Below are 56611 nucleotides of genomic sequence, written 5' to 3'. Positions count from 1 at the left end.
GATTTTTTCGAAAAACGCGGTGATCCTCTCAAACTTCGAGACTCTGTTTCCAAGGCTTGCGAAAGATCTCGTCAATACTGGAGGCAGAAAAAAGAAGAGGAAAAGTTTGAAGAAACCTTCAATTCTTTGACGAACCGGGAAAAAGATGTCATTGTGCTCGCAGCCAAAGGGGCGAGCAATCGTGAAATTGCTGATCAACTGGGAATCGGACAAGAAACAGTAAAAATGCATTGTTCAAACGCATACGGCAAGCTGGGGGTGAGATCTCGGTTAGAAGCTTATCAATGGCTTCAGAAAGTGCCCGGAGACGTTTTTAAGGAGAAGGCTCCATGATTTCCAGAAGGAGTTTAATTACTTATTTTCCTCTTTGCGTTTCATCAGCTTACTTGCCTAAGGCCTTCCCGGAAGAGCTTGAATGGGACGTGATCGTTGTCGGCAGCGGGATGGCAGGTCTCTGTGCCGCGTTGTCTGCCAAGGAAAATGGTGCAGAAAAAGTCTTGATTTTAGAAAAAGGACCTTTAATCGGAGGACACACCCTTTTTTCCAGCGGGACAATTTCAGCCATGATTAGAGGGGATAAACGACGTAGTAAAGGACTTCGAGACAGCGTCGAGCTTTTCGTCAAAGATGCCTATGAATTAGGTGAAAGAAAAGGAAATCTTGAAATTTTGGAACAAATCGCCCTTCATTCGGAAGAGGGATTGGATTGGTTAGAGGCGAAGGGTGTGGTTTTCGGAGAACCTTTTCAGGCTAAATCCGGCTTGCGCGCACGTGGGTTTTCTATGCCGGGAAATTCAGCAGGCAGAAGTTATGTCATGATTTTGAATCATGCTCGTGTGCAGGAGAATATCCCGCTTTTTCTTGAGCATCGACTTCTAGCGCTAATCCCAATCGCTGAGGGCTGGTCTGTGTTGGCTGACACTCCAGAGGGGGATAAAACTTTTAGAACCAAGTCGTTGGTTTTGGCAACCGGCGGTTCGACTGCTAATGTTTTTAGGCGCCTCGACTATGATCGTCGCCTTGGAATCAATTTAAAAACCAGTGCTAATCCGTGGGGAAATAATTGGGACGGTGCAGATGGAGATGCATTAGATATCGGAGAGAAAATCGGTTTAAAAGTTACTCAGGGGAACGGGTATCAGATTGTTCCTTTTTGGGGCGGTCGGGTTCTTGACTATGCTGGAGGCGACATTTATTTAAATGCTGAGGGAGAAAGATTTGTCGATGAAAATCTTCCATGGCATAAGATCGTAGAGGTCATTTTGGAATGGCCGAAAACTGAATTCACTGTCATTACAGATACGCAGTCCGAGAAAGGAGCGACTCTTGGAGTCAAACTACTGAGCGGAATTGTTAAGAAAGCCTCTTCTATCCGTGAGGTGGCGGTAGGGATGGGAATTCCGGAAGAAAAGCTTCGTAAAACTTTAGATGAATATAACCAATCTGTCGAAGCCGGGAGAGATAAATTCGGTAAAACGGTATTTACCCAGCGGATTGAAAAACCTCCGTTCTATTGGGGAAAAGAAAATATTTATATCCATACGAGTCTGGACGGACTGAAGACCGATGAAGAGGCTCGTGTTCTTGACAAGGACGGCAGAGTAGTTCTCGGTTTATTTGCGGCCGGAGAGGTTGTGGGAGGTATTTTTGGTAAAGACAGGATCGGCGGAGGCTCGTTGGCAAATTGCTTAGTAATGGGTCGCATCAGCGGTAAAAATGCAGCTCGATCTTAAGGTTTATTCCGTTTTCGGGATAAGACATAAAAAGACCTTGTGTGGATCTCACAAGGTCTTCCAGGACGGTAGAGGAACTCTTATTTAATTTGATCAGCAATACGGTCTGCTGCAAATTTACCGCTGGTTAATGCCCAACCGACATTGGCACCGGCAGGAGAATCATCTCCCATTGTGCCCCCGACCAATTCACCGGCAGCGTATAGATTTCCGATCGTACTGCCATCCTTGCGAACGACATTGAGTTTATCGTTAGTGACTAAGCCGCCCATCGTAGTAGCGAATCTAGGTTTCTGCTCTACGATGTAATAAGGTCCGTGAGAAGAGATTTCGCTCTTCATGTATTGGAGGGGACGGTTAAAGTCAGCGTCTTTCTTGGTTTTTACGAATTCGTTGTAACGAGCAACGGTCTTAGCAAGATTTTCAGCATTGATCCCCGCTTTCTTAGCAGCTTGTTCGAGCGTAGCGCCTTTAACAAAGAGAGGAGACGACTTTCCGTCTTGTGCTAAATACTTATCAGCGTCTTCGTGGGAAACACCTGTTTCGGGAAGGCGTTTGTAAAAACCTTTCCAAGAGCCTTCATCCATAAATACGTAGGCCTGTTTGTTGGAGGTTTCCATCATCGGGTCCAAGATATGGCGATTGCTCGCTTTTTCATTGACAAATCGCTTCCCGTTAACGTCTACTAGGATTCCTGAGTGGTCGAAGGCACCGACGTTGGCATAAATCGTGGATTTTGCTTTTCCGGGAGAGACTTCGATACCGTTTGGATAACGTTTTCCATACTGCATCAGCTGGGTCTTAGCGCCTAAAGACAAGGCCATTTGATGTCCGTCGCCGGTTGAAGAGACAGGCCCATAGTACAGGGCACTCTTGACCGGTTCGGAAAGCATTTCTTTGTTATTTCCGAATCCGCCGGTTGTCAGCAGAGTGGCCTTTGAAGTGATAGTGTAAGTCACGCCATTATTATCGACAGCGCGCACCCCTGTGACATTTCCTTTGTCGTCTGTCAAAAGTTTTTGTACACGTGTGTTGTAAAGAACATTGGCACCGTTCTCGCTGATCACTTTCTTAAGGTGCTGAGCCATCGTCTTGGCTCCCCCTTGGAATTCCAGCGCGCGTCGATGCGAATACTCCGCAAGATAAGGCAAATCATTTGGAATGAATTTCACTCCGACTTTGTCATGCAGCCAATCGATTGTTTGTCCAACATTATGGGCGTACAAAGACAGCATGCGTTTGTCATTAAGATTATGCCCGTTGGCAAGGAAGTCCTTCATCATGGATTCCGGACTGTCTTTGGTTGAACCAAATTGTTTCTGAAGTTTTGATCCCTGAGCAACGACTTGGCCTCCCGAAATCGCGGCAGCTCCGCCGATGTAAGGCATTTTTTCAACGAGGACTACTTTTAATCCCCTCATTCTGCCTTCGATCGTAGCAGCCATTCCGGATCCGCCTCCTCCGACAACAACCATATCTGCTGACAATTTTTCTTCTTTGGTTTGTTTTTTAGTGATTACCGGGATGAGTTGGTCGGGCTTTACGCCTGCTTGTTCAATGCATTTATTTACCGCAGAGAAAATAGCCTTGGAAGTTATCGAAGCTCCTGCAATGCCGTTGATCTTAGTTGACTGCGCATTAAGAATCTTTTTCGGAAGCTCGGAAGCTGCTACAGTGCCAATTCCTTCGGTTTCCGTTTGCTTAACGATCCGAATGGAATCGATTTTATGCTCTGAAAAGGTTGTTTTGACTACAACGGGGCCGTGAATTCCATCGGCAGAAGCCTCATAAGTCCCAGCTCTAAAAGTGACATCAGAAGCTTGGACAACCAAAGGAAGTGCGGCTAGAAGGGCAGAAGTGAGTAAAAGTTTTTTCATGTGAAAACCTCTTGATAGACAATAGTCAGTCTAGTGAGGCAGCCAGCTGATCGATACCCCTGTACGGGGGAGGAAAAGAGAATTTCTTCTTTATTTTTTATGAACTTTGGCTTTTGCAACTTCGGAAAACAAAAGAGGATTCAGAGAAGAGCGGCTCCTAAACTCTATAGCTAGGCGGCAGATATAAGCCAAACTCGAGAAGAGAGTTTTTGTCAGCAGGCAGCAAGAAATCCTATTTGATGTCTCAAAGAAAGAATTTGTTCGATTTAAATCCCTTACTCTTTAACCTTATTTGCTTTTTTGCGACATATTTGTCAGTTTTATTAGAATAAACGTTGATTTAGAAGCAATATCATTATTAGAATTTGAAAATACCATTTAAATAATCAAGATATGTAGTGAAACGATTTTTTCTTCCTGAACGATGCAATCTTACCTAGCGTGCAATCATTGGGAAAACGGCAGGCAGAATCATTGATTCGTCTGTCGATTTTTTTTACAACTCACTTTCTGTTGAAATAAGATTACTCAAGTTCGCGCCGATGATTTGAATTATGCGATGGCTAGAAAAACCCGTAACGGACAATGACCTATCGCCGTCTAACCCGAGTTCAGGAAGGCCTCTTCAGTAAAATATCTCCGCTTAATTGCCTCTTACTTGATTGGAAATATTGAATGCGTACCTTAGGAAATATTATTTGGAACATCCCATTTCTAGGCTTTGTTACGGCGGCTCTCGTTTTTCTGATTGGCCTTTTGTTTGTTGTTACGATCATCGCAGCGCCGATCGGTCTAGGTCTCATCCAGTATTCGAAATTTTTGCTCCTGCCGTTTTCCTATGACATGGTTTCTAAATCTGAGATAGACGGCGATGCAGATAAAAATATTCTTTGGCAAACATACGGATTCATTCTAAAAGCGGTCTACGTACTCTTTTTGGGCATCCCGATGGTCATACTGACTCTGGTACAGATTGTCTGCTGTTTTTGCAGCATTATCGGTATTCCGGTTGCCATTGTGATGGCTAAATCGCTCGGAACTCTGCTTCAGCCGGTCGGAAAAGTTTGCGTTGACCATTCTGTTGCTCAAGCGCTGCTTGTTGAGCAAGGAAGAAGCCAGCTGGCTGCCAGGAACAAAATTGAGCGGCAGTGATCTGAGTATTCATCGGCTATGGTGCCTGAGCAGCCGACGGTTCCTTACATTTCTCGGCTCCCTGAATAGTTGTCTTTACTGAATTGCCGTTAATAATTATCTCCGGATCTTGTATCCAACCTGCAATAAATACGTCGCAAAGGCTGCTGCAGCCACGCCTGAGATCGTTACAACAGACAGGCTGACCCATGGATTGAAGTCGCTTTGGGAGAAAAAACCGTACCGAAATCCGTCAATGATGTAGAAGAACGGATTAAATCTCGATAAAGTCTGGAAAATCGGGGGCAGCTGGTTAATCGAATAGAAGACACCTGAAAGGAAGGTTAGCGGCAGAATAACAAAACTTTGAAAAGCTCCGACCTGATCAAACTTATCAGCCCATAATCCGCAGATAAGGCCTAGGGACCCCATAAGAGCGGCGCCCATAAACCCAAAGACCAAAATCCAAAGAATATGGTCCATCGGAGGAGGAGACCAAAGGAACGAAGCAAGCAAAACACCTGCGCCGACGATTAAGGCACGTACAATAGAGGCGCCGATCATCGCTAATGACAGCTCCCAGCCGGCAAAGGGCGGCAGCTGGATAAAAATCAGACTTCCCATGATTTTCGAAGACAACATCGAAGAAGAGCTGTTTCCGAAAGCGTTCTGCAGCATCGTCATCATTACGAGACCGGGAACAAGGAAGTGCAGGTAATTCACGCCGTCAAAAGTCGGCATTTTGCCGGCTAAGACTTGCCCGAACACGAGCAAATACAAAAGTCCCATGAGAACCGGTGCAAAAATCGTCTGAAGCGCAATTTTTTTAAATCGGAGAATCTCTTTTTCCAACAGTGTCAGGAAGGATGCTCCCGGTCGGTAAGGCTGCGGTTTTATTTTGAAATTCATTTTGATGTAATTCTCATAAAGACTTCTTCTAAGTTGGCTTTACCGATTTCCAAGCCCTCCGGCTCTAAACAGCGCTTATGTAGCTCGTCGAGAAGAGTTCTTAGAGCTTCGGGATTGTCATAATTAAGACAATAGAAACCGTCTTGCAGTTTCTCGACTTGAATCGGGAAATCCTCTGGCAGCGGTCTTGAAAGCGTAAAAACGACACGATCTTTGGAATATTTCTTCAGAAGATCGCGTGTGTTTTCCAAAGCCGCAATGCGTCCGTGATTGAGCATGGCGACGTTTCTGCATAGTCTTTCCGCTTCTTCAAGGTAATGCGTTGTCAAAATAATCGTGTGACCTTTACGATTGAGTTCTTCCATAAAGGTCCACAGCGAATGACGAAGGTTGATGTCGACGCCGGCCGTCGGTTCATCTAAAACGATCAGAGGAGGTTTGTGTACAAGAGCTTGAGCAATTAAGACACGTCTTTTCATACCTCCGGACAAGCGCATAACGCTTTCTTTCTTTTTATCAGCTAAATCCAGGACCTCAAGCAGTTCATTGAGCCATTTGTCGTTATGACGCAGACCGAAATATCCGCTTTGCAGTCTTAATGTCTCCCAAACGCTCAAGAAAGGATCAAAAGTAATTTCTTGAGGAACAATGCCGATCGCCATCTTGAATTGCTGCCAGTCCCTGCGAATGTCAAAACCAAGAACAGATACATCTCCGCAGTCGGGGGTTACCGTCTTGGCTAAAACGCCGATCAAAGTGCTCTTGCCAGCGCCGTTAGGTCCGAGCAAGCCGAAAAAATCACCTTGTTCAATCGAAAAGCTGACATCCGAAAGTGCTTTTTTCTGATTTTTACCGGCGTGAAAACTCTTTGAAATGCCGGCAATTCGAAGTGCAGGAATACTGAAATCAGCCACTGAAATTTCCTCTTTAAATTGCTTCACTAAACATAATTATTTTTATGAACAACGAGTTAACTCGACGGAGTAATTGGTTATCAAAAATTTATTTATATCGGGAGTTTTTAAATTTTTATACATTTTGAGGGTTAAAACTCGGGTAAACGATAATAATAATCGTTTGTATTAAAATTGTCTTAGCGCTAAATTTATTCAAATGATAATCATTATCAATACGATATTTTAGCATTATGCAAGCACAACACACTGACCGAGAGAAAGCAGTCCCGATGTTTAATGCTTTCCAGAGAAGAGTGCCGGACGACATCAGTCGTTGGCTGGCCAAAGTTTCTCAGAATCCGATTGTCGAAGCTTTTCCGGAAAAGATTGATATCCATCCGGGGATGGACAGCTCCATGCTCCTGCCTACGGAAATGCCGGAGGTGCTTTCCGAACTCGTTTCTAAACCTCGTACACGCCGAACGGTTGCCTATATCAACGTTCCCTACTGCGAAACTCGCTGCTTGTATTGCTTGTTCTATATCAAGCCGTATCGAAACAAAGAAGAAAGCAAGGCTTTTGCCGATACTTTAATCAAAGAACTTCAGCTTTGGTCAGACAAACCGGTGCAAAAGGGTGAGCCCGTACACGCTGTATATTTCGGCGGCGGTACGCCTACTGCTTTGGAAGCCTGTGATATTGAAAGAATCATCAAAGCCGTTCGCCGCTATCTTCCGCTCGCCAATGACTGCGAAATCACTTATGAAGGGCGTTTGTCCGGTTTTGGAACTGACAAAATGGAAGCCGCTTTGGCCGGGGGCGCCAACCGTTTCTCTCTGGGGGTCCAGAGTTTTGATACGAAGATTCGTCAGGCTGTCGGCCGCCGCTCAGATAAGGAAACCTTGATTCGTCAGCTCGAGAAACTGATGAGCTATGATCAGGCAGCTGTCGTGATTGATTTGATTTACGGTTTTCCGTTCCAGACCTTGGAAACTTGGAAAGAAGACTTACGAATTGGCCGAGAGCTTAACCTTGACGGCATCGACTGCTACCAGCTCCGCGTGTTTGAGAAGTCTCCTCTTTATAAATATATTCAGAACGGCAAACTTCCTCCCGGACCGGATCATGAACTTCGCGCTGCGATGTTCCAGGAAGCCGTGCAAAGCATGCATGAAGCAGGCTGGAAGCGCCTTTCCATCTCCCATTGGGCTTCAAACACCCGTGAACGAAATTTTTATAACTACTACGCAAAGACCCGTACCGATTGTTTAGCTTTCGGTCCCGGCGCCGGCGGCAACTTAAGCGGTTACGGCTTCATGCAGCACCGTCAGCCGGATGCTTGGGCCAAGGCTGTCGAAAGCGGTGTCAAACCAATTGCCATGATGACCAAACCGCCTCTGTTCTGGGAACTGGGACGTGCGGTCGCTGAGCAGCTTGAATTGAATTTCTTTAACCCTTCCCAACTGGCTCACGAGTTTTCTGAGAAGTTTGCAACTTTGTGGAATCCATTGATCGATAACTGGACTGAAGCAGGGCTCCTTGCCCCCGTCGGAAACCGTTTTGAACTTACGGTTTCCGGCCAATTTTGGCAAGGCCGTATGACTCAGCATCTCCTCGACTACTTCAAATCTCAGACAAAATGACCACTAAATTGACTTTTAAATTGTCGGCCGCAGCTGCTTTAACCTTGTGCGCACTGGCCGTTCAGGCAGAAGAAACCGTTCAAACCTCTGAAGTGACGGTAACCGCAAGCCGCGTTGAACAGCAGCTTCTCGAAGTTCCGATGGCTGTCACGGTTGTGACCAATCAGGAAATCCAGGAATCATCCGCCCGCAATGTCGGAGAACTCCTGGAAGACATTCCGGGGGTTATGGTTAATAACGCCGGTTCTCAAGGCTTAAAGCGCGTTTCCATCCGCGGGGAAGATACCTTCAGAACCCTGACTCTCATTGATGGCCAGAAGATTTCCGAACAGAAATCCATGTCCGGCGCTTCGATTCTTATCGATCCGAGCTCCATTGAACGCATTGAAGTGATCAAAGGACCGGCCTCCGTGCTTTACGGTTCTGACGCTTTAGGGGGTGTGGTAAATATCATCACAAAAAAAGGATCTAAGAAACCTTTTGAAGCTGAGGGTTCTGTTGCTTGGAACGGCGCCGGTCACGGTTGGGCAGAAACGATTTCTCTCGGCGGAACCTATAAAGGTTTAAATTACCATTTGGACGCCGGTTATCAGAGTCACGGCAACATCAAGACGCCGCTGGGATATCAAAAAGGCACTGACTTCCGTCAGAAGAATGCTTCTGCTTTCCTGAGCTATGACTTCAATGAGCATTTCACAGCCGGTCTGCGTGCGGATACTTTTGACAGCGACATCAATTCCTCTAGCTGGGAATACGAACAAGACCCGAACAGCGAGTTCTTTGTTCGCATTCCGAAGTGGAAGCGAGACAAGGTTGCACTCTTTGCAGAAGGCAAGAACCTTAATGAATACCTGACCCGTCTGCGTTGGGACGGCTATTGGCAGAAGAACCATAAGAACATGAGAAATTATGTTTCTCAGCCACAAGGCCCCATGAAAGTTGTTACCGATTCTCACGCCGATAACCGAATCAAATCTTACGGAACAAGTCTTCAGGCTGACTGGCAGCTGGGAGAATCGAATTTCCTGATTACTGGTTACGAGTTTGTTCAGGATCAGTTGGAAGCTGATACCTTGGCCAAGACAACCATGGCGCCGATGCTCAATACCGTGACAAACCGTTATGTAAAGGGCAAAGAAACAACCAATGCGATTTTTGCATCCATGGAAACAACTTTGCCGATGGATTTCACGCTTAATTATGGCGTTCGATATACATGGGTTGATTCCAAGCTGAGCAAAGCTGTCGGGGTCAAAAACGGTTATGCGGGAATGGGCAGAGTTAAATATGTTAATGCTCCGGACGACAAGGTGGGTAAAGTCGGCAGCGATAAAAACAGCCGTCCCGTCTTTAACCTGAGCCTGAACTGGACGGGAATGCCGGATACCTCGCTGAGAGCGGGCTGGTCTCAAGGCTTCCGTGTTCCTAACCTCCAGGAAAAATACCTTATTAACAGTATGGGCGGTGGTACGACATTCGGCAACGCAGACCTTAAGCCTGAGAAATCAAACAACTTTGAGGTTGGAGCCCGTTATGCAGGAAATGCTCTAGAGGCAGACTTTGCTTTGTTCTACAACCTTGCAGACGACTATATTTCCTCCGTGCATATAAGCAAAACTGAGTATACCTATCTGAACGCTGATAAGGCCAAGACTTTCGGTGCGGAGCTCTCTGTGAACTTTAAGCCGACGGACCACTTCTTCCCCTATGCCAGCATGACTTGGCTGCGCAGAAAAACAGAGTGGGGCAGCGGAGTCTCGACCTATGATTCGGGCGTCGCAGGTTTCACGGCTCGTTATGGCGTGAAGACTGAGTTCGATGTCTTTAACGGTCGTTGGAATACGGATACCTACCTCAGAAGCAAGACCGCGTCAAAGTCTTATTCGCCATCCAGTAATGAGACGACCCGCGTTGCCGGTTATACAACGCTTAACTTTGCGACAACTTATCATTTCGGCCCTCAGAAGCGCTACATGGTCAGTGCTGAGGCTATCAACATTACCAATCAACTTTATTCCTACGGCGATTCGATCTACGAACCGGGACGGCACTTCAACTTCAAGCTGAGCGCTAAGTTCTAAGAAGTAATACGGATTCATTTCAACGGAAATCAACATGACGGAAATGGTATTGGAGAGAAAGGAGGGGCAGTCTTGGCTCAGAAGGTTCGGTGACCGCTGGGGTGCTCGTGACCTTGTGGTGATCGGGGTTTTTGCCGCAACCGCAAAACTCTCCACGGTTTTAATCGCTATGGTGGGCGGAGGAATGAATCCGGTCAGCCTTCTGCTTAAAAATGTGGTGTTCACTACATTGCTTGTGATCATGCTTTACAAAGTTAGACAGCCGGGAACTCTGACTCTCTTTGTAATCGTGAGCGCGCTGGTGAACTTCCTGCTTTTGGGCGGAAACGTCACACTTATTCCTCCGATGCTGGCGGCTGCACTTGTCTCCGAAGTCGTGATGAAGTTCGTTAAAAGCCTCGGCTGGAAAGGTGCCGTGTTCTGGGGTGTCGGCTGCTTTGACTTCCTTTCCAAAGGATTGTCTCTTGCAGTTTCCTATCTCATGATGCGCGAATCTCCCGCTTTGATGGCAGTAGTTCTTCCGATCGTTTTAATCGGCTATGCCGGTTCTTTGCTCGGTCTTTACACGGGCTGCCGTTCTATGAAGGAGTTAAGACATGCAGGCATCGTCCGCTTCTAAGTTTGATGTTTTAACGCGGCTGGATGTCCGCAGCAAAATGCTCATTGCCGCATTAGCGGCTGTGATGACGATTGCGCTTTCTTCTCTGAATTCGCAGCTGCTGCTTTTTACAACGTCGCTGCTTTATCTATTTGCGCTCGGTCGATACAAACTAATTTTTGTGAGCTATGCTGCCTCGCTTCTGATGATGGCGCTGTCCGTGGGATTTGCCTCTGTGTTGGCTTTGTTCATTCCTTCCATGGGTAAAAGTCTGGAACTGAGTTCTCTGTGTATTCCGTTCCTGAGAGCCCTGACAGTGATGAACACGATTTTGCCGATGGCTTTTACTGGAAGACTACAGAATATTCTTAACGGTCTTCAGCAGCTGAAGCTTCCGTTCATTATTTATCTTCCGGCCGCTGTGATTATTCGTTTTATTCCGACGTTTGCCGGCGATGTGAAGCAGATCTGGGAGTCTTTGAAGATAAGAGGTTTCAAGATCAATCCATGGCAGTGCACGATTCATCCGATTCGTACGACGCGTCTTTTGTTTACGCCGCTTCTCTTCAGAGCGCTCAAAACCAGCGACGAGTTGGGCATTGCAGCTGAACTCAAAGGTCTTCATGCCGGGAGTAATTCGGGTTCTATGCACAGAAGGAGATTCGGGAAGCATGACATCGCAGCCATTACCCTTGTTCTCTTAATCTGTACGGGGGCGGTTTTACTTCAAATTTACTTTCCTACCGACATTAAGGCGGCAATGAGATGATTGAACTGAAAAACGTCACTTATCGTTATCCGTTCTCTGACAGAAACGCGCTTGAAGATATTTCTTTGAAGGTTCGTCCCGGTGAAGCAGTGCTTTGCACGGGTGTCTCCGGGTGCGGCAAATCTACCTTAATCCGTCTGATTAACGGTCTTTGCCCGCATTATTTCGGAGGAGAACTTCAAGGAACCGTTCATGTTGCAGGTCAAGACAACCAAAAACTCAAACTGCATGAAATCAGCACCCGAGTCGGTACGTTGTTCCAAAACCCTGAAACGCAGTTTTTTGCGCTCGGTGTAGAAGAAGAGATGGCATTCAAACCCGAATCTCGAGGAATGCCTCCCGATAAAATCCGAGAGCTCATTGCTAAAACTTCTCAGCGTTTCGGTCTGAATTCCGTTTTAAAAAATACGATCCACGAACTTTCTCAGGGACAAAAACAGAAGGTCGGTCTGGCTTCCTTAATGATGGAACCGCTGCAGGTGCTGATTCTGGATGAACCGACAGGAAACCTCGATCCGGAATCTACGATGGATTTGGCCGAGGAGATTCTGCGGTTAAAAGAGAAGGGCGTTGCCGTCCTGATTGTCGACCATCGCTTGTACTGGTTAAAAGACGTGGCTGACCGCGTCTGCGTGATGGAAAAAGGAAGAATCGTCCAGGAGGGCACTTTTGATGATCTTAGCGACGAAGTCCGAGAACGCTACGGATTGAGAAAAGTCGATGTCGAAGATAAAAGACACGAACTTCCGTCGTTGTCCCAGGGCAAAGAAACCGTAATGAAGGTCTCGGATCTTTCGTTTGCTTACTCGAGAAAGCCGAAGATTTTTAACGGCACCGACTTGGAACTGCGCAAAGGTATAACAGGGCTTTTCGGCCCGAACGGTACCGGCAAAACGACTTTGGCCCGGATTCTCACAGGTTTAAATAAACCAGCCCAAGGGACACTAGAAATAAGAGGCAAGAAGGTCAAACCTCAGGAATGCCTTAAGCATGTTGCAGTGGTCCTCCAGAACGCAGACCATCAGCTGTATATGCGGACGGTTTTTGATGAGCTTCTGACAAGTCTGGAAGCTGCAGGCTGCCGAGGGGGTCAGCAAGCCGCCGAGGAGCTGCTGCAGCTTTTTGATCTGACAGAACTCAGAGACCGCCATCCGCATTCCCTTTCCGGCGGCCAGCAGCAAAGGCTAGTGATTGCCTGCGCGTTTGCCAAAAAACCGGATGTCATCATTTTGGATGAACCGACAAGCGGCTTAGACGGCGCAAATCTTCATCGAATTGCCGGCGCCCTGAGGCAGCTTTCTGACGAAGGCAAAGCCGTGCTTGTCATTACTCATGACCTGGAGCTAGTGGACATGGTGTGCGACAGCGCCATCAGACTCCCGCTTCAAAAAACAAATCTTTCAGCAACTTTTCAATAAATTAACCGGTAAACCTATGACAACAATCGTTGAACAGCAGAACAAAATTAATGAACTTTTAAACAGCGGCCGTCCCGTAACATTGGAGACGATTGCCCAGGCGCTCTCCGTGACAGCGCAGGAAGCGGCTCATCTTCTGCCGGAAGGTTCCGCCACCTTTGCTCCGGGTTCCGATTTTGAAAGCGTTTGGGCCGCGATCGCCGAATGGGAAAAAATTACTTTCATCGTGACTGCACACGGCAACGTCATCGAAGTTGAAACCAAACTCGTGACAGGCAAAGCAGCGATGGGCTACTACAATCTGATGGGAGGCAAGAGCCCGCTTCAAGGTCACTTTAAGTACGGCGACATTTCCGAGATCGGCTTTGTGACGATGCCGTTCATGGGCCGTGAAAGCCACTTCGCCGCTTTCTTTACAACTTCCGGCGAAGTTGCTTACTCCATGTACGTCGGCCGCGAAAAACACAAGTTAATTGAAAGCGCCAAAGAAAAATTCCTTGCCCTCCAGCAGAAGTACAAAGCTTAATGAGAGGAAGAGAATGAAAGTTTTAGTTGCATACGCCACCGTTACCGGAAACACTGAGATCATTGCCCGCGCCATTGCTTCCGCAATTCCCGGCGCCGATCTCAAAAAACTGCCCGCTGATCTTAATCCTCAGGATTACGACTTCATCTTTGCCGGTTTCTGGTGCGATAAGGGAACTCCGGATGAAGTCTGGCAGGCCTTCCAGAAAGACGCCAAAGCAAGACCGATCGCATACTTCGGAACCATGGGAGGTGATCCCAACAGCGAGCGCGGACAAGCCTGGGTGAATAAAGTGGCCGGTCTTTTCCCGTGCGAGAACTTCAAGGGTCTTCGTGTTTGGCAGGGCAAGATCGATCCGAAGATCTTGGCTGCTATGGCGAAGATGCCCGGAGCCAAACCGATGACGCCGGAGCGCCAGGCACGATTGGATGAAGCCGCCAAACATCCGACGGCCGAAGATCAGGCTCAGGCAGGAGCATGGGCTTTGGAGCTTCTTAAAAACTTCCGGAATGATAAATAAACATGGAAATTAAAGAGATTTACAGCCTGATCGGGTGCGCCGGTATCGCTCTAGTTGTAATCGGCATCTTTGCCTTGTACATTACCGTATGGAACTTTCTTTATCTAAGAGGGGTCCTCTCCAAGTTTAAACAGCATTTCCGCGGAATGGACAAAGTGACGCCGGAACGCATTCGCCGATATTTCGGAGAGAGCACTAATCCGCTGGAATGCATTGTGCGAGACATCGTTATGACACATGGCGCGCATTCCGACGACATTCGTGCAGAAGTCGCTTACCTGTTCCATAAGCACTTCAAGCCTGTGAACAATGCATTGACCTGGCTCAAGTTAATCTCAGCAGTTTCCCCGCTGCTGGGTCTTTTAGGTACGGTCATTGGCATGGTGACAGTTTTCCGCACAATCTCTGAAAATGTTTCTCCCGATCCGACAATGCTTGCGGGCGGCATCTGGACCGCTTTAATTACGACTGTGATGGGCTTGGTTGTCGCAATTCCGGCTTTGATGGCTTATTACTACCTGATGCTCAAGGTTAAAGAGCTTCGAATTGAAGCTGTGGAGTACAGTTATCGAGCTTTAAATATCCGCCGAGAACCTTGCCGCTGTGCTCAGAACTTGGAAGAAATTGAGCAAAAAGCGGCCTGAGACTTGAGACAAAGATATGTTTGACGAACTCGAAGAAGAGCCTCGGGTGGATTTGACGCCGCTCATAGACGTAATTTTCATGCTGGTCATCTTTTTTGTGATGACCATGACATTCAGCAAACCCGTGCTGGACGTCGTATTGCCTGCGGCCCAGAACTCCGAGGTCAAGAAAAAGTCTGCCGAACTCGTGATTAGTGTGAAGCCTGACGGAAAGTATTTCTTTAATGATCAAGAGATCCTCAAGGAAGATCTTCCTCGTTTTCTCTCCGAGCATCCGGAAGGCTCGCTCAACCTGATGGTTGATGAGAAGGCTCCGTTTGAGGCTTTTGTTTACTTGGCCGATCTTGCAAAAGTAAATAGGGAAGGCCGTTTCGTAATCAGTACCAAAGCATCTGTACCGCAGAATTAAGATGTTTAGCCCTTCACGCAAAGACAATGAATTACTTAAAGCCAAGCGGCTCTCCAAAGCTGCTTTGGCTGCCTTTGCCTGCGCGTTCGCTTGGGCAGGGTGCACCTTAAAAACAGATGTCCCGCAGTCTTCTCAGCAGCCACGGACGATAGAACTGAGTTTTTCTCAGATTCAGGATATTCAACCGGAAGAAGCACCGGAAGTCCGGCCGGAACCTCAACCACAACCGGTCATCGAAGAACCCAAAAAACTTCTCACAGATGAATCGGAATTTAAAGTCGAACCTGAAAAGGTTGTAGAAGAAAAGCTTCCTGAATCTGAAGCAAAACCGGTACCTCCGGCGCCCGTACCCGCTGAGCAGTCCAAACCGAAGAAGGCTGACCCGGAGAAACCTAAGCCTAAAGCTTTAGAGAAGCCGAAACCGGCTAAGAAGCCAAAAGAACCTAAGGCAGAAAAGGGAGAACCCGCGCTTCAAAAAGCTTCTGAATCTGCTGAAGCGAAGGCGGCCTCGCATGCTGTTGCAGAGCAGGCACCTAAAAGGAAAAGCATCACTGCAATGCTTGTGAGTTTGGTTGAAAAACACAAGCGTTATCCGAAAGCAGCGAGAAGGGCGGGAATGGAAGGCGTCGTTTTAGTGGAATTTACGGTCGACTCAAGCGGTAAAGTTACCGGCGCCTCAGTCATTAAGAAATCGGGCAACGGTCCCTTGGACTCAGCCTCTCAGGAGTTAAGCAATCGAATCATCGGGACGGCTTTTAATGTTCCTAATGCTGGGATGAAGATCCAGGTTCCGATTCGGTACAGTCTTGATTAACAAAAGATGAGAAACTTGAGTGAGGGAGGAGGGAGTAAGCGTTGCTGTCATTCATTTTTTGAGCGATTTGCCAGTTTTGGGAAATTGCGTATAATTCAATTCTCTTTCGGAAGGGTGGCAGAGCGGTTGAATGCAGCAGTCTTGAAAACTGTCGATGAGTGATCCTCATCCGTGGGTTCGAATCCCACCTCTTCCGCCAGCCTTAGGTGCGCTAAAAATCTTTCCTTTTCTCAAAAAGACCTATAAACCTGCCAATTCAATGGGTTTTGCAGTTTCACTTCCATCTAGTAGAACGTCTTATAAGCAATTGAATCCGCGGTTAGGTACTCATACAAGTTCATCTTTTAATCTTTCTTTGTAACTGTCTTATTCTCTAACTTCTTAATAAAAGGGCAGGCCTAAGCACTGACGTAATCTGTATAGCTTAGGTCCTCTTAACGAGCACCGGAGCTTATTATTGCGGGTTGGCTATTTTGACGGATTAAAGATGGGGTCCAGCGAAGGCTTCATAATCAAAGGCTTCGGTCAGGTTTGCGGTAAGAAGGATTGTTGAGCTCGTCTGAGACAACTCTCTCAGATAAACGGAAAGAGAACTTCTATAGCTAGGGCATTCGTTTTGATATGAGAACAGGAGTAAGAGAAAAGAGGGATTAAGTTAAAACTGGAGAAGAAAAGGTTGCAGTCGGGGCGTCGGGAGTTGAACCCGCTACGGCCTACCAAAACCTTTGGCTGCGCCCCGTAAAATGTTTTTCAGGCATCGCACAAATAATAATCTATCTTTTGCTCCAGAGCTAATTCAAATAAATAAGCAAAGAAGCAGATGGAGAGTAACTTACAATGTTACAAAGTTAATTTAAAAGAAGCCGACTTTATCAGAAGGAAGGGGCGCCAATGGATCCGCACGTATGGCAAGTAATGGTGGATGCTTTTCCGCAATTATTGTTCAAAGGCATCACTGTAACGATACCTTTGACGATCATTTCGTTCGCTCTTTCCATGGTCATTGCAGTCGTTGTAGCACTGATCCAGTACTCGAAAGTTCCGGTTCTTCGGCAAATTTGCCGCTTCTATGTCTGGGTGATTAGAGGAACGCCGCTGCTTGTGCAGCTGTATGTCGTTTTCTTCGGGCTGCCGAGTATTGGCATCATGGTGGACGCCTTCCTGGCCGCCGTTATTGTTTTCTCAATCAACGAAGGCGCCTATAACGCCGAAACGATTCGCGGCGCGTTAGAGTCAGTTCCTCAGGGCCAGATGGAAGCAGGACGCTGCGTCGGCCTCAATTATTTTCAGATCATGTGGCACGTCGTTCTGCCTCAGGCCTTTAGAACTGCGTTCCCGGCCTTGGGCAACTCCATGATTTCAATGGTTAAAGACACTTCTTTGGCGGCTAACATTACGGTGGCTGAGATGTTCTTCCAAGCCCAGAGAATTGCCGGAAGAACTTATGAAACTATGGCGGTGTACATCGAAGTCGCGCTCATTTATTTAATTTTCTCGACGATTCTTGAGTACTTACAGCGCCGCGGGGAAAAGAAACTCGGCAAATACGGTACAAACTAACGATTCATTTTTGCAGTCAAATTAGTAATGGAAAAAACCGATTCGCTCCTTCTCATAAGCCATGTGAAAAAATCTTTCGGCACCTTAGAAGTGTTGAAAGATATCAGCATCGATGTTTATAAAGGCGATGTGGTTTCAATTCTCGGACCGTCAGGCTCCGGAAAAACCACCTTGCTTCGCTGCGTCAATTTCCTGGAAAGGGCTGATTACGGGTCAATCAGTTTGGACGATAAGACTATCGATTTAAAAACGGCCACTAAAGAACAGGCGTCCGAAATCCAAAGAAAAACGGGCTTTGTTTTTCAGAACTACAATCTTTTTAGAAATAAGACGGCGCTTGAGAACATTACGCTTGGTCTGACTTCCGGCAGAGGCATGAGCAGAGCAGACGCGGTAAAAAAAGGCATGATGCTTCTCCGTAAGATTGGTCTGGAAGACAGAGCCAATTCCTATCCGAGCGAACTTTCCGGAGGTCAGCAGCAGCGGGTTGCAATTGCTCGGGCTCTCGCCACGGACCCGGAAATTATTTATTTTGATGAGCCTACTTCGGCTTTAGACCCTGAACTGACGGATGAAGTATTAGAGGTAATGCGTCAGCTCGCTCAAGAAGGCATGACAATGGTCGTGGTGACGCATGAAATGAACTTTGCTCGTAACGTTTCCAACAGAGTCATTTTTATGGATCATGGTTTGATTGTTGAGCAAGGCAGCCCCGAGCAGATTTTCGAACATCCTCAAAACGAACGTACCCGAGCTTTCCTTCGTTTGGCAAGCGGTTCTCAAGAGGCCCAGCGCTCAGCCTTGGAAGCCTTCAAGAAGCAGCGCGAAGCAGAAAACGCGATGAATTCTCTTTAATTTTTGTTGATGATTTAGATATGACACATAATTTTCGATTATTGATGAAGTTCGGCCTGGGCCTTTTCCTTGCCGGTTCTGCCTCTCTTATGTTGGTCGGATGCGATAAAGCGCCGAGCCGCAATTCCGCTTCGGCTTCTCAAGATCACCTGGCAAGAATTAAATCATCCGGTGAATTGAAGGTCGGCTTAGAAGGGGACTGGCAGCCGTTCTCCTTCCACAATGAAAAAGATCAGTTGGTCGGATATGACGTTGAAGTCGCTCAGAACTTAGCCAAGAAATTGGGAGTCAAAGCCAAGATTGTTGAAGGCCCCTGGGACGGTCTTTTCGCCGGTATGGATACGGGAAGATATGACTTGGTGATTAATGGTGTAGACGTTACGCCTGACCGCGCGAAAACTTATGATTTCTCCACACCTTACGCCTATGACCGCACGGTGCTAATTACACGGTCCGACAACAACGATATTCACTCTTTTAATGATTTGAAAGGTAAAACTACCGCAAATTCTATTGGCTCGACATACCAGGAGATCGGCGAAAAGTACGGAGCCAAAGTCAGCGGTGTCGATACTCTGGCTGAAACGCTTCAGATGGTTAAAAACAGACAGGTACAGGCAACTATCAACGCCTCCACTTCTTACGGGGACTACATGAAGCATCGTCCCGATGAACCTTTGAAGATTGCAGCTACGATGGATAAAGTGACGGAATATGCCATTCCGATGAAGAAGGGTGAAGACAACGCATCACTGAAGAAGGCAATCGACAATGCTCTTCAGGAAATGAAGAATGACGGAACGTTATCCAAACTATCCGTGAAATATTTCGGCGCGGATCTGACAAAGCCGAATTAATCATTTCGGACTGTCGAATCCAGTTTCTATTCTGAACGGGGCTTCTCAAAAAAGGAGTCCCGTTTTGAATCAGTTAGGACGGTCTTTGATCGGGAAAGGCTTAAATTAACCACATCAAGAAAAAGATTTTTCGGAGGAAAAAATGAAGAAATGGGTACTGATGGTTATGGCCGCTGCCTTTACGCTTTCTGTATCAGCTTGTTCTACTGTAAAAGGTGTTGGCCAGGACGTTTCAGCCGTCGGCGACGACATTGATACCGCAGCAACTGCTGTGCAAAAGAAACTTTAATGGGTGCCGCTAGTTAATCATTGCAATAGAGGTAGATATGAAAAAGTTTTCACTGCTTGCTATTTTGGCTGCTTTTTTGATCGGACTTGCCGGATGCAATACGGTTAAAGGAGTGGGCAAGGACGTAGCTGCGTTAGGTAATGGCGTAGACCACGCTGCGACTACCGTTTCAAATAAGATGTAATTGAAATCTCCGCAAGTGTTGAATGCACTTGCTTAAAAAATCTCGTCCGCGTTGCCTTCACGGGACGAGATTTTTTTAAGCCCTTTCTAAGAATTTACAGGCTGGTCAGCCAAAACTCTCAAAAAGTCAGGAAAAGGTAAGGGGGCTAACGGCCCTTAGAGACCTTATTTATGGCAGCGGGTCTCATTTTTGATTTCCATCTCGGAAATAAAAAATTCACCGCGGTGATCAATATCACCTTCTACTTTGACGCAGGCGCCTACGTCAAATTTGTGGCCGCCGTGGCTCTCAACCTTTGTACGAGCGTCAGCTTTGAAAGTCTTGCCTCCGATAACCCAAGTCGGATTTTGTGCTGAGGGCATCTTTTCAATTTTTCCGTAAAAAGCATCATCGTCCCCGGCAGCGAAAGCGGACAAAGAGAAACTCAGAGCGGCTAAAGCAAGAAGAAATTTTTTCATTTGGTTTTCAAAAAAATCGGACAAAGAAAAAGCAGCTCGAAGGCTGCTCGACTCAATTAAAAATTAACGGCAGCGATTGTCGCGTTTCTGTTCGATTTCAGAAACGAAGAAGTTACCCTCACGGTCAATGTCGCCTTCAACCTTAACGCAGGAACCGACGCCGATCTTCTGATCGCGGCGATGATCGATCTTAGTGCGTTGGTCAGCCTTAAATGTCTTACCGCCGATAACCCAATCACCGTTTCCGGTTGCCGGCATCTGTTCAACTTTGCCATAGAAGCCGTCGTAGTCGCGGGCAGAAGCTGTGCCCATGATCAAACCGGCAGCGGCAAGGGGAAGTAAAACTTTAACTAATTTCATATAAAACTCCTATTTCTTAAATTTTCCTGGTGACGGAGATTTTACGGGGTTACTACTAATTCACCTAGTAAAAATTGTGCGAATTGAGCGGGGAGAAACGGAATGAAACAACTGAAATACTTTGTTTACTAAAACTAAGGGAATCAGAAAGTTAAGGAGCCAAAAACTTCGGTTGGGACATAAAAAATCGGGCCGAAGCGGCCCGATCTGAGAGTTACTTAGTTGTTAAGCAAGCTGTTTCTTAACATCTTCAAGCCTGTGCTGAACTTTGTCGAAGGTTTCGATCATAGTGGCCGACGGCTTGTTCGGGTCAAGCAGGCTGACTACGATGATGGCAATGAAGGAGAGCACGAAACCAGGGATGATTTCGTACATGCCCCACCATGCACCCTGGTGCCAGACGAGAACTGTCAGAGCCCCGACGATAATGCCGACCAATGCACCGTTGCGAGTGACGCCTTTCCACAGAAGAGAAAGGATGATGATCGGGCCGAAGGAAGCGCCGAAGCCGCCCCAGGCATAGCTGACCAAAGAAAGAACAAGGTTGTTCGGATCCGTAGCAATCAAGATCGCGACAGCACTGACGGCAACCACGGTCAGGCGGCCGATCCAGACGAGCTCTCTCTGAGCAGCATGCGGACGAATGAACACGCGATAGAAGTCTTCTGTCAGTACGGAGGAGCAAACCAGAAGCTGGCAGGAAAGGGTACTCATCACGGCTGCCAGAATGGCGGAGAGAAGAATGCCGCCGATCCAGGGATTAAACAGTGTCGTAGAAAGAATCATGAATACGCGCTCATGGTTTTCTGCAACGGCCTTGCCGAGATCCGGATGGGCAGAGAAGAAAGCAGATCCGAAGAAGCCTGCAGCAACGGCGCCGGAGAGAGAGAAGATGAGCCAAATCATGCTGATCTTGCAGGCGCGCGGCATAACGGAAGCGTTCTTGGCTGCCATGAAGCGAACCAGAATATGCGGCTGACCGAAGTAGCCTAAACCCCAGGCAAGCAGAGAAATCACGCCGATGAAGGTTTGGCCCTGAAGCATATTGAGGTGCGTCGGGTCAACGGATCTGACCTGTTCAACCGTTGCTGTAAAGCCGCCTAAGTCGATCATCACGGCAACCGGCGCAATGATGAGCGCTAAGCACATCATGGCCGCCTGGATGGTATCGGTCCAGCTGACAGCCAGGAAGCCGCCGAGGAATACATAAGCCAGAGTGGCAAACGTACCGAAAATTAGAGCAGTGGAATAGGGAAGATCTAAGACGATTTCAAAGAGTCGGGCGCTTGCGACCATGCCGGAGGCAGAGTAAATCGCAAAGAAAAGCAGAATCACGACAGCCGAGATAATGCGCAGCAGGCGGGATTTGTCTTCAAAGCGATGAGAGAAGTAGTCCGGAAGCGTCAGAGCGTTGTGTGCGGTTTCGGTATAGACGCGAAGCGGAGCGGCAACGATGAGCCAGTTGGCCAGCGTGCCGAGTGCCAAACCGATGGCGATCCAGGATTCGCAGATACCGGAGAGGAAAACCGCGCCCGGCAGTCCCATCAGGAGCCATCCGCTCATGTCGGAAGCGCCCACGGACAATGCGGTAACAACAGCGCCTAAACGGCGGCCGCCCAAGATATAGTCGTTGAAATTTTTGGTGTAGCGCCAAGCCACTAAGCCGACAGCCACCATGACGACCAAATAGGCGAAGAAGGTGATTGAGATTGGTGAGAAATTCATTTTTAGACTGAAACAAAATTTACCTTATGTTTCAATCATAACGAAGGAGGCGAGTCTGTACGGAATCCCAAAAACAAATTATCGAAAAGTCAAGGAAAATCCGAGAGCATTAATCCTAACCGCCGATATAAGACATCTCAATTCGTTTGCCGGCCCTGGCTTTGACGGTCTCTTCCGTACGAATTTCGGAGTAGTGTTCGTCTCGAGTGGTCCAAATTCGTCCGATCGCTTGTTCGATTTCTTCATCCGAGGCACCGCCGCGGAGCATCTGACGAATATCGAAGCCTTCCGTCGCAAAAAGACATTTGTAAAGTTTGCCGTCAACAGACAAACGAATACGCGAGCATTCTTTGCAGAAAGGTTCGCTCACAGACGAAATGAATCCGAGCTCACCGCTGCCGTCCTTGTAGCCCCAGCGAGTGGCGACCTCGCCTGTGTAATTCGGATCTAACGGCTCAATCGGATAAACGCGGTTGATCTCTTCGACGATCTGGCGGGAAGGGATAACATCGTCAAGCCTCCAGCCGTTGGAGGTGCCGACATCCATGAACTCAATGTAACGGACAATGATGCCGGTGCCTTTGAAGTGCTCGGCGATTTTGATGAGTTCTTTTTCATTGACTCCGCGTTTAACGACGACATTGATCTTGATCGATGGAATGCCGGCGTCTTTTGCGGCCTGAATTCCGGCAAGCGTCTTCTCAATCGGGAAATTGACGTCGTTGAGATCCTTATAGATCTGGGGATCCATAGCGTCCAGTGAAACAGTCAGGCGTTTAAGTCCGGCGGCAGCTAAGGATTTTGCTTTTGCGGACAAGGCAGCACCGTTCGTCGTCACAGCCACGTCAAGCGGTTTGCCGTTCCAAGTTTTGAGTTTGGAAAGCTCCTCGATCAGAAATTCGATGCCTTTTCTGAGCAGGGGTTCTCCGCCCGTCAGGCGAATTTTTTCGATGCCGTTGGCGGCAAAGATTTTGCCCAGACGAATGATTTCCTCAAAAGAAAGAACTTCGGTGTGGGAAAGAAAGCAGTGATCTTTCTCGAATTTTTCCTTCGGCATGCAGTAACGGCAGCGGAAATTACAGCGGTCAGTAATAGAAATTCTGACATCGCGTAAAGGGCGTCCGCGGGAATCAATCCAGTGCGTATCGTCACGACGGATTTCACCGACCAGCGGGACCGTTTTAGTTGCGGCCTTAATTGGAATAACACGAGAAGACATGCTTACGGTTTCAATTCGACGAAAAAAGTAGACTGATTATAAGGATTCTCGCTTAATCACTGCTGACTTATTTGAGCATCGGCAACTGAATACGGTTTGCGAGTTCTTTCGAAACCTTTTTCTGAGAAGAACGAAATCTCAAATCTCGACCAAAAATATTTGATTCTGAAACCATACTGGCTGCGAAAACAAAAAAGCACTGCAGAACATAAGTTCTGCAGTGCAAGCACAACCGGGGAGAGTGGCTGTGAATCGCCGAAAACTAGCCTCTCATCGCTTTAGCTCGAGCCAATGCTTCTCGAGCAGCGATACGTCCCCATATCACGGCGGCCGTTAATTGAGAACCGTCGAGGTAGTTGTCGTAGAAGATACCGCCGACAGCGTTACCGGCGCCGTAAAGTCCGGGAATCGGCTGACCTTCGGTATTGATGATCTGAGCTTTGGGATTGATCTTCGGACCGCCGAAAGTTGCTGTCATGCCGCCGGCAAACATGAAGCCGTAGAAGGGCGCCTTTTCGATGGTGTAAGGCTTTTCAAGCGTGGTCGGAACAGCAAGTTTGTCGGTCGTGCCGTTATGGACTGCAGCATTGAATTCTTTGACGGTTTTTTCAAGCGTTTCAGCGGGAACGCCCATCTGTTTTGCAAGTTCGGCAATAGTATCTGCCTTGTAGATTTCAGCCTTTGCTTTCTGGTAGCGCTTGATTCGTCTCGCAACAATCGGTTCATCGACAACGCGGGAATCAATAACGATGAAAGCTCGGTTTTCTTTGATCAGCTTCGGCGTGTTCTGGCCCACGTAAACGTAAGTCTGACCTTCGTCGATATAGCGTTTGCCTTGCGGTGTGACGCAGATGCCGAAGTTGACCATGTTGGACGGGTTAGCGCGTGTGGTCGGGTGGATCGGACCGGCGTGGAATTGATCCATATTCACATACTGAGGGAAGAAGGGCTGAGTCAGTGTGTAGTTTTCGCCGGTAATGATTGCCGAGCCTCTTAACGGCATCCAGGCAACATTGCCGCCCATATAGCGAGTGACCAGGTCTTTGTTGTTGTGGAAACCGCCTGTGCAGATCACAACACCGCCTTTGGCTTTGTAGGTGACGGGACCGTTCGGACCGACAGCTTTTACGCCTGTGCAGTTAAGAGATTCGTCGCGAAGAAGTTCTACGGCTTTGGTACGAGTGTGGATAGGAATATTCAGCAGTTTGCATTCGTCGAGCATATTGCGAAGCAGCTGGTTTCCGCCCGGCGTTAATTTACCGCCGACTTCATGGCATCTGCCGAGCATTGGAGCGATCTGAACGTCGATCGGTTTCCATTCCATGTGGATTCTGTCCGTGAGCCATTGAACGACATCAGCACTCTGTTCGGCAAACATTTTGGTGAGAACCGGGTCGCCTCGATACATAGAGACTTTCATCAGATCGTTGTAGAAATCTTCAACTGTATCTTTGATACCGTCACGTTTCTGGACCCAGGTGTTGGTTGCATTGAAGTTGCCGCCGGCATAAATCGTGTTGCCGAAGGGTCCGAACATTTTTTCGAGCACAACCACTTTTGCGCCGAGGTCAGCGGCTTCAATAGCAGTAGTGAGTCCCGCGCAGCCGGATCCGATCACGACAATGTCATATTCCTGAACGTTCTGATCTGAGGATTTGGCCGCTTCTGCGGCTTCGGCGGTTTTCAGTAAACCTGCAGTACCAATAGCAGAGAGGACGGAATTTTTGAAGAATTTGCGGCGATTCATTTTGACTCCTTTGAGTTCGTTTGAAGAGATTGATGCCAGTTTATTTATAACCAATAACCTTCAGTAAAACGCAACACTAAAATCGCTTAAACCAAGTAAAACTACTGAGGAATATTGAATTTATTGAGCATTAAGTGAAAAATTAAAGAGTAGATTTTTGAAATCTCAATCTTAGTGTTGCGAAATATGAGAGATTTGATCCAGGCGCAGGAAATATTCTGTGAAGCGGTTCGGCTGAAAAGCTTCTACCAGGGAGCCCGCTCTTCCCACATGAGCGAGGAGAAAGCCTCCAGATTGATCGACGAACTGGAAGCGAAACTTGGGCGATCTTTATTTGAGAACAGGAAAAAAGGAAAACCGACTTCAGTGGGGTTGAAGTTGTTTCGGCAATGGAGCCCGTCTATTTCTCAGCTCAAACTTCTTTCTTCTGATACTGAGGTTTCTGCGGATACCTTGCACTTCGCCTTTCCGTTTACCACCGGTGCCGTGGTGTTTTCGTCGCTGACTACTTTGTTTGCCGAGCGGTATCCGAAGGTTAAATTTGATATTCAGCTTGCAACCGGTTCAGGTTTGCCCGTTTGGTACAACACCGATTTGCGAGTGGTCCACGATACTTACAGCTACGAAGACGTCAGAGAGTATTTTCTTGCCGATGCCGTAAGAATCGTTTGCGCCACACCTGCATGGATCAAAACACATCCGGTTTCTCGGCCGAAGGATTTGGAGAGATATCAGGTCTTTGGTGCTCGAGATGCCGTGGAGCGTCGGAGTGTTCGATTTACGAAAGGAAGCCGGGAGGAGGTCGTTCTTTTTCATCCGCAGATCGTTTGCAGAAATAATCTGGCTGCCCTTCATTGCTCACTCACCGGAAAGGGAGCAGCTCTTTCCGTTCCCCGATTTTTAGCCCAGTCTTTCCTTAACAGCGGAGAATTGGTGCGGCTTCTTCCGGATTGGAACGTTTCCTCCCTGCCGCTGCGAGCAATTACTCCCAACCAAAAGCTGGTGAACCCGATTATCGAAGAATGGGTCAAGTATGTTCAGGCGTCCTTGGCGTCTCAAAGAGAGAATTTCAAATGTCCGGACAAGTCAAATTAAGCGATTGGAAGATCTTCGAAGTTTTGGCTGAAAAGGGTAGTTTTCGGAAAGCTTCCGAAGTTCTAGATCTTGACTCCGCCAACATCAAACGATCCCTGGACAAACTGGAGTCAGCATTGAATCTGAGGTTCTTTACTCGATCCCCTCGAGGTCTCAGGCTGACTGATGAGGGAATCGCCTACCAATTCAAAATAAAAGAACTGATGGCGCCGCTTGAAGTCGAGTTGGCTGAACCTAAGCCCAAGGTGGTTTCGGTTCAATATGATGCAAGAATAAGTTTTTCGCGCTTGTTATTGCTCCTGAGTCGGTACAGGCAAATCGATTCCGGTTTGATTTTTGATTGTTCCGGCGACGGAAAGAACACGGAGGACTATCTTTCCGTTCAGCTGCAGCCGGGAAAAGGACTTCAAGGATTCAGACGTTCAGCTGTCATTAGTCCAAGACTTTTGAGCGGAAAGGCTAAGCCCATCACCTTCAGGCAGCTATCCGAATTTCCTTACGTTGCTTTGTCACGAGATTTGGATTCCGAACCATTGAACAGACTAAAGCCGACTTTAATCGTCAACGGAGCCGATGAGGCGATTCGCTCTGCCGTACTAGGCTTGGGCTTTTGTTTTGTCTTTTCGGAGAACACAGTTCTTCAATTGGTTACAGCAGGATCATTGCTATTGCTTCCGATTGAGCTTCCGGAAGATGGCTGGAATCTAGAAATTAATTCGTCGTCTAACGAATTAGCTCACTTCTTTACTCATCACCGAAATCTCTTGCTTACTAAGTAAAGCAGTTAAGGGGTGATATGAAAAAAGGTCTGCGCGAACGAAAGCAATAGTAAAATTTTAGAGATCCCATGGAGAAGCAAAATGACCACAAAAACCTTGTACGACAAGATAGTCGATCTTCATACCATTGAAAAACTTTCGGCAGATGGCATTGAGAGGCTCGTTTATATTGATCGCACGGTTGTAAACGAATACACCAGTCCGCAAGCCTTCTCTCTGTTGAGAGAAAACGGCTTAAAGGTCTGGCGCCCGTCAGCGACGTTAGGCACGATTGATCATGTGAATTCCAGCGCACCTGACAGAACGGAATTCCCGGCAGAAGAAAATGCCTGTACACAAGTCAAGTACTTGATAAAGAACGGCTCGGACTTTGATTTTGAAGTTCTCAACAACGGAAATCCCAAGCAAGGTATTGAGCATGTCGTGATGGTAGAACGCGGAAAAGTCCTTCCCGGAATGCTGATCGGCGCCGGAGACAGCCATACCGCTATGTACGGTGCACTTGGTGCTGTTGCCTATGGCATCGGAACGTCCGATATTTATCATTATCTGGCTACTTCTACGCTTCGATACAAGAAGCTCAAGAATATGCGCGTTCGGGTCACCGGTGTCAGAGGCATTTCTGTCACAGCTAAAGATATTGTTCTTTTTATCGTAAAGAAGCTGGGAGCCGGCGGCTGCACAGGCCATTGCGTCGAATTGTGCGGTCCGGTGATCAGAGATCTATCCGTTGAAGAGCGTTTAACGTTATGCAACATGGCCGTTGAATGTGCTGCTAGGTCTTCGATCATCGCGCCGGATCAAAAAGTCTTTGACTATTTAGAAGGCAGAGAATTTGCGCCCTCAGGCGAAATGTGGCCCAAGGCAGTGGAATTTTGGAAAACGCTCAAATCTGACGAAGATGCTGTATTTGATAAGGACGTCGAGATTGACATCACGGGTCTCGAGCCTTCCGTTACCTGGGGTACGAGCCCCGATCAGAACTGCTCGATTTCCGAATCTATTCCTGATCCTGCTTCAATCTCTGATCCGAAGATTCGTGCTGATTACGAAAGAGCGCTGAACTATATGGGTCTTGGAGCTGGACAGAAAATTAAAGGACTTCCGATTACTCATGCCTTCATCGGTTCCTGCACGAATTCCAGAATCGAGGATCTCCGAGCAGCAGCCGAAGTTCTGAAGGGCAAAAAACTTGCTCCTGGCGTTAAAGCCTTTGTTGTTCCGGGAAGCACACAAGTCCGTGTGCAGGCAGAAAAAGAGGGCATTGATAAGATTTTTAAAGATGCCGGATGGGAGTGGCGAAATTCCGGATGTTCGCTTTGTCTGGCAATGAACGGCGATATCTTGGGCGCCGGTGACAGATGCATTTCTGCGACAAACCGTAATTTTGAAGGACGGCAGGGCGTTCAAACCAGAACCCATTTGGCAAGTCCGGCGATGGTTGCTTTGGCGAGTGTTAAAGGTTTTATCGCTGACATCAGAGAGGAGTAACTCATGGAAAAATTTGAAAAACTCACTGCAGTTGCAGCTCCGATGCCCGCTTCTAATATCGACACGGACATCATCATGCCGAAGGCATTCCTGAAGCGTATCGACAAGGAAGGCGTCCTAGAAGGTCTGTTCCATGATGTTCGCCTTTACGAGGACGGAAGAGAACGAGAAGGTTTTGTATTGAATCAGCCTGAATACCGAAGCGCGAAAATTCTTGTGACGGGATCTAACTTCGGATGCGGCTCTTCCAGAGAACATGCCGTTTGGGGATTGGAGAAGCGAGGCATCAAATGTCTGATCGGTTCTTCTTTTGCCGGGATCTTCTTTGATAACTGTGCAAACAACGGCGTTCTCGCCATTGTGCTTCCGAAGGAGACAGTTTCTGCGCTCATTCAGGAAGTTCAAAACTCCGAATCGAAGAACGTTACCGTTGATCTAGAGGCTCAAACCGTGACGACTCCCTCGGGCGCCATTTTGCATTTTGAGATCGAGCCGTCTAGAAAAGAAAAACTTCTCCAAGGCTTAGATCCGGTGGCTTTGACACTTAAGTCGGAAGAGAAAATCAAAAACTTTGAAGAAGACTACTTCAAGAAGTTTCCCTGGCTGGCATAATCAACCAAGATAACATGAAAGGTAAGACTCCGGATGCGGCTTGGTCTGTGTTCTTAACCAGTGCCGCTACGCTGCAGATTCTCTACTTCCTGAGCTGCAGGTTGCCAGAGAAGATTAATTCTAAATTGATTCCGAAACTTACTGAATAAAAGAAGCGGCTCTCTTTAATTGAGAGCCGCAACTCTTTATTCGTCGGGTTTCCAGACAAAGCCCAGAAGTTAAGCATCAAGGCTTTCTGAAGCTTCTTTCCATTTTTGAATTTCTTCGGCGCGGTCTTTGACAAATTTTTCGCCGATTCCTACAGCCATAGAACCCAAGAGGATGTGGTGAGGGGTGTCCGGTCTTTGAATGATGTCGGTGATCAATTTGCAGGCGCGGCCCATATCGCACCATTTCATATCGACCTTAGAAAGGTCGCTGATTTTGACTTTTCTCTTGTTCGCCGTACCGTCGTAGGCTGCAATACGATTCGGATTGATGTCGATCGAACGATCAAAGAAGTCTGTCTTGAAGGGGCCCGGCTCAACCACCATGACCTTAATGCCGAGCGGCTCAACTTCTTTTCTTAGTCCGCAGGACAAACCTTCTAGCGCGCACTTGGCAGCGCCGTAAAAAGCCGAACCGGCAGAGGTATCCAGAGCGGCAATCGAGGAATAGTTAATAATGGCGCCGGAGCCGGCTTTTCTCATGTGAGGAAGAACAGCCTGGATCATTCGAACAGCACCGAAGAAATTCGTGTTGAATTCAGCATAGATCTCTTCTTCGGTGCATTCTTCGACTGCGCCGCGCAGGCAGTAGCCGGCGTTGTTGATGAGAACGTCGATCTCGCCGAACTTTTCAATCGCTTCTTTTACAGCGGAATCGATGGTGTCTTTTTTAGTGACATCCAACCGCAGGCATAAAGCCGTCTGAGGATATTTTTCTGCGAAATGCTGAATCGTTTCAGGTTTTCTCGTTGTCACAACCACTTGTTCGCCTTCGGACAGGAGTGTTTCAGCCAAATTTTTACCAAATCCGGATGAACATCCGGTAATCAGCCATGTTTTCATACTTAATCCTAATTATTTGCGTTCATAGAAAAGCCACAAACCTTCCGGTTCGATCTTCTGTATTTCCTTGAGTTTGAATTCGATCGGAGAAATCGCGTGCTTGAAAAACGATCCGGTCTCAAAAGTTGTCGGCACAGAGCCTGAGCTATCGACGAAAGGAATAACGACCAAGCTCAGTTTGTCGATCAGTTTTTCGTTGGCAAACGTTCCGTTTACCAGTCTGCCGCCCTGCAGGGAAATTCGGTGGATTCCGAAAATCGACTTCAGTTTTTCCATCGGCTCAGTCAAGCGGAACTCAGTACCGCGTGAAATGAGGTAGGCGATACCTTTTTGTTTAAGAAGGTCAAGATATTCTTTTGAAGCTTGAGACGAAGTAATAACAATGATTCTTGCGTCTTCAAGACCCTGTCTTCCCACAGGCTTGCCGGATTTCCAGGGAATCTCACCGAGTGGGTCAATGACGACGACAAAGTAAGGTGCGTCTTCTCCGCAGATGTAATCCGATTCATCTGTGGCGGCAGTTGATCCTTTAAAGGTTTCCTTGTCTTTTCCAACGAAAATTTCCTTTGCTGTGGAAGCACCGTAAGCCGTTGCTTGTGTCCCAAACTTTTGTTTTGTCTTAACGTAAAACTCTAAATATGGTCCGAGTCCTTCTGCGGCAAAGGATTGTCCCGCGATTTTTCCGTCTATAGTACTGGCCATATGACAAATGACTTCTGGTCGATCCATTCTCCCTCCTTTTTTCAACTAACTCATTATGGGGAAAAGAGAATCTTGTTTCTTACCTAAACTTCTCGGTTAGTTGTCTAATGATCTCAGAGTTGAATAGGTTGTTTGATTGATGGACATAACGATTGCCTTTCAAAGGATCAAAGACGGTTAGACTAACGAAGACCTTTCCTAATCGGCTTGTCGGAGGACACGCAAATGAAGCTTAAAACACTTGACCAAGAACTGTCAGTTTGCAAGGTAGTCTCTATCTCCGACATTGATCTGAACGGTAAGTTCTTTTTCATCGGCAAAACTGACGAAGAAATCTCACTTGTATGCCTAACGTCAGACGTTCCAGAAAACACCACGGATCGCGTCGATGGCTGGAGAACATTTCGGATAGAAGGTGTACTGGACTTTTCCTTGATCGGTATCTTGTCCGAAATATCTAAAGTTTTGGCAGACAACAAGATCGGAATATTTGTTGTCTCAACCTATAACACCGACTACATTTTGGTGAAGAAAGAAAACCTTCAGAAGGCGCAGCAGGCTTTGAAGGCTTCTGGCTACGAAGTGGCCTAAAACCGATTATCCGGCTTTCGTAAGAGCCGGAAAAATACCGGTGACAGATGAATACATCGTGGACCGCTGATTTTTGCTTATTTTTCGACAAGCGAAAAAATCTAAAATAATCGAGCAAATACCAAACACTCTTTGACAATTGTCATTCTCTGCTCTCCTGCAAAATTAAGTATGTATTAATACAAATCTCAAGCAGGAGAAATCATGAAGCTTCGTCAAACAATAGTGCTTTCAGCACTGACGGCGCTGACCGCCGTTTCGCTTTCCTCAGCCGTATACGCTGCTCCGACAGTTCCCAACCGTCCTCAAACCACGATGACGGAAATTACAACAAGAGACTTCACGACATTCAAGGTTCCTGAATCCGTCAAACTGTATCACGTCAGCTTCAGCAATCAATACGGTATGGAGGTTGTCGGATATCTTTTCGTACCAAAAGATCTCAAAGGCAAAGCTAAAGCCATTGTGATCGGCCATCCTATGGGTGCTTCGAAAGAACAAGCAGCTTCCAATTACGGCGCGGCCTTGGCAGAACACGGTTTTGTGACCTTAGCGGTTGACCAGCAGTTCTGGGGTGAATCTTCGGGCTATCCTCGTCACGCCATTTCTCCTGATCTGTATGCCGAAGCTTTCAGCGCAGCCGTTGATTTCCTTGGTACTAGGAATTTTGTGAACCGCAATAAAATCGGTATCTTAGGTATTTGCGGTTCCGGCAGCTTTGTGATCTCGGCCGCCAAGATCGATCCACGTATGAAGGCCGTGGCTACGGTCAGCATGTACAACATCGGTGAAATGCGCCGCAGCGGTATCCGCAATTCTGTTTCTTTAGAGCAGCGCAAGAAAGTCATCGCCGATGCAGCCGAACAGCGCTACTCTGATTTCACCGGCGGAGATCAAGTCCTTGTGGGCGGCTCCCCGTTTAAAGTTGATGAAAAATCTCCGGCGACTCGCCAGCATTCCTATGCTTTCTATCGTGATCGCGGCAAATTCATTCCTAAAGGCGAGAAGTGGGAAGAGAATACCCGTTCAGATAAGGCTTCGAACGTAAAGTTTATGAACTTCTACCCGTTCAACGATATCGAAACCATTTCTCCGCGTCCGATGATGTTTGTGATGGGTGAGAAGGCTCATTCGAGACCGTTCACACAAGATGCATATGCAAAAGCAGCGGAACCGAAGAAATTGGTTGAGGTTAAGGGAGCCGGCCACTTCGATTTGTATGACAAACCGGAATACATGCCGATCAATCAGCTCGTTGAGTTTTTCGATAAAAGTTTGAACTAACTGAACAGTTCCTATTGAAGCGAGCCTGATCTCTGTCGAGTTCAGGCTTCTTTTTCGAGGGTGATTCGAAATAAAGTTTCCCATTTTGAGGATAAAAACCTTTGCCTAAAAATTTAAGCTTTTCCTTCCGAAATTAGGGGAGATTCAGGAAGGCCAAAAGAATCGACACTTGGAAAACCCCGAAAAATGATGAAAGGCAGCAAGAAATATTTATCGCAAAACCTTTTATCTGATTTTCTTGCCGTTTTTGGACCGATTCCCGGAGGGTTCTCAGCAGAGGGGTTCGAGAGGTTTTCTCTTGGGTTCGATTGGCTCAAAATACTCAACGACAAATGGTGCACAGATGCAAAGACGTAATTTTTTAAGTAGCATTTTTGCGACCTTGTTCGCCGCAAAAACCGTTGATGCAGAAGAAAGAAAACTTTCTCCTGTAGCATCGGAGGAACATAAAACGAAATTCGATGAAAATACTTTGCTGGACACAATCAAAGATGATCCGGCTTTTTCCGGCTATTCAAATTTGCTCTTTCCAAGAGGCCGCACCGCAGGCCTAAGGCTGAGAGAGGCAAGCAGACTTCTTCCTTATCACAGTTATGTGATGCCGAAAGAATCTGCTGAAGTGCTGAATTACATGAAAGATGAAGTCCTAAAGGGAAAGAAGATCTTCTACCCCTTAAAAACAGCTTCAAACGGCAGACCGGTTGCGGGACTCTTCTTTTTCCGCGGTAAGCCGGATGCGCCTTTCGCGATTATTTGCCCGGGCGGCGGATTTCAATACGTCGGCGCGATTCACGAAGGTTTTCCGATCGCGAAGTTCCTTGCCGGAAAGGGCATCAATGCTTTTGTGATTGTCTATCGTGACGGCAGTGCGCAAGCCGCGTGCGACGATTTGGCTCAAGGCATCGACTTCATCTTTGACCACGCAAAGGAACTCCAAGTTTCAACTAAAAATTATTCTTTGTGGGGCGGCTCCGCCGGCGCCAGAATGGCGGCCTATCTCGGAAGCTACGGCGCGACCGAGCTCGGCGGCAAAACAAAACAGCGTCCGAGCGCCGTCATTATGGAATATACGGGTCACACGGATATCAGCGGTACAGAACCCGCAACTTTTGCTGTTGTCGGAGACCAAGACGGTATCGCAAGCTCCTGGACCATGGAACAAAGGATCAATCGTCTTAAAGCCCAGGGAACGCCGGCCGAATTCAGACTCATTCGCGGCATGCCGCACGGATTCGGCTTAGGAACAGGAACACCTGCCGAGGGCTGGGCACAGGAAGCGCTCGACTTTTGGCTTAAGAATTCAAAATAAGGAAAAGATGAAATGAAGACAAGAAAGTTAAGTGAAGGATTGGAGGTCTCGGATCTCGGTTACGGCGCCATGAGCCTTTCTCATGGGTACGGCGAAGCGACAGATAGAAAGGACGCCGTAAAGATTCTGAGGCAGGCGCTTGACTGCGGCTACACCTATTTTGATACCGCAGAAGTTTACGGCCCCTACATCAATGAAGAAATTGTCGGGGAAGCCTTAAAACCTTTCCGCGATGAAGTGGTTATTTCTACAAAATTCGGCATCTCTTTTTCCGAATACACCCACGGCGACATCATTCCTGACGCTCGACCGGAAAAGATTCGTCAGTCGGTTGAAGGTTCTCTGAAGCGTCTACAGACCGAAACCATCGATCTTTATTTCCAGCATCGCATCGATCCGAAGGTCGAACCCGAAGTCGTTGCCGAAGTGATGGGCGAACTGATTAAAGAAGGCAAGATTCGTCATTGGGGCGTGTCCGTGGCGCCGGAAGAATACATCCGCCGTGCACACAAAGTCACGCCGATCAGTGCGGTTCAGGATCGTTATTCCATGATGGCCAGAGGAATTGAAAAGTTGTTCCCGACATTAGAGGAATTTGGCATCGGCTTTGTTGCTTATTCTCCGCTGGCTAACGGTCTGCTTTCCGGCGCCTATGAAAAAGCGACGAATAATAAGTTCGAAGCTGTGGTCGATTACCGCTCGCGCATGCCGCAGTTCACTCCGGAAGCAATGAAGAAAAACGAAGAGCTTATGGCGTTCCTGCAGAAAACCGCGGAAGAACACAGAGCAACCATGTCTCAGCTGTCTTTAGCTTGGATGCTCGGCAAACATTCTTGGCTCACAGCGATCCCGAGCAGCCGTAGACTCGAAAGAATCGTAGAAAACGCCGGCGGCGCAGTTGTCAAACTCTCTGCAGAAGAAATCAAGGCGATTGATGAAGCCCTCGATAAGCTGCCTAAGTCGGATATTTTCGGTGTCAAGAACAATTAAGGAGGTTTTGAATATGCTTTATAAGACTCTTAAGAACGGCGTCAAAATGCCGATGCTCGGTTTCGGTGTCTTCCAAGTCACCGATCCTGAAGGATGCCGCAAAGCCGTCCTTTGTGCTTTAGAAAACGGCTATCGCTCCATTGATACAGCTCAGGCTTACGGAAATGAAGAAGCCGTCGGCCAAGCCATTAAAGACAGCGGCATTCCGAGAGATGAGCTGTTCATTACCACAAAGCTTTGGATTACCGATGTTTATTATGAAGGTGCAAAGAAAGCCTTTGCCGCTTCCTTAGAAAAACTCGGCCTTGACTACCTTGATCTTTATCTGATCCATCAGCCGTACCACGATTATTACGGCGCATGGAGAGCCATGGAAGAATTTCTGAAAGAAGGGCGCGTTCGTGCGATCGGTGTTTCCAACTTCGATATGGGCAGAATCGCTGACTTAGTGGCTTTCAATGAAGTCAAGCCGGCCGTCGATCAGATCGAATGCAACATCTTTAATCAGCGTCATTCCGACGAGGAATACCTGAACTCCAAGGGCATCGCGATGGAAAGCTGGGCTCCGTTTGCCGAAGGCAAGAACGATCTTTTCCATAATCCGGAGCTTCTCAAGATCGGCGAAAAATACGGCAAGTCTATCGCCCAGGTTGTTCTTCGCTGGCAGCTCCAAAGAGGCATCATCTGCATTCCGAAGAGCGTCAACCCCGATCGTATTCGCCAGAATATCGACGTCTTTGACTTCGAATTGACTGCCGACGATATGGCCGCGATTAACGCTTTGGACCAGAAGAAGACCGCTTTCTTCGATCACAACGATCCCAAGATGGTGGAATGGCTCACGAAACTCCATTAATTCCGAGACAAACCATGAAGAAAACTTTACTCGCAGTTTTGCTTGGCTCCTTCGCTCTGGCTTCCTTCGCTCAGCCGATCACGATCGAGAAGCAAGGAGCATTCTCTGCGGGCGGTACAGTCATCGAAGCAAAGAAGACTTTCGATCCGTACCACCCGGAACCGGACGCCATGCCGCTGCACGGCGATCACGCAAACATCATTTATCAAATTCCAGCCCATGCAAAGCCTGTTTCTTTAATGTTCCTTCACGGCGCCGGGCAGTCCATGAGAACTTGGCAGACCACGCCGGACGGGAGAGAAGGCTTCCAGAGCGTGTTCCTGCGTAAAGGCTACCCGGTTTATTTGATCGATCAGCCTCGCCGCGGTGATGCTGGCAGGGCAACGGTCGATGGAACGATTAAAGCAAGCCCGGATGAACAGTTCTGGTTCGGTCAGTTCCGTATGGGTTTATGGCCGAAGTTCTATGACAACTCTGCCTTTGCAAGCCAAAAAGATCTCAACTCCTTCTGGCGCCAGATGACGCCAAATACAGCACCGTACAATGACAAAGTCATCGCCGATGCTGTGACAGATGCTTTGAAGAAGACGGAAGGCACAGTTCTTGTCACGCATTCCCAGGGTTGCGGACCCGGATGGCTGATCGGAACCGAAGCAGGGAAGAATCTGAAGGGCATCATTGCCTTTGAACCGGGTTCCGGCTTTATTTTCCCGGAAGGCAAAGTGCCTGCACCGATTTCCAACAACAGATTCTTCGGCCCGACAAAAGCAGTCGGCGTTCCCCTTAGTGAGTTCAAAAAGCTGACAAGGTTCCCGATCCTCATCGTATACGGTGACAATATTCCCAAGACCGAAGTTAAGAATCCGTACCAAGATTACTGGAGAGCAGCTTCGACAATGGCTCAGGAATTTGTCAACGCCGTTAATGCCGAAGGCGGTCATGCTAAAGTGTTCCATTTGCCGGACATCGGCATCAAGGGCAATACGCACTTTCCGTTCTCCGATAAGAACAGCGCAGAAGTCGCCAAGGTAGTGGAAAAGTGGCTTAGCGATAACGTTAAGTAATTGAGCTTTAGAAGGTCGGTCAGAGACAAAATCTTTGGCCGATTTTTCTTTGTATTGAATGAAGGTGGAAAGGAAATGAAGGACGACATCCTGGTAAGAGGCGCAAAAGTTCACAATCTCAAGAATATGAATGTGGATATACCGCTCAATGAGCTGGTAGCGATCTCAGGTCTGTCCGGTTCCGGAAAGTCCTCGTTGGCATTAGGCGTGCTCTATGCCGAAGGGTCGCGCCGTTACTTAGAAGCGTTGTCTGCCTACACACGCCGGCGCCTGACGCAAACTCAGGACGCAAAAGTTGATTCCGTAGAGAACATTCCGGCCGCTCTTGCCCTACATCAAAGACCCTCCACACCGGATATTCGAAGCACGTTCGGTACACTGACTGAGCTTTTCAATTCCGTCCGACTGATGTTCTCCCGACTCGGCTCGCACCGCTGTCCGAACGGGCACTATCTTCCTCCGACACCGGCAGTCGCCCTCGGCCAGAAACTCAAATGTCCCGTCTGCGGCGTTGAATTTGATGCGCCGAGTGCCGAAGACTTTTCTTTCAATAGTTCCGGTGCTTGTCCGACGTGCGGAGGCACAGGAATTGCAGTTACGGTCAATCGGGCGAGTCTGGTGCCTGATGAATCGCTGAGTATTGACGACGGTGCGGTTAAACCATGGGGCACACTCATGTGGTCGTTGATGACGGAAGTCTGCAAGGCTATGGGTGTACGAACGAACGTTCCCTTTAAAGATTTAACACCGGAAGAAAAGAAAATCGTCTATGACGGGGGCGCCGTTAAAAAGCATATCGTCTATACCAACAAAGGCAGCGGTCAGGCTGTCCCGCTGGACTTTACGTATTTCAATGCCGTCCGTACGGTTGAGAATGCGCTCTCGAAAGTCAAAGACGAAAAGGGGATGAAACGCATTGAGAAGTTCCTGACCAAAGGACAGTGCCCTGCCTGTCATGGAACACGCTTTAATGAACGAGCACTGTCGACCAAACTCATGGGCAAAAACATCGCAGAAGTCTGCGCGATGACGCTCTCAGAACTGGTTGTCTGGGTGAAGAAGATACCCGAACAAATGCCCTCTGAAATGAAGGATATGGCCCAGAGTATCGTCAACGAGTTCTTGAGGACAGCTGAACGGCTGACGAACCTCGGCCTTTCCTATTTGTCTTTGGACAGAGCCGGCGGCACGCTGTCAAACGGAGAGCTTCAGCGCGTTCAAATTTCTCGTGCGGTAAGAAGCGACACGACAGGTGTTCTTTATGTTCTCGACGAACCTTCAATCGGACTTCATCCATACAATGTGGATGGCCTGATGAAGATTGTTCGGGAGTTGGTTGATCGCAAAAACTCGGTCGTTTTGGTTGACCACGATCCGAGAATTTTGATGGACGCGGATCAATTGATTGAAATCGGTCCCGGCGCCGGTAAAGAAGGCGGACGAATCGTCACGCAGGGAACTCCTTTGGAGGCTGAAAAGAATCCTCATTCTCTAATCGGTCCTTATCTGTCAGGTAAAGAATCTTTGAAAGTGCGCACTCGAGCCACAGAAGAAAATATGTTCGAGAATGGTTCGGTCAAGATTAAGACAAAGCCGTTCTATACCGTCAAAGCCTTGGATGTTTCTATCCCTAAAGGTCGAATGATTGCTGTCACCGGTGTCTCAGGTTCCGGTAAAACTTCCCTTGTTATTGAATGTCTGGTACCTGCGCTTCAGGCAGTTATTCGAGGCTCAAAACTTCCTGAGCATGTTTATTCGCTAGAGGCTAAGGGTATTCAATCCGTCAAAGTCATCGACTCTAAGCCGATCGGAGCAAATGTTCGATCTACGGTTGCGACATATGACGGCGTATTCGACGACTTAAGGAAATTGTTTGCCAGAACACCGGATGCAAAGGCGAAAGGATTAAAAGCCGGAGATTTTTCTTACAACACGGGCAAATTGCGATGTCCCGTTTGCGACGGAACCGGCATTATCTCCATGGACGTTCAGTTTCTTCCGGATGTCGATACCATCTGTCCGAGCTGCGGAGGTTCCCGCTACGGCAAAGAAGCCTATGACATTTTGTGGAAGAGCAAGGAAAAGGATTCCGTGTCGGTCTCCCTTCCGGGTGTACTAAAACTGACGGTGGAAGAGGCCGCTGATCTCCTGCATGAAGAAACAAAAATCGCTAAGCAGCTCAAGATTCTTCAGGATTTGGGCGTGAGTTACCTTACTCTCGGAGAAGCCATGCCTCCATTATCCGGCGGTGAAGCTCAAAGGCTAAAACTCGCTTACGAGATGGAGATGCCTCAGCAGGGTTCCGTATTTGTTTTCGACGAACCGACGATCGGTCTGCATCCTCAGGACGTTAAGAAACTGATATTGATCTTTGATCATCTGATTCAGTTGGGTGCAACGGTGATTGTGATTGAGCACGACTTAGAGCTCATCACCAACTGCGACTACATCATTGATATGGGCCCTTGGGGCGGAACGGAGGGCGGAAGAGTAGTGGTTGAAGGAGCGCCCGAGGCAGTGGCGGCATGTCCCGAAAGCATCACCGGAAGATATCTCAAGAAAGTGCTGTCGGAAGACAAATAGCGTACAGTCAATTCACTAATAAGTCTTTAGCCGTTCAGCAGATTTTTAGAAAATATCCGAAAATATCGCAAAGAATTTTTGAGTGCTTTTTCATGGAAACAGATCTCTTCGGAAATCCGGACTCGCCTGACACAATTAAAAACGCTGCGGCGGAAGCCGCTAAAGCGACCCGTAAGGCTGCGCCTAAAGATCAGGCTTCACCTTTGGCGGAACGTCTTCGTCCTAAAACGATTGACGAAGTTGTGGGTCAAAAGCATCTGCTTGGCCCCGGAAAACCCTTGAGAAGTGCATTTGAAAACGCACATCCGCACTCCATGATTTTGTGGGGGCCTCCCGGTGTCGGCAAAACCACGCTTGCCCGTTTGATGGCTGATGCTTTCGGTCTTCCGTTCATTTCGATTTCTGCCGTTCTCGGCGGCGTGAAAGATATTCGGGATGCGGTGGAAAAGGCTACAGCGAATAGAGAAAAAACAGGCCGTTCAACGGTAGTTTTTGTGGACGAAGTACATCGCTTTTCAAAGAGCCAGCAGGATGCTTTCCTGCCTCATGTAGAGAGCGGACTCTTTACTTTCATCGGAGCAACTACAGAAAATCCAAGCTTCGAAGTGATTTCAGCGCTCTTGTCCCGTTCGACGGTTTATGTGCTTGAGTCTCTCAAAGAAGAAGACTTAGAAGAGCTGCTCCATCGTGCGCTTGAGCGCGAATATCTGGGCCTTAAAGTCAATGAAGAGGCTGAGAAAATCCTCATCGGACTTGCTGACGGCGATGCCAGACGCTTCCTGAACGCTCTGGAAGTTTCCGCCACGATGGCAAAAGATCGAGGCATTAAAGTCATTGATGAGAAGTTCGTTCGAGCAGCATTACCTGCAACGATTCGCCGATTTGATAAGGGCGGTGATAACTTTTATGACCAAATTTCCGCTCTGCATAAATCCGTTCGAGGATCAGATCCCGATGCGGCTCTGTATTGGATGTGCAGAATGCTCGACGGCGGCGTGGATCCCTTGTACATTGCACGGCGCTTAATGCGGATGTCGATCGAAGATATCGGCTTGGCTGATCCTCGCGGAATGGAGATCACGACCAATGCCGTTGATATTTACGAAAGACTCGGCTCCCCGGAAGGTGAGTTAGCCCTAGCCAATGCGGTTGTGTATTTGGCCTGTGCTCCGAAGTCAGTCTCGGTTTACAAGGCATTTAATAAGATGAGGGCGTTTGTGAAGCAGGACGGAACTCGTCCCGTTCCGATGCACATTCGCAACGCTCCGACAAAGCTCATGCAAAAAGTCGGAAACGGCGCCGGTTATCGTTATCCGCCGGATGAACCCGGATCCTTTGCCGCCGGCGTTAAATACTTTCCGGATGATATGGACGAGATTCGGGTTTACAAACCTTCGCCAAGAGGCCTGGAAATCAAGATCGGCGAGAAACTCGCTCAGTTTCATGCGTTGAACGAGGAGGTCAGAAGAAGCGGCGATATGCCAAAAGGCAGAAGTGTCGGAACGAAACAGGCCAGCGAACCTGACCCGAACATTCACACCGAATAAAAATAAGTGAGCCTCGCAAAGCGAGGCTCAAGTCTTAATTAAGCGAACATTTCGCTTGAGAGGTAACGATCTCCGCTGTCCGGAAGCAGAACAACTATATTCTTGCCTTTATTTTCAGGCAGTTTGGCAAGCTGTGTTGCGGCGGCTAAAGCGGCGCCGGCAGAAATGCCGACCAAGAAACCTTCTTCTTTGGGAAGTGCCTTGCCGGCTTCATAAGCTTCTTGAGCGCCGATCTTAATAATCTCATCGATAATTTTTGTATCAAGCGTGTCGGGAATGAAGCCTGCGCCGATGCCTTGCAGCTTATGAGGACCGGAGGGTTCTCCGCTCAGGACCGCGGAAGTATCCGGTTCGACCGCATAAATCTTAATGTTCGGATTTTGAGATTTGAGATACTTGCCAACTCCGGTAATGGTACCGCCTGTGCCCACCCCAGCCACGAAAATATCAACTTTTCCTTCCGTATCCTTCCAAATTTCTGGACCTGTTGTCTTGAAATGCGTTTCCGGGTTGACCGGGTTTACAAACTGTCCGGGAATAAAGCTGTTGGGGTTTTCTTTAGCCAGCTCTTCAGCTTTGGCAATAGCGCCTTTCATGCCTTTCTTGCCGTCTGTTAAGACCAGCTCGGCCCCGTAAGCTTTAAGAAGGTTGCGGCGTTCGACACTCATGGTTTCTGGCATCGTCAGAATGATGCGAAGTCCTCTTGCGGCGGCCGCAGCGGCCAAACCGATACCGGTGTTTCCGCTGGTCGGTTCAATGATGACGGTTTTGCTGTTGAGTTTGCCGGCTTTTTCAGCAGCATCAAGCATGGCAAAACCGACGCGGTCTTTTACGGATCCGGCAGGATTGAAATATTCAATTTTGGCAAGGATGTTTGCACCCAGACCGCGTTTGGCGGCGTAACGGTTCAGTTGGACAAGCGGTGTGTTGCCGATAAGTTCTTTAATGGATTGACGAATAGCCATTTTTGATTCCTTTATAAACAAGTGGATGATAAAAAATGATTTATTAAAAAGCCGGAATAACGGCGCCTTTGAAAGTTTTCAATATAAAGTCGTGAATTTGGGGTTGTTGATAAGACTGAATCAACGGTTTTACCCAAGGTTGATTTTTATCCTGTGCTCGAACCACGATGTGATTAACATAGGGGCCGTTCGGATCTTCGATAAGAATTCCGTCTTTGCTTGGATTCAGGCCTGCGGCTGAAGCGTAATTGCCATTGATGGCAGCAGCGTCCAAGTCAGAAAGGGAATGGGGAAGCTGAGCTGCTTCAAGCTCAATTATGTTGTAATGATGAGGATTGCTGACAATATCGAGGGGACTCGAAAGAAGGTTTTTGCTGTCTTTAAGTTTAATAAGTCCCTGAGAAGCAAGAAGGATTAAAGCGCGACCGCCTTGGGAAGGATCATTTGGGATTCCCAGTGTTGATTTATTAGGAAGGTCGCTTAAGTTAGAATATTTTTTAGAATAAAAAGCCATCGGGAAAGTTATAGTTTCGCCGACTGGTACGAGGTCATAGCCTCTATCTCGGTTCGCCGCGTCTAAAAAAGGCTTGGTCTGAAAAATATTTACATCCAGATCACCTGCAGCCAGAGCGGCATTTGGCTGTACATAATCTTGGAATTCAACTATTTTGATATTGAGACCGTTTTTCTTAGCTATCGGAAGAACTTGTTCAAGAATTTGTGCGTGGAGGCCTGCAGTCACACCGATCTTAAGTGTTTTGGTCTGTTCAGAGGCCAAAACAAAGTTTGGTATTAATACTGCAAGAGAAGTTAATAAAATATTTCTACGAAGCATAAAGACACCTTTTGGATTACATAACCCCTGATGTGGCTCAAACAGAACCATAGGGAATTGAGTGATTGGTATGAAAAAAAACGATAAGCGTGTGCTTAATTAAATCAACACATTCGCTGGCAACAAGGACAACAAGAAACACTTAGCAGTGCTTCTAACTTAAATATTGCTGTCCGTGTGTTCATTTGATAATACCTTTTGGGTGATTAACTATGTTCTCGAGCTTCAAGTGCGAAGAAGCTCTCTGAACATGAGGATATTTTAGGATCGAAAAATAAAAAAAACGAAAAATAGGAATTTATTTTTTGCCCATTTTGGAAGCCGATTGAAGAAATATCCAAATTAGGCTCCCGGTTAACGGTTCAAGTCAGCATTTTCAAACGGAGAAAAAAGGTTCTTAGAATAACTTCTAAGCCGTTACGCATAGTTCATGTGAGGAAGTGTCCTGATAGCGTACAATCAAACAATTCAATCAATCTAGAAGAGAAATTACATGCTTGATTCAAATCTTCTTCGCAAGAATTTGCCCGAAGTTGTCGCTCGCTTGGCAACTCGTAAATTTCAATTTCCTACCGAAAAATACGAAGCTTTAGAAGGCGAACGTAAAGCGATTCAGACTGAAACGGAAGAACTTCAGGCTCGCCGCAACCAAGTTGCTAAGAAAATCGGAGCTGCTAAAAAGGCCGGTCAAGACGCTACGGAACTTCTGAAAGAAGGCGCAGCTATTGCTGAAGGTTTGGCTGCTTTGGAAGGCAAAAATGCTGCTGTTAAAAAAGCTCTGAATGATCTTCTGTTAACGATTCCGAATCTTCCTGATCCTTCCGTTCCTGTCGGTAAAGATGAAACCGAAAACGTTGAAGTTCGCCGCTGGGGGACACCGCGCGAATTCGATTTTGAAATCAAGGATCACGTTGATGTCGGCGGTCCCTTGGGCCTTGACTTTGACGTCGGCGCTAAGCTTGCCGGTACACGCTTCTGCTTCATGAAGGGCCAGGTTGCTCGTCTCCACAGAGCTTTAGCCCAGTTCATGCTCGACACTCATACTCAGGAAAACGGCTATACAGAGTGCTACACACCGTACATTGCCAATCAGGAGACGCTGATCGGTACCGGCCAGCTTCCGAAGTTTGAAGAAGACCTGTTTGCTGCTAAGAAGGGCGGTCAGGAAGGCGAGGGCGAAATCTTTTATCTCATTCCGACTTCCGAAGTAACTCTGACGAACTCCGTTCGCGGCCAGATGCTTAAAGAAAGCGATCTGCCGATCAAGATTACTGCTCAGACTCCTTGCTTCCGTTCAGAAGCCGGCTCTTACGGTAAAGACACACGCGGAATGATCCGTCAACACCAGTTCGAAAAAGTCGAAATGGTTCGTATCGTCAAACCGGAAGAAAGTTACAAGCACCTTGAAGAAATGGTTGTCTGCGCTGAAGGCATCCTGCAGAAACTCGGACTTCCGTATCGTGTTATTACGCTTTGCACCGGCGACATGGGCTTCGGTTCTGCAAAGACTTATGACTTGGAAGTTTGGATTCCGGCTCAGAACACCTATCGCGAAATCAGCTCTGTTTCTAACTGCGAAGCCTTCCAGGCTCGCCGTATGCAGACTCGCTTCAAGAATGCCCAGGGCAAGACTGAATACGTTCATACACTGAACGGCTCAGGCTTGGCCGTGGGCAGAACGCTCGTTGCCGTTTTGGAAAACTACCAGAACGCTGACGGTTCCGTCACGGTTCCTGAAGTTCTCCGTCCGTATATGAACGGCCTGGCAGTTTTGAAACCTGAAAATCAGAAATAATTCATTTCGTTGAATAGTGACGCTGCTTCGGCAGCGTCTTTTTTACCTGAAAGAAAAATGAAAGAAGACCTCCCCACCATCGCCATCCTCGGCACCGGCGGTACGATTGCCGGAAAAGCCGGATCTGCCTCTGCAACGACCGGTTATGTTCCGGGCTCAGCTACTGTTGAAGATCTTTTAGCCTCTGTTCCCGGGTTAGAAGACATCGCCAACCTTACCTCTGTCCAAGTGTCCAATATCGGCTCTGAAGATATGACGGATGAAATTTGGGCGTGCTTGGTTAAAGAAACAGAGAGTCAGCTGAAAGACCCCGAAGTTGCCGGTGTTGTTATTACGCACGGTACAGACACTTTGGAAGAAACGGCTTTCATGCTCAATCAAGTTTTGAAGAGCGAGAAGCCTGTTGTTCTCGTTGGTTCCATGAGACCGGCAACCTCGATTTCTGCCGACGGCCCTATGAATCTTCTGAACGCGGCGAAAGTGGCGACTACTCCGGAGGCTAAAGGCAAAGGTGTTTTGGTTGTCTTGAATGATGAAATTCACGGTGCCAGAGATGTTATAAAGACCAATACAACCAACTGCGATACATTTGCATCTCCGCGTTTAGGAGCACTTGGTTTTATCACCGGCGGAAGAGTTTCCTTCTTTAAAGAAAGCACCCGTCCGCATACGCTCAAAACTCCATTTACCTCTGAGCTTCTATCTGATCACAAACATCTTCCGATTGTCGACATCATTTACGCTCATTCAAACGGCGACGGTCGTTTGATCAAGGCGGCCATTCAATCGGGCGCTAAAGGTATTATTTATGCCGGTATGGGCAACGGTTCCATCCATTGCAAAGATTTGCCTGAACTTGAGAAGGCCTTGGAAGAAGGAATTCCGGTAGTTCGTGCGTCCCGCTGCGGAAGCGGTGAGGTGGTTGATTCTTCACCTGAATGGACAGAAGCCGGCATGATCAACGCCGGAACTTTGAATCCTCAGAAGGCAAGAGTGCTTCTTCAGCTGTGTTTAGCTGCAGGCTACTGCCACGAAAAAACAGCAGAAGTGTTCTTAAAAGCCTAACTCGCAAGTAATAATCAGTGAATGGTTTGTCTTGAATTTCCGTCTCAACCTTGGAATAGCGTCAGACGCCAACGGCTAAAAGACAGTAGACAAGGACAGCGGAAATCATTTCTCGGAAGCTATTACTACACGAGTTTGAAAAAGTAAAAATTGAAGAATGCTTGAGGCTCAGGGAATTTTAACGAATTTCCTGAGTTTTGGTTATTAAAGATTTACTACAGGAAAATCAAAGGCCGAAAGAACTAACATGCTTTTCCAGCGGCCGCAAAAAGAAGAACCGGCGCTTAAAGCGCCGGTCCGAATCACTTGATTAGCTTAAAACAGCTCCGGAAGTGCCGGAAGAAACAAGCTTGGCGTATCTCGCTAAGTAGCCGGTTGTGATCTTCGGCTGACGAGGCTTCCAGTTCTTACGGCGTTCTTTCAAAACTTCATTCGAGACTTCAAGGTCAAGCTTGTGTTCAGGGATGTTGATGGAAATGATGTCGCCTTCTTCAATCAGGCCGATGGGACCGCCCAGTGCTGCTTCAGGAGAAACGTGGCCGATGGCTGCACCGCGGCTGGCTCCGGAGAAGCGGCCGTCGGTAATCAAAGCAACGGTAGAACCTAAGCCGGCGCCCATGATGGCGGAAGTCGGAGAAAGCATTTCGCGCATGCCGGGACCGCCCTTCGGACCCTCGTAGCGAATGACAACGACATCGCCGTCTTTGATCTTTCCGCCCCAAATAGCTGCAATGGCTTCTTCTTCAGAATCGAAGACACGAGCTGGTCCTTTATGGACAAGCATTTCAGGAGCAACAGCAGAACGCTTCACAACGGAACCTTCAGGAGCGAGGTTGCCGAAGAGGGCGGCAATACCGCCGGTTTCGCTGTAAGGTTTGTCGATCGGACGAATGATCTCTTCGTCCTTGTTTTCTGCATCAGCAATGTTTTCGGCAACTGTCTTGCCGGTAACCGTCATCAAGTCGGTCTTGAGAAGTCCTTTCTTGTCGAGCTCTTTCATCACTGCAGGAATGCCGCCGGCTTCATTGAGCTCTTCAATAAAGTGAGGACCGGCAGGAGAAAGATGGCAGAGGTTCGGAGTTTTTTCCGAGATTTCGTTTGCCAAGTGCATGTCGAGCTTGTAGCCGCATTCATGAGCGATAGCAGGCAGATGCAACATGGAGTTCGTAGAGCATCCTAAAGCCATATCGACGGTCATGGCGTTGAGGAAAGCATCGTAAGTCATGATGTCACGAGGACGGATATTCTTTTCAAGAAGTTCCATCACCTTCATGCCGGCCTGTTTTGCAAGACGGATACGAGCACTTTGAACAGCGGGAATCGTGCCGTTGCCCGGAAGTCCCATGCCCAAAACTTCAGTCAGGCAGTTCATAGAGTTTGCGGTAAACATGCCGGAGCAGGAGCCGCAGGACGGGCAGCATTTCTGTTCGATTTCCGTCAGTTTCTTGGCATCAATCTTTCCTGCCTTGTATGCGCCGACCCCTTCGAAGGCGGAGACAAGAGAGAGTTTCTTCTTACCGATGATGCCGGCGCTCATTGCGCCGCCGGAAACAAGAATAGTCGGAATATTCAAACGAGCAGCAGCCATCAAAAGGCCCGGAACGTTCTTGTCGCAGTTCGGAACCATGACCAAAGCGTCAAAAGCATGTGCAATAGCCATCGCTTCGGTACTGTCAGCGATCAGTTCACGGCTGACGAGAGAATATTTCATGCCTTCGTGTCCCATGGCGATACCGTCGCAAACGGCAATAGCGGGGAAGACGATAGGAACACCGCCGGCAAGGGCAACGCCTTGTTTAACGGCGTCAACGATCTTGTCCAGGTTCATATGTCCCGGAACGATGTCGTTCTGGGAACTCACGATACCGATGAGAGGTTTCTTGAGTTCTTCATCGGTTAATCCCAGTGCATAGAGAAGGGAGCGGTGGGGAGCGGCCTGAGGGCCAACTTTTATTTTGTCACTGCGCATTTTTTTAATTACCTATGTAACGATGTGGTTTTTATGAATAATATCGTTTGCTTTACACGATTCTTCGGTATCCGACGATCTTGTTCTTCCAATAGACGCCCGAGAGACTTTCCATTCGAACGTAACCGCCGGAAGAGGGTGCGTGAAGGAAGCGTCCTTTGTCGGCGACTAAGCCCGTGTGAAGTCTTCGGCCGATCCTGAAAACAACAATATCGCCTTGCCGGGCGTTGCGGGCAGCCACCCATTTGCCTGCTTTTGATTGAGCGGCGGTGTGGCGGGGAACGGTAATTCCATGTTTGCCGTAAGCCCAGAAAATGAGACCCGAACAGTCGAAACCGTCCGAGGGAGAAGCTTTCCCGTATTTATATTTAGCTCCGTACTGACTCATTGCGGTTCTGAGGACTTTTGATCCTTCTGAGTTGTCATAGGAGACCGGTTGATAGCTATAACGGTCAGAAGAGAACATCGAGCAGCCGGAAAGCAGGGAGGAAACTGAAGCTAAGAGGATCAGTTTTCTTCGCGTCACGAGCTGTTCAAGCATCTCTTTGGAACTCCTTCGGGTCTTATTTTAGATACGATTCTAAAATTTTAATCGATGCACAATGTGAAAACGGATTGCGGCAGGAGCAATTGTTTTTTTGCGGGTAAATGCTCACAAAGATTTAGCGGTTTTCGAAGGAATTTGAAGAAAACTTCAAGTACAAAAAGAAATTGCCGCGTAAAGCGGCAATCTCTAAACACGATTAAGTGTTCAATGCATTACTTAGCAGGAGCTTCTTCTTTTTTGGCTTCTGCTTTTGCGGCCGGAGCCTGCTCCTGAACCATAACGGTAGAGAGCTGGCAGAGACGCATATGGAAGTCGTCAGCTTTGGCCGGGTCGATAGGCAGACCGCCGTCAGTGAAGACCTTCAGGACTTTGTTGAAGTCTGCGAAGATGTCACCGCGAGCGAAAGTGTGCTCGTGATGGCCGCCAATCATGTCAATCCAAGCAAAAGTAACGGTGAAAACGTTATCTTTGCGTTCGAATCCGAGGAAAGAAACATCGCCGGGATTCATTTTTGCCTTTAACTGCTCAGGGGGGACCGAGGCTTTAACATTGCCGAGAGGTGCCGTCATTTTTACTCCTTTTTGAAATGAAACGTTATCTTATTTCAACTCTTTTGAAAATACAAATTCTTTCAAATACCTAAACGTTTTCCTTCTGTTATTCTTTGCGCTTGTTGATAGTTTTTAACCACGCTTCGGCTTGGTTGGGTGAATATACGCTTTGCGTAATCGGATCCGCTTTGAAAGAATCTTCTTTTGCAATGGTCATGGTCAGCGCTTCCGTAGCGAGCTGAGCCATGGTCACATACCAAAACTGACCGGCAACAGTCGGAGAATAGATGTCTCCCGACTTTTCAAGAAGGCCGGCTTTAATCCATTGATCCATGACGGGTTTTAGCGGCTTTTCAATATCGACGCTGAAGTTGTCACCGATTTCTTTCAAATTGAAGGGGCCGGATTCCACGCTGCTCGCCAAAGTTCTCATCAAGTGCCAGTGTTCCTGAGGTTTCATCATGACAAAGACCGGCTTGAGTCCTTTCTCAACCATTTCCGACCAGTTGGCAAGTTTGCGCTCCTGCATCCAGCTGTAACCGAAAAGTTTTCCACCGGCTCCGCAGCCGAAGGGAAGGCAGTCACTCGGACCTTTTGCTAAACGGTTGTAGAGATTCCTTTCAAGCGGCGTTCTGGCCCAATGAGTATTGGTAAGACGATGCCAATTTGGATGAGAAGAAAAATGCTCAACGCTTTCTGCATACATGTCGGCCGCTTCAGCAAGCGTCGCTGCCGGATCAAAAAGACCGGATTTGATGCGCGTGTTGAGCGGCGATTTCTCAAAGACATTCAGCTGGTAGCAGTCGACTCCGTCAATAGGAAGCTCGGAAGCGATCTTTAAATCGTCTGTCCAGACTTTTCCTTTTTGTCCCGGGAAGCCGAAGAGGAGGTCGATCACTACGGCAAGATTGTCGATGGCGGAGATTTTCTCGAGTCGACGAATAATATATTCAGGGGAATCGAGGCGCTGCATTTCTTTTCGGATATCGGCGTTGAATGTCTGAACTCCTATAGAGAGTCGGTTGACGCCTCCTTCTACGCAGGCGGAGAGCTTCTCATCAGTTAGTCCGTGAAGTCTGCCCTCGAAGGTAATTTCACAGTCTTCGGCGAGCGGAAGATTCGTTCTAACAGCGTCTAGGATCTTTTTAATGTTGTAAGGCTCAAGTGCGGTCGGTGTGCCTCCGCCGAAATACAACGCCTTAATCGGTGCAGAATTCTGAGCAGCTCGTTGATTCCAGAGCTCAAACTCTTTTATAAGCGTATTCGTGTAAGCATCTGCTGCTTCCGAAGCATATGGATTCTGATAAAACATGCAGAAAAGGCACCGGCTTTCACAGAAAGGAATGTGAACGTAAGCAATTCCGTCCGTTTGTCTGGGTTCAAAAGACTTCTTTTCTAGGAAGTTTCTAGCCGAATTCCAAAGCATCGGAATGCCAAACGGTCCTGCATGAACCGTAGCTTTAGCAGGAAAGGCTTTGTGGAGCGCGTCGGTTTCATCCGCAAAGAATGCGGAATAGCTTCTCTTCTTAATAAGGATATTTTTAAGCAGTCGGACACCGGTTTCAAAAGACGGCATGACTAATCTCCGGACGAGGTTGATTCTTTTGAGGCAATTATCTCAAATCACAGAAATGATATCGATAATTATTTACAGAAACTATTGAACGAAAAATTGCAACTGAATCAATACTTATGCATAGATCGCATAGATCTTAATTCTATATAACTTTTGAAGATTTATTATTTCTACATTGAATTTAAAAATAGAGGCGGGGCCCTAAGACTTTCGCCGAAGCAAATGTTGGTGGTTTTATGAAGGAAGTTCCAAAACTTAGTGATTTTCCGGTTGGGAAACCCAATGACGCTTACGCTAAATATTTCATCGGTCAAAGCTGGCTAGCTCCGTTAACAACGGAACAAGTTCCGACTTATAACGTTACTTTTGAACCGAGATGTCGCAACAACTGGCATATCCATCATGCCCAAAAAGGCGGCGGTCAGATGCTGATTTGTGTTTACGGCAGAGGTTGGGTACAACTGGAAGGCGAACCGGCTCATGAATTGAAAGGCGGCGAAGTCTTCAATATTCCGCCTAATGTTAAACATTGGCACGGTGCAGCAAAAGACAGTTGGTTCCAGCACTTATCTCTTGAAGTCCCGGGAGAAGGCACCTCTAATGAATGGTTAGAACCGGTGACCGATGAAGTCTATGACAAACTGCCTTAATTAATTTGGAAGGTCAAAAAGAAAAGAGCGACAAGGATTTGATTCCTCCGCTCTTTTTCTATGCCCCAAAGGATCTTAGAGCCAGCTTTGTAAGATTGGGCAGAACCAAATCCAGAAAGGAGCTGCGAAAGCAAACATCAGCGTACTGACAGCCAAAATAGAAGCGCCGTCCTGAACGTAAACGTTATACCGAGAACCGATGATGATGCCGGAGAAAGCCGGCGGAAGAGCACAGGCCATCGTTAGCATCGAAAGCTTTTCTTCGCTGAGACCGCAGAGGATAGCCGCAATGGCGATGCAGAGCGGAGTAATGAATACACGGAATATAGCGTTCCAAAGAATTTCAGTGTTGACGCTGAATTTCACTGTAGCCAAAGCCAAACCTGCTGCAAAAACGGCAACACCGGAATTGGCGTGGGCAATCAGGTCAAAGGAAGGATAGACCGCGATCGGAAGCTTGATCCCTAATAAGACAATTACGACCGCAAGCGTCGGACACCAAACGACCGGTTGCTTGACGGCATTTAAAATGGCAGAGCCGGTTCCGGAAGAAGAGCCGTTTCCGGATCCCATAGCCCCGGCTAAGCTCATCAAGTACATGCCGATCGGAATAATCACGGCATTTGCAACGATTGCTACGATTGCAACTACCAATCCCGTCTGAGTGGTTGCTCCGTAAATCGGATCAAGGACAGCGAAGCCTAAGAAGCCGATAGTCGGGGAGCCCGCGGTCAGACCGCAGACTGCGGCTTCGGCAGCTGTGTGATGGAAGACCTTTCTGCAAACCCAATAGCAAACGAAGAAGAGGGCGACGATACCGATTAATGAGACGAGCGTCAGCGTGAGATCTTCGAAAAGCATCGCGCGGGTTGCTTTAGTAATAGAGACAAAAAGTGCGGCCGGCAAAGCGAAGTTCAAAACAACTTTGTTGAGTGCCTGGGTTTGACTCGGCGTGAAAGCATTCATCTTCGCACCGGCATAACCTAATGCCATCACAACGAAGATCGGGACAATATCATTAAAAATAATGTTGAAAAACATGCAGCCTCTGCTAAAAATTTCTTCCGAAAAATCCTCCGGTAAGGCCTAGTGAGAAGCTATTCGGACTGGCAAGAGAAATTTTAGATTTGCAGTGGTTCTTCGAATCTCAAACAGTATTAAGTTGGGTAGTAGGTTCAAAAATCAGAATACTTTGCAAGAGCGACAAGGAAACTATTTTTAGTTGTTGTAATTTAGTAACAGTGGCGTTTTAGGTTGAAATAGGTTGAATTTTTCACCCTGCGACAGTTCGTTCGAATATTTTTTCATTAAAAACCAAAATAAGCCTTGATTTGTTGCTGTACGTTTGAAAACAATGTTTATATTTGCGAAAAAATTTCCCGCTAACGCAAATGTAAAAAACGTAAATCGCCTTATTTCTTGTCAGTATTAACACCATATTTGAATACGGATTTCAGGGTAAGCCTGAATATTTACATCGTAAAAATCCTTTCATAATGTGGTCACGCGAAAACCTCGCGGACATGCTTTTTTTTTTTCGGATGAGAAAAACGGCTTATCGCACGGTGGTAAAAGGGCTTTAAGAGAGCCTGGGGCCGCAGATAAGCACATTCAAAAAACGAAATTTGCTTTGTTTGTTACTTTTAAGGATAGTCCTATGGCTTCTTCTAACCTCAACGATAAAAAACCTGAGTTGGCAGATGACAAAGAAAAGAAAGTCACCATCGGAAATTACATTTCCCTGATTATGGCTTGCGTTTTCTTCTCCGGTGTCTGCGCTACAAACCAATGGTGGGGCATTTTCGACTTCACCACAATTAACGGCTCCTTCGGTAAGGTTGTCACAGCTGTTTCTCAGAACGCTGACGGCATTCACACCGCGATGGCCAACTTCCGCGGTAAAGGCGGTTCCGGTGCTATCGACGGCTTCATGTTTGCTTTGACACTGGTCCCGACAGTTATGTTCGCTCTTGCGATGATCACTGTTTTCGACCACTACGGTGCTCTGAAAGCTGCTCGCCAGATGCTTACTCCGATTCTTCGTCCGTTGATCGGCGTTCCCGGCGGTGCTGGTCTCGCTCTGATCGCTTCTCTGCAGTCTACTGACGGCGGCGCGGCTCTGACTCGCCAGCTCAAAGATGACAATGTTTTGACAGCTAAAGAGCTGAATAACTTTGCTACTTTCCAGATGACAGCCGACGCTCTCATCACTAACTTCCTCTCTTCCGGCGCGGTTCTGTTCACGCTGCTTGCTGCTGACGGCAAGCCTGCAGTTCCGGTCAGCATCGGGGCTTGCTTGGGTATTCTGTTCCTCGGCAAGATCCTCGCTGCCAACATCATGCGCGTCATCCAGATGGGCGGAAAGATTAACCTTAAGAAGAGCGCTTAATAAGGAGAATACGAAATGGCTACTACATCTAAAAAAATGATGATCACCGACGTATTCGTCAACGGTGCATTTCAGGGTTGGAACATTGCTACACACTCCACGATTCCTAACGTTTTGATGGCTTTCGTGATCATCAAAATGCTGAACATCTCCGGCGCTTTGGACTTCATCGGTACATGCCTCGGACCGGTTATGGCCATCTTCGGTCTGCCAGGCGAAGCTGCCATGATTCTGCTCGGCGGGTGGATGTCCATGGGCGGCGGTGTCGGTGTGGCAGTTGCCTTGTTCGATAAAGGCGCTGTTGACGGTACGCAGCTCGCTATCGTGATTCCCGCTATTTACCTCATGGGTTCTCAGGTTCAGTACATGGGCCGCTGCCTTGGCGTTATCGGCATCCAGGGTTCCGATATGTTCAAGATCATGGCCGTTCCTCCGATCGTCGCTTTGCTCTCTCTGTGGGTCATGCGCCTGGTCGTTCTGGGATCGTAATCTGACGAACTTTCAAAGGATTTAGTAATCAATGGCTACCGCAATTCTCTTTAAAAATGCAGATCTGTACGCTCCTGAACATAAGGGCATCAAACAGATTCTGACAGTCAATGACAAAATCATTGCTGTGGAGGATGAAATCTCTGCCGACCTTCCCGGTCTGGAAGTGATCGATCTAAACGGCGCAATCGTTACGCCGGGTCTTATCGACCAGCACATTCACGTGACTGGCGGCGGCGGAGAAGGCGGTCCCCTGACACGCGCTCCGGAGCTTAACTTCTCCGAGCTCGTGGAAGGCGGAATCACTTCCTTTGTCGGTGTTTCCGGAACCGATAGCGAAACCCGTCCGATCGAAGCTCTGATGGCTAAGGTTCGCGCCTTAACCAAAGAAGGTGCTACCGGCTGGATGTGGACTTCCAACTATCGTTATCCTCCGACAACGGTTACCGGCGACGTCCGTAAAGACCTCTTGACGATTCCCGAATGCTTGGGTGTGAAGATTGCAATGGGCGACCATCGCTGCTCCTTCCCGACAACTCAGGAAGTTTTAAGAGTTCTTTCCGACTGCCGCGTCGGAGGCATGATCTGCGGACACGATTCTTATCTGCATGTTCACCTCGGTGACCTTCCCATCGCTTTCCCGGCTTTTATGGAATGCGTAAAAATGGGAATGCCGATTAAGCACATTCGTCCGACGCATGTCGGCCGTCACCCTGAAGTTTTTGCTCAGGCAATTGCATTTACCAAAGCCGGCGGATACATCGATATCACAACCAGCGGCGGCAACTATATGGGTTCTGCAGCAGATGCCTTTGTGATGGCTTTGGAAGAAGGTGCGCCGATCGATCGTATTACGTTCTCTTCTGACGGCCACGGCTCGATGCCTCGTTTCGATAAGAACGGCGAAATGATCGGTCTGACGGTTTGCAAAGTCTCCGACAACCTGAAGATGCTTCAGGAACTTGCTGGTAAGATTGGTCTTGAAAAAGCGTTGCTGCCTTTGACACGTACTATTGCCACGGCTCTTTGCTTGGGTAATAAAGGCGTGATCGAAGCCGGTAAAGACGCAGACCTTTTAGTGATGGATAAGGATCTTAAACCGCTCCACCTCTTCATGAAGGGGCGTCAGGTCATGAAAGATTCGGAAGTTATCGTTAAAGGTGCCTTCGAAGAATAAGAACCAACTAGTTTGATCTTACAAGCCTCTCGGGTGACAAAGCCCGGGAGGCTTTTTTTACCTCATTTTGGGAGTAAAAGTTGGAATAAATTTAGAGAGAATGTGGGGGTATTTAATTAATTTATTCGCTTTAATCGAGAAGTTGTTGTTTCTAACAACCATTGTTTGCCATCCCCAAAAAGACAGTTTTTCAATTACCTCAGACAATTGCCACCCTATCATTTTAATTGCAAGACATTTTCTGAATCGTAAGTAAGACGATTCCTATATAGGTTGGGGTTGTGTTATGACAAAAACCAGTACGACTAGAGTTCATAACAGAAAAACTGTTAATTTAAGAAAAAAATTACTTTGCGTGATGGCGGTTTCTGCTGCGTCTCTGCTGTCTTCTTCCGCGCTCGCGAATACCGAGACAATTTCAGTTCCTCAGATCGTCAATGAAACAACTCTCCAAGATGTTGGGAAACACCTAGCATCCTACAATGAATTTTTCCTTACTGAGCTTGGAGCTATTTGGGTTGACGGGGTTCAGCTGGATTTATCTAATGTTAAATTGACAGGCAATCATGTTCGTTTGCAGGTCGGAGGCCCTGACTTCCCTTATCAAAATGCCAAGGCGATCTCCAGCGGAGGGTCGCTGACAGTCGGATCTATCACCGCAACTGGAACAAACATTATCCATGTTATCGGGACGACAAACCGTGACTCTACATTGACTGTCAAAGGGGATATCAATGCATCCAATTTGGATGTGTGGATTAATGGGAAAAATACCAATACCAACACGAAGATATCTGTTGAAGGAAATTTCACTGAGACCGAAGACAGTAAAATAAGTGCTCAGTACAACGGTATCTTAGAGGTTAAAGGCGGTCTGACGGTTAATATTTCCGATAAAGGAAGTTTCTACATTGCAAACAGTAAAAATGTTCCAATCAGTCTAAAAGTTGGTAAAGATTTTACGTTCAGCAATCATATAACGAAAAACAATAACTTCGATCCGAACGGTCTTTTCTTTGATGCAAGTATAGGTACGGCCGCCGCAGAAATCGGTGGGGATTTTATTCTTCAAGGTGCCAATGATGCACCGACGACTTATTTCCAAATTGCCAACAGCAAAGGAGCTGGTGTAAAAGCTGCGAATATTCAGGTGATTGGGTCTGATAACAACACTACTTCGTTGCTGTTCAGTCGATTTTCAATTGTGAATGTAGGTTCCGGAAACGGTGTGATTGAACTGAGACCCGATGGAAATAACTCAAAGGTTCAGCTTTTTATCGGGGAATCGGATTATAAAGCTAAGTCTATATTAGCCTCTGAGCTGAAGATGAATCAGAGTGAAGGTTCCGATGGTATTTTTGTCTTTCTTAACAATAATGTCCAAGATCTGAAACAGAATTTAATGACATGGAACCCCTTTGCTCCCAAC

At 47.6% G+C, this 56611-nt stretch carries 55 protein-coding genes and 1 tRNA gene (1 of these 56 cut by a window edge); 39 read left to right on the top strand and 17 right to left on the bottom strand.

What is annotated here, in order from left to right; all coding sequences use genetic code 11:
- Positions 1-333, top strand: the 3' portion of a protein-coding gene (locus HMPREF9439_RS06545) for a response regulator transcription factor (RefSeq protein WP_008864234.1). 303 nt of this gene lie to the left of the window's left edge; only the last 333 of its 636 coding nucleotides appear in the window; its start codon lies off the left edge, out of view; its stop codon occupies positions 331-333.
- A complete protein-coding gene (locus HMPREF9439_RS06540; RefSeq protein ID WP_008864233.1) occupies positions 330-1733 on the top strand; it encodes an FAD-dependent oxidoreductase in 1404 nt (467 codons plus the stop codon). Before HMPREF9439_RS06545 ends, HMPREF9439_RS06540 begins: the two co-directional genes overlap by 4 nt.
- 80 nt (positions 1734-1813) lie before the next feature.
- On the opposite strand, the gene HMPREF9439_RS06535 is transcribed toward HMPREF9439_RS06540, so the two are convergent.
- Positions 1814-3610, bottom strand: a complete 1797-nt coding sequence (locus HMPREF9439_RS06535) for an FAD-dependent oxidoreductase (RefSeq protein WP_008864232.1) — start codon at positions 3608-3610, stop codon at positions 1814-1816.
- A gap of 675 nt (positions 3611-4285) precedes the next feature.
- Between HMPREF9439_RS06535 and HMPREF9439_RS06530 the strand changes: the two genes are divergently transcribed.
- Positions 4286-4762, top strand: coding sequence for a YccF domain-containing protein (locus tag HMPREF9439_RS06530; RefSeq protein ID WP_008864230.1), 477 nt, complete (start codon positions 4286-4288; stop codon positions 4760-4762).
- 96 nt (positions 4763-4858) lie between these two features.
- Here the strand turns inward: HMPREF9439_RS06530 and HMPREF9439_RS06525 are convergent, their stop codons facing one another.
- Positions 4859-5650: an ABC transporter permease gene (locus tag HMPREF9439_RS06525; protein WP_008864229.1), complete on the bottom strand. Its 792-nt coding sequence runs from the start codon at positions 5648-5650 to the stop codon at positions 4859-4861.
- A complete protein-coding gene (locus HMPREF9439_RS06520; protein WP_157645850.1) occupies positions 5647-6564 on the bottom strand; it encodes an ABC transporter ATP-binding protein in 918 nt (305 codons plus the stop codon). The genes HMPREF9439_RS06525 and HMPREF9439_RS06520 overlap by 4 nt, the downstream gene beginning before the upstream one ends.
- A 233-nt stretch (positions 6565-6797) precedes the next feature.
- On the opposite strand from HMPREF9439_RS06520, the gene hutW (HMPREF9439_RS06515) reads away from it, so the two are divergent.
- The 16 genes from hutW (HMPREF9439_RS06515) (at position 6798) to HMPREF9439_RS13080 (ending at position 19713) form a co-directional block, all read left to right on the top strand.
- On the top strand, positions 6798-8189 hold the full coding sequence (gene hutW, locus HMPREF9439_RS06515) for a heme anaerobic degradation radical SAM methyltransferase ChuW/HutW (RefSeq protein WP_008864227.1): 1392 nt from the start codon (positions 6798-6800) through the stop codon (positions 8187-8189).
- Entirely contained in the window at positions 8186-10270 is a 2085-nt protein-coding gene (locus HMPREF9439_RS06510) for a TonB-dependent receptor plug domain-containing protein (protein WP_008864226.1), read from the top strand. Before hutW (HMPREF9439_RS06515) ends, HMPREF9439_RS06510 begins: the two co-directional genes overlap by 4 nt.
- Positions 10271-10304: 34 nt before the next feature.
- Positions 10305-10889: an MptD family putative ECF transporter S component gene (locus HMPREF9439_RS06505; protein ID WP_008864225.1), complete on the top strand. Its 585-nt coding sequence runs from the start codon at positions 10305-10307 to the stop codon at positions 10887-10889.
- Positions 10867-11637: an energy-coupling factor transporter transmembrane component T family protein gene (locus HMPREF9439_RS06500; RefSeq protein ID WP_008864224.1), complete on the top strand. Its 771-nt coding sequence runs from the start codon at positions 10867-10869 to the stop codon at positions 11635-11637. The genes HMPREF9439_RS06505 and HMPREF9439_RS06500 overlap by 23 nt, the downstream gene beginning before the upstream one ends.
- A complete protein-coding gene (locus HMPREF9439_RS06495) occupies positions 11634-13055 on the top strand; it encodes an ABC transporter ATP-binding protein (RefSeq protein WP_008864223.1) in 1422 nt (473 codons plus the stop codon). The genes HMPREF9439_RS06500 and HMPREF9439_RS06495 overlap by 4 nt, the downstream gene beginning before the upstream one ends.
- A 16-nt stretch (positions 13056-13071) precedes the next feature.
- Positions 13072-13581, top strand: coding sequence for a heme utilization cystosolic carrier protein HutX (gene hutX, locus HMPREF9439_RS06490; RefSeq protein WP_008811902.1), 510 nt, complete (start codon positions 13072-13074; stop codon positions 13579-13581).
- 13 nt (positions 13582-13594) lie between these two features.
- Positions 13595-14101: a flavodoxin family protein gene (locus HMPREF9439_RS06485; RefSeq protein ID WP_008864222.1), complete on the top strand. Its 507-nt coding sequence runs from the start codon at positions 13595-13597 to the stop codon at positions 14099-14101.
- Between the two features lie 2 nt (positions 14102-14103).
- Positions 14104-14745, top strand: a complete 642-nt coding sequence (locus tag HMPREF9439_RS06480; protein WP_008864221.1) for a MotA/TolQ/ExbB proton channel family protein — start codon at positions 14104-14106, stop codon at positions 14743-14745.
- A gap of 16 nt (positions 14746-14761) precedes the next feature.
- A complete protein-coding gene (locus tag HMPREF9439_RS06475; protein WP_008864220.1) occupies positions 14762-15154 on the top strand; it encodes an ExbD/TolR family protein in 393 nt (130 codons plus the stop codon).
- Position 15155: 1 nt separating this feature from the next.
- The gene (locus tag HMPREF9439_RS06470) at positions 15156-15968 is read left to right on the top strand and encodes an energy transducer TonB (protein ID WP_008864219.1); all 813 of its coding nucleotides are present in this window, start codon (positions 15156-15158) and stop codon (positions 15966-15968) included.
- A gap of 108 nt (positions 15969-16076) precedes the next feature.
- Positions 16077-16167: transfer RNA gene (locus HMPREF9439_RS06465), tRNA-Ser, on the top strand.
- A gap of 692 nt (positions 16168-16859) precedes the next feature.
- Positions 16860-17528 (top strand): amino acid ABC transporter permease, encoded by a 669-nt coding sequence (locus tag HMPREF9439_RS06460; RefSeq protein ID WP_008811908.1) that lies wholly within the window; start codon positions 16860-16862, stop codon positions 17526-17528.
- A gap of 27 nt (positions 17529-17555) precedes the next feature.
- On the top strand, positions 17556-18383 hold the full coding sequence (locus HMPREF9439_RS06455) for an amino acid ABC transporter ATP-binding protein (RefSeq protein ID WP_008864218.1): 828 nt from the start codon (positions 17556-17558) through the stop codon (positions 18381-18383).
- Between the two features lie 20 nt (positions 18384-18403).
- Positions 18404-19240 carry a transporter substrate-binding domain-containing protein gene (locus tag HMPREF9439_RS06450; RefSeq protein ID WP_217176399.1) on the top strand — a complete coding sequence of 279 codons (837 nt, stop codon included), beginning with the start codon at positions 18404-18406 and terminating at the stop codon, positions 19238-19240.
- A gap of 142 nt (positions 19241-19382) precedes the next feature.
- Positions 19383-19529: an entericidin A/B family lipoprotein gene (locus HMPREF9439_RS13085; protein ID WP_008864216.1), complete on the top strand. Its 147-nt coding sequence runs from the start codon at positions 19383-19385 to the stop codon at positions 19527-19529.
- A gap of 37 nt (positions 19530-19566) precedes the next feature.
- Entirely contained in the window at positions 19567-19713 is a 147-nt protein-coding gene (locus HMPREF9439_RS13080; RefSeq protein ID WP_008864215.1) for an entericidin A/B family lipoprotein, read from the top strand.
- Positions 19714-19877: 164 nt separating this feature from the next.
- Here HMPREF9439_RS13080 and HMPREF9439_RS06445 read toward each other — a convergent pair whose 3' ends face one another.
- The 5 genes from HMPREF9439_RS06445 to HMPREF9439_RS06425 form a co-directional block, all read right to left on the bottom strand.
- Positions 19878-20171 (bottom strand): DUF5666 domain-containing protein, encoded by a 294-nt coding sequence (locus HMPREF9439_RS06445; protein ID WP_008864214.1) that lies wholly within the window; start codon positions 20169-20171, stop codon positions 19878-19880.
- Positions 20172-20234: 63 nt separating this feature from the next.
- On the bottom strand, positions 20235-20531 hold the full coding sequence (locus HMPREF9439_RS06440) for a DUF5666 domain-containing protein (protein ID WP_008864213.1): 297 nt from the start codon (positions 20529-20531) through the stop codon (positions 20235-20237).
- 225 nt (positions 20532-20756) lie between these two features.
- Complete coding sequence (gene putP / locus HMPREF9439_RS06435; protein ID WP_008864212.1) at positions 20757-22256, bottom strand: sodium/proline symporter PutP; 1500 nt, start codon at positions 22254-22256, stop codon at positions 20757-20759.
- Positions 22257-22371: 115 nt separating this feature from the next.
- Positions 22372-23475, bottom strand: coding sequence for a GTP 3',8-cyclase MoaA (gene moaA, locus HMPREF9439_RS06430; protein ID WP_040603483.1), 1104 nt, complete (start codon positions 23473-23475; stop codon positions 22372-22374).
- A 262-nt stretch (positions 23476-23737) separates the two neighbouring features.
- Complete coding sequence (locus HMPREF9439_RS06425; protein WP_008864210.1) at positions 23738-25222, bottom strand: FAD-dependent oxidoreductase; 1485 nt, start codon at positions 25220-25222, stop codon at positions 23738-23740.
- 186 nt (positions 25223-25408) lie between these two features.
- Between HMPREF9439_RS06425 and HMPREF9439_RS06420 the strand changes: the two genes are divergently transcribed.
- From HMPREF9439_RS06420 to HMPREF9439_RS13565, 5 genes are all read left to right on the top strand, one after another.
- Positions 25409-26317: a LysR family transcriptional regulator gene (locus tag HMPREF9439_RS06420; RefSeq protein WP_008864209.1), complete on the top strand. Its 909-nt coding sequence runs from the start codon at positions 25409-25411 to the stop codon at positions 26315-26317.
- A complete protein-coding gene (locus HMPREF9439_RS06415; protein ID WP_008864208.1) occupies positions 26296-27096 on the top strand; it encodes a LysR family transcriptional regulator in 801 nt (266 codons plus the stop codon). Before HMPREF9439_RS06420 ends, HMPREF9439_RS06415 begins: the two co-directional genes overlap by 22 nt.
- 81 nt (positions 27097-27177) lie before the next feature.
- On the top strand, positions 27178-28587 hold the full coding sequence (leuC, locus tag HMPREF9439_RS06410; RefSeq protein ID WP_008864207.1) for a 3-isopropylmalate dehydratase large subunit: 1410 nt from the start codon (positions 27178-27180) through the stop codon (positions 28585-28587).
- A 3-nt stretch (positions 28588-28590) separates the two neighbouring features.
- Positions 28591-29199, top strand: a complete 609-nt coding sequence (gene leuD / locus HMPREF9439_RS06405) for a 3-isopropylmalate dehydratase small subunit (protein ID WP_008864206.1) — start codon at positions 28591-28593, stop codon at positions 29197-29199.
- A 14-nt stretch (positions 29200-29213) separates the two neighbouring features.
- Complete coding sequence (locus tag HMPREF9439_RS13565; protein ID WP_008864205.1) at positions 29214-29348, top strand: hypothetical protein; 135 nt, start codon at positions 29214-29216, stop codon at positions 29346-29348.
- Positions 29349-29417: 69 nt separating this feature from the next.
- Here HMPREF9439_RS13565 and HMPREF9439_RS06400 read toward each other — a convergent pair whose 3' ends face one another.
- Positions 29418-30248, bottom strand: a complete 831-nt coding sequence (locus HMPREF9439_RS06400) for an SDR family NAD(P)-dependent oxidoreductase (RefSeq protein ID WP_008864204.1) — start codon at positions 30246-30248, stop codon at positions 29418-29420.
- 12 nt (positions 30249-30260) lie between these two features.
- On the bottom strand, positions 30261-30977 hold the full coding sequence (locus tag HMPREF9439_RS06395; RefSeq protein WP_087941996.1) for a dihydrofolate reductase family protein: 717 nt from the start codon (positions 30975-30977) through the stop codon (positions 30261-30263).
- Between the two features lie 198 nt (positions 30978-31175).
- Here HMPREF9439_RS06395 and HMPREF9439_RS06390 point away from each other — a divergent pair, with 198 nt between their 5' ends.
- The 8 genes from HMPREF9439_RS06390 (at position 31176) to HMPREF9439_RS06355 (ending at position 41174) form a co-directional block, all read left to right on the top strand.
- A complete protein-coding gene (locus HMPREF9439_RS06390; protein ID WP_008864202.1) occupies positions 31176-31541 on the top strand; it encodes an ACT domain-containing protein in 366 nt (121 codons plus the stop codon).
- 204 nt (positions 31542-31745) lie between these two features.
- Positions 31746-32825 carry an alpha/beta hydrolase gene (locus HMPREF9439_RS06385; RefSeq protein WP_008864200.1) on the top strand — a complete coding sequence of 360 codons (1080 nt, stop codon included), beginning with the start codon at positions 31746-31748 and terminating at the stop codon, positions 32823-32825.
- Between the two features lie 343 nt (positions 32826-33168).
- Positions 33169-34134, top strand: coding sequence for an alpha/beta hydrolase (locus tag HMPREF9439_RS06380; protein WP_008864198.1), 966 nt, complete (start codon positions 33169-33171; stop codon positions 34132-34134).
- Between the two features lie 12 nt (positions 34135-34146).
- Entirely contained in the window at positions 34147-35124 is a 978-nt protein-coding gene (locus HMPREF9439_RS06375) for an aldo/keto reductase (protein ID WP_008864197.1), read from the top strand.
- Between the two features lie 13 nt (positions 35125-35137).
- A complete protein-coding gene (locus HMPREF9439_RS06370) occupies positions 35138-35980 on the top strand; it encodes an aldo/keto reductase (protein ID WP_008864196.1) in 843 nt (280 codons plus the stop codon).
- Between the two features lie 14 nt (positions 35981-35994).
- The gene (locus tag HMPREF9439_RS06365) at positions 35995-37044 is read left to right on the top strand and encodes an alpha/beta hydrolase (RefSeq protein ID WP_174260300.1); all 1050 of its coding nucleotides are present in this window, start codon (positions 35995-35997) and stop codon (positions 37042-37044) included.
- A 75-nt stretch (positions 37045-37119) separates the two neighbouring features.
- A complete protein-coding gene (locus tag HMPREF9439_RS06360; protein ID WP_050789282.1) occupies positions 37120-39627 on the top strand; it encodes an excinuclease ABC subunit UvrA in 2508 nt (835 codons plus the stop codon).
- Positions 39628-39719: 92 nt separating this feature from the next.
- A complete protein-coding gene (locus HMPREF9439_RS06355) occupies positions 39720-41174 on the top strand; it encodes a replication-associated recombination protein A (protein WP_008864193.1) in 1455 nt (484 codons plus the stop codon).
- 38 nt (positions 41175-41212) lie between these two features.
- Here the strand turns inward: HMPREF9439_RS06355 and cysK are convergent, their stop codons facing one another.
- Both cysK and HMPREF9439_RS06345 read right to left on the bottom strand, forming a co-directional pair.
- Complete coding sequence (gene cysK, locus HMPREF9439_RS06350) at positions 41213-42139, bottom strand: cysteine synthase A (protein ID WP_008864192.1); 927 nt, start codon at positions 42137-42139, stop codon at positions 41213-41215.
- 43 nt (positions 42140-42182) lie between these two features.
- Entirely contained in the window at positions 42183-42974 is a 792-nt protein-coding gene (locus tag HMPREF9439_RS06345; RefSeq protein ID WP_008811926.1) for a MetQ/NlpA family ABC transporter substrate-binding protein, read from the bottom strand.
- A 493-nt stretch (positions 42975-43467) separates the two neighbouring features.
- On the opposite strand from HMPREF9439_RS06345, the gene serS reads away from it, so the two are divergent.
- Both serS and HMPREF9439_RS06335 read left to right on the top strand, forming a co-directional pair.
- A complete protein-coding gene (gene serS, locus HMPREF9439_RS06340) occupies positions 43468-44769 on the top strand; it encodes a serine--tRNA ligase (protein ID WP_008811927.1) in 1302 nt (433 codons plus the stop codon).
- Positions 44770-44778: 9 nt separating this feature from the next.
- Positions 44779-45834 (top strand): asparaginase, encoded by a 1056-nt coding sequence (locus tag HMPREF9439_RS06335; RefSeq protein ID WP_279126510.1) that lies wholly within the window; start codon positions 44779-44781, stop codon positions 45832-45834.
- Between the two features lie 310 nt (positions 45835-46144).
- On the opposite strand, the gene ilvD is transcribed toward HMPREF9439_RS06335, so the two are convergent.
- The 4 genes from ilvD to hutW (HMPREF9439_RS06315) all read right to left on the bottom strand — a co-directional run bounded on the left by ilvD (position 46145) and on the right by hutW (HMPREF9439_RS06315) (position 50477).
- A complete protein-coding gene (gene ilvD, locus HMPREF9439_RS06330; RefSeq protein WP_008864190.1) occupies positions 46145-47803 on the bottom strand; it encodes a dihydroxy-acid dehydratase in 1659 nt (552 codons plus the stop codon).
- A 52-nt stretch (positions 47804-47855) separates the two neighbouring features.
- Positions 47856-48344 carry a C40 family peptidase gene (locus HMPREF9439_RS06325; RefSeq protein ID WP_040603482.1) on the bottom strand — a complete coding sequence of 163 codons (489 nt, stop codon included), beginning with the start codon at positions 48342-48344 and terminating at the stop codon, positions 47856-47858.
- Positions 48345-48562: 218 nt separating this feature from the next.
- On the bottom strand, positions 48563-48919 hold the full coding sequence (locus HMPREF9439_RS06320) for a hypothetical protein (protein ID WP_008811935.1): 357 nt from the start codon (positions 48917-48919) through the stop codon (positions 48563-48565).
- An 88-nt stretch (positions 48920-49007) separates the two neighbouring features.
- Complete coding sequence (gene hutW, locus HMPREF9439_RS06315) at positions 49008-50477, bottom strand: heme anaerobic degradation radical SAM methyltransferase ChuW/HutW (RefSeq protein WP_008864187.1); 1470 nt, start codon at positions 50475-50477, stop codon at positions 49008-49010.
- Positions 50478-50713: 236 nt separating this feature from the next.
- On the opposite strand from hutW (HMPREF9439_RS06315), the gene HMPREF9439_RS06310 reads away from it, so the two are divergent.
- A complete protein-coding gene (locus HMPREF9439_RS06310; RefSeq protein WP_008864186.1) occupies positions 50714-51127 on the top strand; it encodes a cupin domain-containing protein in 414 nt (137 codons plus the stop codon).
- A gap of 75 nt (positions 51128-51202) precedes the next feature.
- Here HMPREF9439_RS06310 and HMPREF9439_RS06305 read toward each other — a convergent pair whose 3' ends face one another.
- Positions 51203-52168 carry an AEC family transporter gene (locus HMPREF9439_RS06305; protein WP_008864185.1) on the bottom strand — a complete coding sequence of 322 codons (966 nt, stop codon included), beginning with the start codon at positions 52166-52168 and terminating at the stop codon, positions 51203-51205.
- A gap of 616 nt (positions 52169-52784) precedes the next feature.
- Here HMPREF9439_RS06305 and HMPREF9439_RS06300 point away from each other — a divergent pair.
- The 4 genes from HMPREF9439_RS06300 to HMPREF9439_RS06285 form a co-directional block, all read left to right on the top strand.
- Positions 52785-53516, top strand: coding sequence for a nucleoside recognition domain-containing protein (locus HMPREF9439_RS06300; RefSeq protein ID WP_008811939.1), 732 nt, complete (start codon positions 52785-52787; stop codon positions 53514-53516).
- A gap of 15 nt (positions 53517-53531) precedes the next feature.
- Positions 53532-54005, top strand: coding sequence for a YjiG family protein (locus HMPREF9439_RS06295; RefSeq protein ID WP_008811940.1), 474 nt, complete (start codon positions 53532-53534; stop codon positions 54003-54005).
- 31 nt (positions 54006-54036) lie between these two features.
- Positions 54037-55182, top strand: a complete 1146-nt coding sequence (iadA, locus tag HMPREF9439_RS06290; protein WP_008811941.1) for a beta-aspartyl-peptidase — start codon at positions 54037-54039, stop codon at positions 55180-55182.
- 286 nt (positions 55183-55468) lie between these two features.
- A partial coding sequence (locus tag HMPREF9439_RS06285) for a hypothetical protein (RefSeq protein ID WP_157645848.1) occupies positions 55469-56611 on the top strand: 1143 nt, incomplete at its 3' end.

The organism is Parasutterella excrementihominis YIT 11859 (genome assembly GCF_000205025.1).
In the GTDB taxonomy this organism is placed as follows: domain Bacteria; phylum Pseudomonadota; class Gammaproteobacteria; order Burkholderiales; family Burkholderiaceae_F; genus Parasutterella; species Parasutterella excrementihominis.
Note: the sequence above shows the minus strand (reverse complement) of the source record. Positions and strands in the feature narration are given on the sequence as shown.

Excerpts from the sequence above, each read along its gene's own strand:
- HMPREF9439_RS06540 (WP_008864233.1), top strand. The coding sequence starts at position 330 with ATGATTTCCAGAAGGAGTTTAATTACTTATTTTCCTCTTTGCGTTTCA.
- HMPREF9439_RS06535 (WP_008864232.1), bottom strand. The coding sequence starts at position 3,610 with ATGAAAAAACTTTTACTCACTTCTGCCCTTCTAGCCGCACTTCCTTTG.
- HMPREF9439_RS06530 (WP_008864230.1), top strand. The coding sequence starts at position 4,286 with ATGCGTACCTTAGGAAATATTATTTGGAACATCCCATTTCTAGGCTTT.
- HMPREF9439_RS06525 (WP_008864229.1), bottom strand. The coding sequence starts at position 5,650 with ATGAATTTCAAAATAAAACCGCAGCCTTACCGACCGGGAGCATCCTTC.
- hutW (WP_008864227.1), top strand. The coding sequence starts at position 6,798 with ATGCAAGCACAACACACTGACCGAGAGAAAGCAGTCCCGATGTTTAAT.
- HMPREF9439_RS06510 (WP_008864226.1), top strand. The coding sequence starts at position 8,186 with ATGACCACTAAATTGACTTTTAAATTGTCGGCCGCAGCTGCTTTAACC.
- HMPREF9439_RS06505 (WP_008864225.1), top strand. The coding sequence starts at position 10,305 with ATGACGGAAATGGTATTGGAGAGAAAGGAGGGGCAGTCTTGGCTCAGA.
- HMPREF9439_RS06500 (WP_008864224.1), top strand. The coding sequence starts at position 10,867 with ATGCAGGCATCGTCCGCTTCTAAGTTTGATGTTTTAACGCGGCTGGAT.
- HMPREF9439_RS06495 (WP_008864223.1), top strand. The coding sequence starts at position 11,634 with ATGATTGAACTGAAAAACGTCACTTATCGTTATCCGTTCTCTGACAGA.
- hutX (WP_008811902.1), top strand. The coding sequence starts at position 13,072 with ATGACAACAATCGTTGAACAGCAGAACAAAATTAATGAACTTTTAAAC.
- HMPREF9439_RS06485 (WP_008864222.1), top strand. The coding sequence starts at position 13,595 with ATGAAAGTTTTAGTTGCATACGCCACCGTTACCGGAAACACTGAGATC.
- HMPREF9439_RS06480 (WP_008864221.1), top strand. The coding sequence starts at position 14,104 with ATGGAAATTAAAGAGATTTACAGCCTGATCGGGTGCGCCGGTATCGCT.
- HMPREF9439_RS06475 (WP_008864220.1), top strand. The coding sequence starts at position 14,762 with ATGTTTGACGAACTCGAAGAAGAGCCTCGGGTGGATTTGACGCCGCTC.
- HMPREF9439_RS06470 (WP_008864219.1), top strand. The coding sequence starts at position 15,156 with ATGTTTAGCCCTTCACGCAAAGACAATGAATTACTTAAAGCCAAGCGG.
- HMPREF9439_RS06460 (WP_008811908.1), top strand. The coding sequence starts at position 16,860 with ATGGATCCGCACGTATGGCAAGTAATGGTGGATGCTTTTCCGCAATTA.
- HMPREF9439_RS06455 (WP_008864218.1), top strand. The coding sequence starts at position 17,556 with ATGGAAAAAACCGATTCGCTCCTTCTCATAAGCCATGTGAAAAAATCT.
- HMPREF9439_RS06450 (WP_217176399.1), top strand. The coding sequence starts at position 18,404 with ATGACACATAATTTTCGATTATTGATGAAGTTCGGCCTGGGCCTTTTC.
- HMPREF9439_RS13085 (WP_008864216.1), top strand. The coding sequence starts at position 19,383 with ATGAAGAAATGGGTACTGATGGTTATGGCCGCTGCCTTTACGCTTTCT.
- HMPREF9439_RS13080 (WP_008864215.1), top strand. The coding sequence starts at position 19,567 with ATGAAAAAGTTTTCACTGCTTGCTATTTTGGCTGCTTTTTTGATCGGA.
- HMPREF9439_RS06445 (WP_008864214.1), bottom strand. The coding sequence starts at position 20,171 with ATGAAAAAATTTCTTCTTGCTTTAGCCGCTCTGAGTTTCTCTTTGTCC.
- HMPREF9439_RS06440 (WP_008864213.1), bottom strand. The coding sequence starts at position 20,531 with ATGAAATTAGTTAAAGTTTTACTTCCCCTTGCCGCTGCCGGTTTGATC.
- putP (WP_008864212.1), bottom strand. The coding sequence starts at position 22,256 with ATGAATTTCTCACCAATCTCAATCACCTTCTTCGCCTATTTGGTCGTC.
- moaA (WP_040603483.1), bottom strand. The coding sequence starts at position 23,475 with ATGTCTTCTCGTGTTATTCCAATTAAGGCCGCAACTAAAACGGTCCCG.
- HMPREF9439_RS06425 (WP_008864210.1), bottom strand. The coding sequence starts at position 25,222 with ATGAATCGCCGCAAATTCTTCAAAAATTCCGTCCTCTCTGCTATTGGT.
- HMPREF9439_RS06420 (WP_008864209.1), top strand. The coding sequence starts at position 25,409 with ATGAGAGATTTGATCCAGGCGCAGGAAATATTCTGTGAAGCGGTTCGG.
- HMPREF9439_RS06415 (WP_008864208.1), top strand. The coding sequence starts at position 26,296 with ATGTCCGGACAAGTCAAATTAAGCGATTGGAAGATCTTCGAAGTTTTG.
- leuC (WP_008864207.1), top strand. The coding sequence starts at position 27,178 with ATGACCACAAAAACCTTGTACGACAAGATAGTCGATCTTCATACCATT.
- leuD (WP_008864206.1), top strand. The coding sequence starts at position 28,591 with ATGGAAAAATTTGAAAAACTCACTGCAGTTGCAGCTCCGATGCCCGCT.
- HMPREF9439_RS13565 (WP_008864205.1), top strand. The coding sequence starts at position 29,214 with ATGAAAGGTAAGACTCCGGATGCGGCTTGGTCTGTGTTCTTAACCAGT.
- HMPREF9439_RS06400 (WP_008864204.1), bottom strand. The coding sequence starts at position 30,248 with ATGAAAACATGGCTGATTACCGGATGTTCATCCGGATTTGGTAAAAAT.
- HMPREF9439_RS06395 (WP_087941996.1), bottom strand. The coding sequence starts at position 30,977 with ATGGATCGACCAGAAGTCATTTGTCATATGGCCAGTACTATAGACGGA.
- HMPREF9439_RS06390 (WP_008864202.1), top strand. The coding sequence starts at position 31,176 with ATGAAGCTTAAAACACTTGACCAAGAACTGTCAGTTTGCAAGGTAGTC.
- HMPREF9439_RS06385 (WP_008864200.1), top strand. The coding sequence starts at position 31,746 with ATGAAGCTTCGTCAAACAATAGTGCTTTCAGCACTGACGGCGCTGACC.
- HMPREF9439_RS06380 (WP_008864198.1), top strand. The coding sequence starts at position 33,169 with ATGCAAAGACGTAATTTTTTAAGTAGCATTTTTGCGACCTTGTTCGCC.
- HMPREF9439_RS06375 (WP_008864197.1), top strand. The coding sequence starts at position 34,147 with ATGAAGACAAGAAAGTTAAGTGAAGGATTGGAGGTCTCGGATCTCGGT.
- HMPREF9439_RS06370 (WP_008864196.1), top strand. The coding sequence starts at position 35,138 with ATGCTTTATAAGACTCTTAAGAACGGCGTCAAAATGCCGATGCTCGGT.
- HMPREF9439_RS06365 (WP_174260300.1), top strand. The coding sequence starts at position 35,995 with ATGAAGAAAACTTTACTCGCAGTTTTGCTTGGCTCCTTCGCTCTGGCT.
- HMPREF9439_RS06360 (WP_050789282.1), top strand. The coding sequence starts at position 37,120 with ATGAAGGACGACATCCTGGTAAGAGGCGCAAAAGTTCACAATCTCAAG.
- HMPREF9439_RS06355 (WP_008864193.1), top strand. The coding sequence starts at position 39,720 with ATGGAAACAGATCTCTTCGGAAATCCGGACTCGCCTGACACAATTAAA.
- cysK (WP_008864192.1), bottom strand. The coding sequence starts at position 42,139 with ATGGCTATTCGTCAATCCATTAAAGAACTTATCGGCAACACACCGCTT.
- HMPREF9439_RS06345 (WP_008811926.1), bottom strand. The coding sequence starts at position 42,974 with ATGCTTCGTAGAAATATTTTATTAACTTCTCTTGCAGTATTAATACCA.
- serS (WP_008811927.1), top strand. The coding sequence starts at position 43,468 with ATGCTTGATTCAAATCTTCTTCGCAAGAATTTGCCCGAAGTTGTCGCT.
- ilvD (WP_008864190.1), bottom strand. The coding sequence starts at position 47,803 with ATGCGCAGTGACAAAATAAAAGTTGGCCCTCAGGCCGCTCCCCACCGC.
- HMPREF9439_RS06325 (WP_040603482.1), bottom strand. The coding sequence starts at position 48,344 with ATGCTTGAACAGCTCGTGACGCGAAGAAAACTGATCCTCTTAGCTTCA.
- HMPREF9439_RS06320 (WP_008811935.1), bottom strand. The coding sequence starts at position 48,919 with ATGACGGCACCTCTCGGCAATGTTAAAGCCTCGGTCCCCCCTGAGCAG.
- hutW (WP_008864187.1), bottom strand. The coding sequence starts at position 50,477 with ATGCCGTCTTTTGAAACCGGTGTCCGACTGCTTAAAAATATCCTTATT.
- HMPREF9439_RS06310 (WP_008864186.1), top strand. The coding sequence starts at position 50,714 with ATGAAGGAAGTTCCAAAACTTAGTGATTTTCCGGTTGGGAAACCCAAT.
- HMPREF9439_RS06305 (WP_008864185.1), bottom strand. The coding sequence starts at position 52,168 with ATGTTTTTCAACATTATTTTTAATGATATTGTCCCGATCTTCGTTGTG.
- HMPREF9439_RS06300 (WP_008811939.1), top strand. The coding sequence starts at position 52,785 with ATGGCTTCTTCTAACCTCAACGATAAAAAACCTGAGTTGGCAGATGAC.
- HMPREF9439_RS06295 (WP_008811940.1), top strand. The coding sequence starts at position 53,532 with ATGGCTACTACATCTAAAAAAATGATGATCACCGACGTATTCGTCAAC.
- iadA (WP_008811941.1), top strand. The coding sequence starts at position 54,037 with ATGGCTACCGCAATTCTCTTTAAAAATGCAGATCTGTACGCTCCTGAA.